The sequence below is a fragment of the Candidatus Hydrogenedens sp. genome (assembly GCA_035361075.1).
In the GTDB taxonomy this organism is placed as follows: Bacteria; Hydrogenedentota; Hydrogenedentia; order Hydrogenedentales; family Hydrogenedentaceae; genus Hydrogenedens.
On sequence record DAOSBX010000019.1, the window covers coordinates 1 to 57,671 of the forward strand.

Genomic DNA, 57,671 nt, shown 5'->3' on the forward strand with positions numbered 1-57,671 from the left:
CACCTTCTGCTTCTGCCGACCCTTCTGTAATTCCCTCACCTTCGACCGTGCCTTCTCCTTCTGAGGTGCCTTCAATTATTCCTTCACCTTCCTGTATGCCTTCACTTGTCCCTTCACCTTCGGGAGATCCCTCGATTATTCCTTCCCCTTCTGATATCCCTTCCCCTTCAATGGTGCCTTCAATTATTCCTTCCCCTTCCTGTATGCCTTCTCCTTCTGTAACTCCTTCACCATCAGGTGTTCCTTCGGGTGAGCCTTCTATACAAGGTCCGGAGGAGATTGTGAGATTCACCGCACTGTCTGGGGGCACTTTTGTCCCTGCTGAGGGTGATTGGCTTATTATAAGTCCAGTTCGAATGGTATTACTACATTGCAAACTTACATCGCCAACAGTTAGCCCTGCTGAGGTAAGTATATTCTCTGCTAATGTCCGTGAATATTGGACGACATTGGGCACATTTATTAGACATGGGCCAGAAGAAACAGTAACGTTAACTGAGGTGCCAGGTGGAACCTGTATCCCTGCGGTTGGGTATTGATTCATTACTCTTCCCGCTGGGATGGTGTCATCACATTGTTCAGTTACTATACCCACTATCAATCCAGCGTTTAATATCATATCTTCTGCATCTGGACGGAGTTGCCATAGTATATTTGGTACCGCTACTGGACAGGGACCGGAGGAAATCACAATATCCACTCTACTACCTGGGGGGACTAATTCTTCGGGGAGTGGGTTTTGGCTAATGATTATGTCTTGTTCCACTTCATTGCTACACTGTTCTGATACATTTCCTAACATTAGTCCTACTGCATTAAGTTCAGATTCCGCCTCTGTTTGAGTTTTTCCTGTAACATCTGGGACAGGTACTGGACATGGACCTGTAGATATCCAAAGTGATACCGTTGTGTTAATCTCTACTGTAGTTCCTGCGGAGGGGTTTTGGTCAAAGACATATCCCGATGGGTATTCATCATTACAAACTTGAGTAATATCGCCTACATTTAGCCATGCGTTCGTGATAGCGGAGGTAGCCTCTGACTGGGTACTACCGACGACATCTGGCACTTGAGTTTTATCCGTAAAGAGGCAACGGACATATCTGTCCTGGTCCATAGAAAAACTACATCTGGGGTATGTCGGCGATGTATCTCCATAATCACCCTGCCAACGAAGAAATTTCCATCCCGTAGTAGTTTCTATCGCTTCCAGACGGATGTATGACCATTCAAGATAATTGTAAATATACACACCTGGTGTGAGGATAATTGGGGTGTCATAACCAACCCGAAGAGAAACATTCCCTTCACCTATAATTTCTATTGTCAAGTTGTAATATGGTTTTAGAATGAATACTGCGGTGATATTTCGGTCACGATCCATTGGCAGGTTGTAGATTGGATTGCTACGTGGGTCATTCTCATCAATATCGCCTTCCCAGTGGTCGAGTCGCCATAATGGGTTCGTTTGCTGGGATTCTACATCCACAAGTACATCACTCGAATAACGGTGAGGATTTCCCAGTGGACTGGGTACAGTGCCACCTTCGCCAACTACATACATATTTAAAATATGACCTGTGCTGGTAAATCGTGCATCAATATACTTATTAGAATTCATAGTAACCAGTATAAACTCACTACTTCCGTAAGCATCACCCGACCACCCACCAAAGTAGACACCATCCGTGGTAGCGACACTGATGCCAACGGTCCGACCATTCACAAACCCATACACCCCTGCGGATGGAAATGTGGTTCCTACTGCGTCTCCGCTATGGGTGATTGTCAATAGACAATCTGGCTCCACAAATACTGCTGTTACTGCTTTAGGTCCATCCATTGTTACCTGAGTATAGAGGTCTGTGCCAGAAATGTTTCCTTCCCAATGGTCAAAAGCCCAGTCCGCATTAGGAGTGGCACTGAGGAAAACAATCGTATCTTTGGGATAATAATATGTTCCTGGCGGGGGAGATACAGTCCCTCCACCAACTAAATATATATCGAGACGATAGGATACTTTCTGCTGTGCTACCAGTTTTAAGGGTAGTAGTGCAAAGAGAAGTATTAGCACTATAAATTTTACTTTATTTCTCTTATTCATTTTTATGTTCTCCATTTCTGAACTTCCATTTTATTATCAGCTCATTTCGTAATTTTATTTGTCTTCTTAAAATAATTATACTACTTCTTCATACAAAATAATCTGGTTTTGAAGGATAATCTATGAAAAAAAATTTTTCCTTTTTATTTTTGTTTAGTTTCGGTATGTTTTTGGGAAGTTATTCTTTTGCAGAGGAAACACGAAATAATGCGGAGACAATATCAAAGGTTCTGATATTAATGGCAGACAATAGTTCTGAGTGGGCATCTGTTGCTGATAAAATCATGAATCGTTTCAACAGTGGGTTATACAAAGCGAAGTGCTTAGGGATAGATATGTTTATTGCTAATCAGGGTATTTTAAGTTATACAGATTTGCTGGTTATTATTCCTGGTTTTTCTTTGCCTACCTTAACTGCTCCTACCATTATGGAATTTATTAAGAGAGGTGGTGATTTAATTGTATTAGGTGCTCCACTCTGGAATAATGATTTTATATGGGATGGCAAACGTTGTGTAAAACCTATACAATTTGTTAAGGAACATTTTTCCTCATTACTTCCCCATTTGTTTTCTTTTGCGGAAGGGAATGTGAAAGATTGGCAACGGGAAAGCAATAACATGCAATCACCTGTTGTTTTTGAATATCAGCCATTAAACGATATTATCCCGAACCAAACTTTCCACGGCTTTCATGCTTCTATTATAGATATGAAAGGCTGGGATATTTTTGCGACACCACCTCTGGAGAATCCATTCCCTAATAATCATCAGGTTACTGTTTTCTTTGCTAAGGGGACGAAAACGACAGATGAACTCACTATTGAATGGCGTGAAAAAGATGGGTCAAGATGGATTGCATCGGTTCCTTTAAGTGAAGAGTGGCAGTTTTATGCATTGACATCGGACAGGTTTAAGTTGTGGGAGTCTCCTTCACGTATTGGGACATCGTTTAATCCTCAAAATGCGATTAACGTTTGTATTGGCTTGACAATGAGCCATTCGTCTATTGCTGGTGGGAGGCATGAGTTCTGGTTTGCGGGATTAGGCACAGCACCGATGACATCAGAACATCAAATACTACTGCAAACAACAGACCTCCCAAAATTAGAACTGTTCTACCCAGAATATAAATTTTATACTTCAAATGATGTCTGTTCCATTTCGACAGATACAGAGTTAGCTCTAAAAGAAATGACGATGCCTGTTCCCAAACAATTTTTATTAATTCATCCTCGTCCTCGTGGTGGAGGATTTGATAAACATCGTTCATGGCGTTGGATACCGTTAATACATGCTTGGGGGAAAGGGAATAGTTATCGTGGAACTCTCTCCGCGATGATGATATACAATAATGAACCTTATAAAAATTCTGTTCAAGCCTGTTTTGCCGTTCAGGACGCGGAATGGTATCTGGACAAACAATTTATGGAATATTTTTCTCAATGGATAAAGAAATTAAGAGAGGGCATTTTTCTTATTGATGGTGGATGTTCTTATTACACTGTTTTTCCAGACCAGAAATTGCCGATGGGGGCTACGGTTCTTATGACAACGGAGACAGATTATTCAAATGCAAGTATCCAATTATTATTACGAAATCGCAACCGCAAACTATTATGGGAAGATGTTATACCAATCCGATTGAGCAAACAGGAAATACATCGGGTTGTAGAGAGTATTCCTTATCCACGAACTATGGCTGACAATATTCAGGTAGAATGTTATCTTATTGTAAATGGAGAGAAAAAAGATTATGTATATCATGGGTTAAATCGGTGGAAACCACGAACGAAAAAAGAGTTTGTCGAGGTCAAACATGGTGATTTTATCTATCGCGGGAAACGTTGGTGTCCTCATGGTGTCAATTACATGCCTTCATCGGGGATTGGTGTAGAGTGGTGGCGTTATTTTGAATATTGGATGGGAGCTGAGGCTTATGACCCATGGATTATTCAACGTGATTTGCAACGGATTGCAGATATGGGGATGAATTCCATCAGTGTATTCCAGTACTACGATGTTATGAATGACCAGAATCTCCTCGATTTGTTGTATCGGGCAGACCGTTTAGGTTTGAAAGTTAATTTGTCTTTACGGCCTGGCACACCATTTGATTTTGAGTGGGACAAAATAAAGGAGATGATAGAATATTATCGATTGCCAGAGCATGATGAGGTATTTGCTTATGATTTAGCATGGGAACCGATGTTTCCGGGGCACGAAGGCAGAAAACGTTGGGATAAGGAATGGGTAGCATGGGTTATTGAACGGTATGGCTCTATCGAAAATGCAGAAAAGGACTGGAAATATCCTATTCCCCGAGATGAGAATGGCAATGTTACCAATCCCAAAGATGAGATGATGACAAAAGAGGGTGAATGGCGTATTATGGTATGTGCATATCGCCGTTTTCTGGATACTTTATTATATGAATATTACAATCGAGCACGAACATTAGTCCGTTCTGTGGATACGAATCATGCGGTAAGTTTTCGTATGACGGAAGGGTCAAACCCCACCAATAATTGGGCAAATCCACTTCCGTATGACTGGTATTACTTATCGCAGGCGGTAGATATATTAGAGCCAGAAGCTTATGGTAGAATTGGGAACTGGGAGATGGTCAAACCTGGCTGGTTTCAGGTAAAATATGGCACATATTGTAATCCCGATATACCCCTATTCTGGGCAGAAATAGGGTACAGTGTGTATCGGAAAAATGAGGAACAAACTCAGCGTGCATTACAATTTCAGGCGGATTATTTCACAGATTTTTACAACATGTTATACAAAAGTGGATCTGATGGGGTCTATTTCTGGTGGTATCCTGGTGGGTATCGTGTAAATGAGAAAAGTGATTATGGGATTATTAATCCAGACGGGACATATCGTCCTGCTACTTTGGTTATAAAGGAGCATGCAAACATCTTTCGTAAACAAAAATTTACCCCTCATGATTGTGAAATAAAAATTGACCGTGATAAAACCTCTATGGGTGTCGCTGGTATTTATAACGATGTGAAAGAGACATTCTGGCAATTGATTGATAAGGGGAAAAATCCGAAATTAATCAGTGAAGGGACAGGTAAAAATTCACAAAACTGTCCTCTAATAGCAGTAGGAAATATTCCCTATAATAGTAGTAATCCCCCCAAATATTTAGATGCCTTTTTTGATTCTGTTATGTGGGTGGACGGTAAGGAGGTAAAACTGATTTGTAAAGGGGATACAATTAAAATAACAAATAACGCCGATAAAATAAAGGTAAGAGTAATATGCACTAACTTAGGAGAGGCAGAATGGGTAGCTGGGTCAAAACACATGCTTTTAGAAGGCGAAGTAGCCTTACTGGTTTGTTCAGAACAGGAACAGCAACGAATTCCGTTAAGAAAATCACTAAAACGGGGAGAAACAACAGAGTTCTGTTTTGAAATTTCTGTGCGACAAGAAACCTCTATTCAATTAACTATGGAAAGCTTTAATCGTGCTCTTTTCGGACCTAAATTTATCTTCAAAATTAATCAGTACTCAATTACATAGCAAATATCGGTTCTGCAAAGTAATTGGCATCCATTTTTATTATTTCGTAGGTTTCTTCAACAGATATACCAATCTTGTATTTAAGCATGTTTTCGACAAGTTTTTGTCTATCGATAACTATTAGAGTAGGATTTTCTATTGTATCTACATATTTCCAGGCTTCTCTTGAGATAAAAGAGGTAGTAATAAATACACCTGCTTTCCCTTGTTTTTCATTAATACTTTTAGCAAATTTTTCAATTTCTCCTTTATCTATTAAGCGTTTTCTTCCATATCTCGCCTGAAGATAAACAATTTCATTTTCGCCTTGCTTGATAATACCATCAACAACTACTTCTTCTTTATCGGAGGTTCTACCAATCTCTTCGCACACACCTTTATAGCCGATATTATTCAAAATATCAATAATCAATTTACCAAAGATTGTAGGGGTAATATTAGCCAATGCTTCCCCAAGATCTTTTTCGGTTTTCGCAACAAACTTTTTAACGATTTTCATGATAGTCTCTTTTGGTTTCCTTTTAGGTATACCATCGGGCTGAATGCCCCTACGTTTTTGCATTTTCAATTTCTTTGCATTTTCTTTCCAATATGCAAATTCTGGGGAGTGTTCAACTAAATACGCTGTATCCATTTTCTCAGGATTTTGTGAAAGGATTTCTCTGCCTTTCTCTGTAATCCACCGATATCCTATTTTGTTTCTTCTTTGTGAATCTACAAATTTAGCAATTTTTAGATAAGTGGTTGCCCAATAAACCCGAAAGTAAAATACTTTTTGCCGTTTACCAGGGAAGGTTCTTTTCTTTTCTTCTTCGGTCAAACCGAAATAATTTGCTAATTCATTCTCAAGTTCACCAGCAGTCCATTCTTTACCATCTGAAAGCGTTTTTAAGAGTGGCAATAAAATTTCTTCAGTTTCAGGTATCATTTTCTTTTCCTCCAAATAAATTAAATCCTATTTATCAATTATCTTATTATAACTTTATCCACGTGTGTAAACAAAATCTATTTACCCTTACATTGTTCAATTAGTTTTTTTATGGCAGGTTCTCGGGTTGGAAGCAAACCTGATTTTAGGCATGCTTCCGCGTAATATAAAGCATTTTTACAGTCGCCTTGCTTTTTATAAAAAAAAGCGAGTTCGAAAGAGGACTTACTGCCAGGCAGTAATTTATGTCCTTTTATCCATGCCTCTTCTGCCTCTTCAGGCTGGTTCAACATGTCATGAACTTTCCCTAAATAAAATCGTGCATCTGCAAGCATTTCCTTTGATTTTACATTTTCAATCCATTCTTCTGCAAATGGTAAGGCTTCCTGTGCTTTATTTAGTCGTAGCAGGGAATCAATAAGCAGACCATAAGCACCTGTCTGAGGATATTCAGACTGAACAGATTGTTTTAAGCATTCCACTGCTTTTTCATATTCCTGTTCAGACCAATAAATATATCCTAATCGATAGAATACATACGTGCGGTTAAATTCCCCTGCAAATCTTGATTTGGTAGCAAGTTCGTAAATACGTTTCGCATCTTCCATATTTCTACTTTGTTCTAAAGATTGAGCAAATTTCATTAGATTCTCACCTGCGTTATCAACCAATCTTTCGACAATCGGAGGACCGAAGGATAAATAAAAAGTGGAAACAGCCAACACCCCTACAAGTATTACCAATGCCATTAGTAATGCTAATCTAAATAATGTTGGGAATGTATTTATTATCATTTCGATATTATTGTTTTCTTTTAATGTTGACGCATCTTGTTTTAATTCCATAGGTCAATCCTCACTGTTCTTGCTTATTCAAAAAAGGTGCTAAAAACTGTTCCAAACTTTTCACCGTGCTTGAGTTTGGTGGCAAAGATTGTTTTAGCGATTGGTATTCAAATTTTGCTTCCGCAATTTTCTTCTGCTGTGCTAATGTCTGTATAAGTAAAGCACGTGCCTGGGTGTTATTTGGGTCTACTTGAAGTGCGGACTGTAATTTTTCTTCTGCTTGGGCATACTGTTGTTTTTTATACAAAATTTCAGCCCACGAATACATAACTCTCATTTGTGTGGTTTTGTTTGTCGATTTACTTGCAAATGGGAAACATGTCAATGCACGTTCATCAAACCGTAATTTTTGATAGATAGTGGCTAAATTTGCATATAATTCTGGTTTCTCGTCGAATTCACGTTTTGTATTGACGTAGAAACTGACCTCTGCAATCCATGCATATCTTAGGACGATTGTTTTGAATGGCTCTTTTTGTTGGGTATCTTTTTCAATACTTGCGATTACGTCACGGGAGAGATTGAGCCAATCTATTTCCTCTTGTGATTTATTTAGCCTTGTAATAAATTCGGGGATATCTTGATTATTTTTAAAGTTCAGCATTAGTTTTTGGAGTTGTTCCAATCTCTGTTCTGCTGGGAACGTTTGAATTACCGCACCCCATGTAGATAAATCATGCGGGTTTAATTTGAGCGTTTCAATAAGTATTCCTGTTGCTTCTTTACTATTATTTGTTTTCCTTAATTTTTCTTGATATATCATTAGTGCAATCTGGGAAAGAGTCGGTGCCATTTTCTTTGCATCTTTTTTAAATCGTGCAAAATTCTTTTCCAGGAATGTAAGGTATTCATCGGGGTAATTTTTCTGTTTCATAATTTGAGCATATCTCGACCAGAGTTCAACATTCGCTGGGTCAATTGCAAGTGCTCGTTGAATAATTTTTGAAGAATTATCATAGTCTTTTAATGTTTGATAAGCTTGAATCATAATTTGGAATAAGGGTAGGCTTTCTTTTAATCCGTTTTCTAATGCTTTATCTGCATATTTGACGAGGTTTTGCATTATTTCTTTCTTTTCTTCATCGGACATTTTTATATAAGCAGTTCTAAAGAATAAGGAGCGAGCCATTCCTTCATAGGCATCTGGATAGAGTTCACAGTATTTGATAGCATTTGAGACAGACAGTTCTGCCTCGTCTAAAATTTTTTCAACGGTCATGCTCAGAGGTTGTTTTGATGTTTGAGCGTAGTATATCCAGTTGAGACAGCATTGAGCACGGGTTGTCCATAGATCTGGATTATATTTATCGCAAGCCAGTGCTTTATCGAAGTATTCCAAGGCAGATTGATGATCATTCCTCATCATATAAATACGAGCAGTAATCTCTGGGAAACGGGCATCCCATGATTTGACACTCATTCCGTTTATAGCATGTTGTGTTGCACGTTCTAAAATACGTTCTCGTGATTGAGCATGTTGGGGACTATCATAGGTTTTAGTCCAATAAATACCACCTTTGGCTCGTTGCAACTGGACTTCCGCAGAGTAATAACGGAATTGCTGAATCATTAGAAGAAAGAATATTACTGCAATAATGGTTGATATTGTTCTTGCTTTTTTTATGTCCAGAGTGAGGGTCTCATCATCGGACTTTACTTGTGTTAATCCAAGGAACAGGAAGAACATAGCACTGGACACAGGAACACGGATATTAAATCCAAAACATGCATCTGTTGCAAATGCAAGGAAAACGGAGGAGAAAATAACACCTAAGATACCATCCGAAGAATCGTTATATTTCTTTGCTAATAGTAAACCACTAATAAAGCCAAGTAGAATCAAACCGTAGTAAAAAATACCCCCAGGGATACCAGCATCAACCATAGCCTCTAATGGGTCGCTATGAACATGGAAATTTCTTTTTCTTGCGATGGTAAACCATAGTTTTTCATATTTTGTCCAATACGGGATGTTCTCATATCGATAATTACCTGGGCCGTAGCCTAAAATAGGCTTGTGCATAATCATTTTGACCGCGCCAAGATAGCCATTAAAGCGGAGATTTAATGAGTTGTCAAATGGTAGGGAGCCATGCGGGTAGCCTTTTGCGAGGAGTCCTAATGCAATAATAATAACTATGACTGCAATTACGACCAAACCTCCACCCCATAATAGAATTCTTTTTACTTCCCATTTCCTTCCCCAGAGACCGTAAAAGAGCATAAATGCAATTGCCATAAATAAGGCGATACGGGCACTTCGCATCCGTGTAAAGTAAAGGTGTGTAAATGTTAATAGAAAACATATTAAATATAATAGGGTCTTTATTAGTGTTGTTTTGAAATTTTTTTTATTTTCTCCAGTTTTTGATTTCCATAGTTCGCGTGTATACAAACAAAGCAGTCCTATTAACGTAATAACAGCAAATAATAGAGCATGCCCAGCAAAGTTTGGATTAGCATAGGTTGAGGGAAGCCCACGATATTCTTCTACGTCTTTGGTTGACCATGGGAAAGGGTCAATTCCCCATTTTTGGAAGAAGCCGTAGATACTCGATATAGCAATGGCAATGGTAACCCATGTCAATATCCAATAGATTTCTTTCAAATTCAAGACATATACACTGACAAACAAAGATATAAAGCAAAGGGTAATCCAGATGTAATATTCATTAAGTGCAAACATTCTATTTCCAGCAAAAAGCAGAGATAGGAACATAAAAAACAGAAAGCCACCTGTAATAAAAAGGAGTGTTTTCTTTATTTGAAATTTGATTTCATATACCCAAGTATTAAAGAGAGTCACTGCTGAAAGAACAAAAACAAAAATAGCCGTTATTAGATATTTAATAGGGGCGGCGGGGTCACCTACAAAGGGACTTAGAGCCAAGACAACCGCCAAAATCCATAAAGGAATCAAAACATATACAACCGCTTTGCGTGATAATAGGTTTTCATAAAAGGCTGTTTGCATCTGTATCCCTGCACTTTTTTGCAGTTTTTCTTTTCTTTCTCCTTCCTTCGTGTTTTCACTTTTTATATTCTTATTATTATCTATATGTTTATCTTTTTCCCTATATCTTCTACCCATTGTTTAATGGCTCCTTTTGGAATGTTTGTTTTATCAGCATTAAAAGAAATCCAATAGCCCATGGATATGTTCTTATCTTTCACCTTCTTTTTTAGAACCAGAACAGAATTTGGAACTGCATTACCAAACTGTTCTGAATACCAACCTTGCATCGGGTCACGAATGCCCGACAAAATTTCTATCGTCTCTTGACCGATAGGATGAATACAAAGGTTTATTTTATCATGATTAATTAACAGAAATGAATTTGTAAATTCAGGAATCAAGTTAGGGTGTAGGTGAATTAGACTTTCTACTGTACGATTATTTTTTGTATGAATCCAATCCCAACATAACATTCCTTGTCCCCGCAACATATACAAGAGTCGTGTATGCGATGTGCCTGTGTAGTACTTAAATCTACCTACGAAAAGGGGCTCTCCATTATATTCTTCCCAATATAACACTTCCGATTTGCCTCTGCGAGCTACACGGAATGTCCCCCAGTATTCCAGTTGTTCTTCACCAGTAACGTAAACTGTATTATGGGCTCGTGTGCTACGTTGAAATTCTCGATATGGGCTTTTGGCATATCCATGGATTCCCGAGTCCACAATAACCCGTTGTCCTTGAATTAATAACTCATAACTCAACTGGTCACAATGTGCATGGGCAAGTTGATAATCGGGTCCGAATGCTCCTGCACGAATGACTAACTCGACCATTGGTTTGCTATGGTTTGGTTTTATAAGATAATAACCTGTAAGAGGGAATGATGTCCTTGCGTTTTGTAATTCTGGGGAAATGGAGGGGGCATTGTATTTTAAGGCGACAGTAAGAATTTTTTTTGGTTGTGGGAAATGTCCAAAGGTAGAATCTCCAAAGAGAGGAATCTCGCCATCGGAGAGAGTCATATTCTGCAAAAAACAAGTCATTTTTGATACGGCTCCCTTCAAATATTCTGGTGGGTTATTGAGAACAGCCATAACCATTAATAGGTCTATTAACACATGGAGATGATACATTGGACATCTTTCATAGTGTCCACCATCCTCCAATATTTGTTCTTTAACTTCCTTTTCCAATTCATTGAGGAATTTAGGTAATAACTCTGGAAAAAATGTTGCAGAACTTATAATAATGCCAGCAAGATTTTGAATAACATGATTTGCTTTTAAGTGATATTCGATAGATTTTGAGAGCCATTTGGTTTGAATAGCTAACGAGTCTAAAATCTCCTTATCGTTCCATTTCCATAAATAAATTGCTAAACACCAATAGCGAATGCGATATGACGTGGGGTAAGGATCCCATCCAACTGTTTTGCCGATAGGATTTGATTTTATCCAATTTTTTATCCACAACTTTGCAAACTCTGCATATTTATTATTAGGAGATTGAAGATAAGCAAGGCAGAGATGCCAAAGAAATTCGAAACTATGAATGCCATACATTGCCAAAGGGGAAATGGAAATGTTCTGTTTTTGTAGGAGACATTCCAATGGAATTGTTTCTCCTGCATACATTACGGCACCTTTAAGGATTTTGTCTAAAATGGGGTGTATATTTTCCTCTACTTCCGCCCATAATTTTGCATATTGTTGGTACCGTTTTAATCTTTCTTTATCCATCTTCATTAGAGGTATATTCGCCTTGTTAAACCATAACCGAATAGGTAATATTTTTCTTATCCGTGTAAAAAAATACCATCCTAACTGTTCTTTTTTATAGTAGGGAATAGTATGAATAATTTTAGGTATTTCTGATAATTTCATTTTGTTCTCGAATAATTAAACTCATTTATTTTTATGATTATGCATGATTCTTTTATAATACCACCATCTATTGTATATTGTTTTTGGTGTTAAAATCTTTTTGGGACTAATTAAACGCAAGGAAGGATAATCTTGTTTTAATGAAAAATATTTGGGTAGTTATAGGCACACGACCTGAAGCTATCAAAATGGCTCCTGTTGTGCGTGCTTTGCAAGAGATGCCTGATATATTTCAAGTCACTGTGTGTTTAACCGCACAACATCGTGAACTTTTAGACCAGGTGATACGTTCGTTTTCATTGCCAGTACATCATGACTTGAACATCATGACGCCTGGGCAGAGTTTAGAAGATATTACTTCACGTATTCTAAAGAATTTATCCTCTTTATTTACAGAAAACAGACCTGATACTGTTCTTGTTCATGGTGATACTACCACAACTTTGTCTGCTGGATTATCTGCTTATTATCATAAGATTCCGATTGGACACGTTGAAGCGGGGTTACGGACGTATGATAAGTATCATCCATTTCCAGAAGAAATGAATCGACGGCTTGTAGATGCGATGGGTGATTTTTTATATGCACCGACAGAGCAATCTAAGAAAAATTTACTTTCTGAACATATAGAGGAGGAGAGGATAATCGTTACTGGGAATACGGGGATAGATGCTCTTTTATATATTGCAGGGATGCCATATCAATTTAACAATAAGCAGTTAGAGACATTAGGGAAGGAGCGTAGATTGATTGTTCTGACCGCTCACCGACGGGAAAGTTTCGGAGAGCCTATGGATGAGATTTTCCAAGCAGTTGCTGAATTGGTGGATAAGAACGATGATATTGAAATACTATTTCCAGTGCATCCGAACCCGAATGTCAAGGCATCTGCGGAAAAGTTTTTACATAATCATGAGCGAGTCATTATTATGCCCCCTCTTGATTATGTCCCATTTGTTCACGTATTGAAGAAGTGTTATCTCATACTCACAGATTCAGGTGGCATTCAGGAAGAGGCACCGTCTCTTGGTAAACCTGTACTCGTATTGAGGGATGTAACTGAACGTCCAGAAGCAGTACAGGCTGGGACTGCTTTATTGATAGGACCACACTTTGAACGGATAGTCGAAACGACACAACGGTTACTTGACGACCATGAGATGTATCAAAAAATGGCGAGTTGTATCAATCCGTATGGTGATGGAAACGCTGGTAAACGAATTGCACAACATCTGTCAGAAACATTGAATATATAAGCAATACAAGGAGTACCTTATGGAAACTGTATGTATTTTAGGTTTAGGTTATATTGGCTTACCGACAGCAGGAATGCTTTCAGCAAGTGGTTACAAGGTTATAGGTGTTGATATTTCGGAGCGAGTTGTAAAAACGATAAATCGTGGAGAGATACATATTGAGGAGCCAGGACTGCAAACGATGATTAAGGCGGGTGTTGCCTCTGGCAAACTCCAGGCACAAACAGAACCAGCACAAGCAGATACTTTTATAGTTGCTGTGCCTACCCCTATCACAGAACAAAAAAAAGCGGATATGGAGTTTGTTAAATCAGCAGGGATGAGCATTGTCCCGTATCTTCAAAAAGGGAATCTGGTTATACTTGAATCTACATCTCCACCTGGAACCTGTAAAAATTTGCTTACACCTATTCTGGAGAAATCAGGATTAAAAGTAGGTCGGGATTTGCACCTGGCACATTGTCCCGAACGAGTGTTGCCAGGCAAAATTCTTCATGAACTAATTCACAATGACCGCATTATTGGCGGTATTACGCCTGAATGCGCAGAGAAGGCAAAAAAGTTGTATCGCTCTTTTGTGGAGGGAGAAATATTTCTTACAGATGCGACAACAGCGGAGATGGTTAAACTTATTGAGAATACATATCGAGATGTAAACATTGCCCTTGCAAATGAAACAGCCATTCTCTGTGAAAAATTAGGTATCAACTTTTGGGAAGTAGCAACATTGGCAAATCATCATCCCCGTGTTCATTTGCACAGTGCTGGTCCAGGGGTTGGTGGTCATTGTATATCTGTTGACCCATGGTTTCTGGTCGAAGCGTTCCCTGAAGATACACAAATTATTCACACAGCCAGAAAACGGAATGATTCGATGCCTGCATTTGTAGTTCAGAAAATAGAAGCGATGACAAAAAATATTGATAACCCAAAAATTGCCCTATTAGGGCTGGCATACAAAGGGAATGTCGATGACATTCGGGAAAGTCCGTCTTTACACATATACAGTTTGTTAAAATTAAAAGGTTACTCTTTAACAGTTCATGACCCTCATGTAAAACATTCACCAATACCATTATCCTCGTTAGAAGATACATTAAACGGTGCGGATTGTATGGTTATTCTTACAGCCCATAATGAATTTAAGTCTATAGACCCTGAAAACGCAGGTAGACTTATGAAGAGCAGATGTGTTTTAGATACACATAATCTTTTCAATCGTTCCGAGTGGGAAGACAAGGGATTTCAAATTTCAACTTTGGGAGTTGGCATTCAACCTTAATGGAGATAATAATATGAGCAAACAATGGGGCGGTAGATTTGAGGAAACGACAGACCCGACAGTAGAAAAGTTCACTGCTTCTGTTCACTACGATTCACGTCTGGCTTTATATGATATTCAGGCAAGTATTGCTCACGCACGAATGTTAGGTAAACAGAAAATTATTTCAAATAAAGATGCCCAAGCCATTATTCAGGGTTTAGAAACTATTCGTAAGGAAATAGAACAAGGCAAATTTCGTTGGGATTCCACATTAGAAGATGTGCATACAAATATCGAGCATTCGCTTATTCAAAAAATTGGTGAATGTGGTAAAAAATTACACACTGCACGGAGTAGAAATGACCAGGTTGCTACAGATATCCGATTATGGTTGAGAGATGAAATAGATATAATTATTGGACAAATTAAAGATTTTCAAAAGGCATTTATTCATTTTGCAGAAGAAAATTTGGATGTCATCATTCCAGGTTTTACACATCTACAACCAGCCCAGCCTGTCTTATTGGCTCATTATGCATTAGCATATTTTGAGATGTTACAACGGGATAAAATTCGATTTAAGGAATTACAACCACGAGTTAATACATTGCCATTAGGTTCAGCAGCCCTTGCGGGAACTCCTCATCCGATAGACCCTATGACTGTTGCTAAAGAGTTAGGGTTCAAACAGATTTGCGAGAATAGCATGGATGCGGTTTCAGACCGTGATTTTTTGATTGAGTTTTGCAGTTATTGTGCTATTCTTATGATGCATCTATCCCGTTGGTGTGAAGAATTAATTATCTGGTCATCACCGATGTTCGGATTTATAGAGATTGGAGATGCATTCACCACAGGCTCCAGTATTATGCCACAGAAAAAGAATCCCGATGTTGCAGAACTTACCCGTGGAAAAACAGGGAGAGTTTATGGGCATCTTGTCTCGTTATTAACCTTAATGAAAGGGCTACCTCTTACTTATAATCGGGATTTACAAGAGGACAAGGAGGCAGTTTTTGATACAGCAGACACGGTAAAAAGTGCTTTATCCGTATGCTCAAAGATGCTGTTATCTATCAACGTAAAAAAAGACAATATACAGAAAACTCTTGATTTGGGTTATATGGAAGCGACAGACCTTGCAGATTATTTGGTAACAAAAGGCGTTAGCTTTCGTGATGCTCATGCTATTGTCGGCAAGGTTGTTCTATGTGCCATAAAAAACAATAAACCATTACGGAAACTGACATTAGACGAATATAAAAAATTTTCACCTCTGTTTGAAAATGAATTATATGATATTATTCAACCGAAAGCTATTGTATCACGTCGCAATTCGCCTGGTGGGACAAGTCCCAATCAAGTGAAAAAAGCATTGAAAAAAGCCCTAAAAAAGATTGAAGGCTCTAAGTAATAAAAATCTATTTTAATCCCATAACACTCATATTACATGTTGCTTATTATCGGTTAAAGATAAGGGGACACATAACAATGAATAAAAGAAGAACATTAGTTGCTGGAGGCGTTGTTATAGATAGGAACGTGAATGTCCTTGTGTTAGAGCGAGACGTTTTAAGAGATAATGGTTGGATTCATGAAGTTCGTCTTCCTAAGGGACATGTTGATAAAGATGAAACCCATGAGCAATGTGCAAAACGTGAAGTGGGAGAAGAAAGTGGTTACTGGAATGTAGACATCATTGCTGATTTAGGATATGACCAAAGTGAATTTGTGTTTAACGGGGAACAAATTATACGTGATGAACATTACTTTTTGATGCAAGGAGATGCGAAGCAACCATGCAAACCATGTCCAACAGGTGAGGAGGAGGCAAGATTCAAACCAATGTGGGTTCCAATTGATAAGGCAGAAGAAATGATAACTTATCCGACAGAAAAACGATTTGTTAGACGTGCCAAAGCATGGCTACAAATGAAGAAATATATCTGAACTCCCAACAAACACAATTGGGAAGATGATAAGAATAAATTTCAGTTTGAACTTTTAAGAATCACATGCACTTATTTGTGTTTAATCTTTTTAAGTTTTTACATTTTAGGTGTTTGAAGCATTTGTTGTAAAGTGGGTTATTGTTTCAAATAATTGATAAGTTGTTCGGTACTGATGGGAATTTCCTTAACACAACGGAAGCCTATAAGTGGGGAACGTGTATCTGGTTCGGCACTTTGTTCGTGCGTAAGTCCAGTAGCAGGAGAGGTAAAATTACTACCCATTACTATTCTTGAGCACAAGATATCCTCTTCAGGACACTCTGGGTCTAAGGGAGTTCGTGTCCATTCAGATACATTCCCAAGCAAATCATAACAACCCATAGGACTTTTATCCTCTGGATATGATTTTACTGGTTGAGGAGCGTTTTTAATATTGTTGATATTCGCGGAGTTTTCTTTCCAGGTATCACCCCACGGATAAGTCTGCTTTATATCTCCTTGAGCAGACCGAAGCCATTGTAGCACAGTTGGCAAAGTTTTTTGATAATAACTCGCATACGCCAGGGCATCATAATAGGTTACCATCGTAACAGGTAGTTTGCCTTCATTGCTTGCTTGTATATCAAATCCAGGGGATGGAGGTGGTTCCCATGAAATAGAGCTTAATCGGCAAAAATTATTAAAGTCATCATTGGTAACTTCACTTATGTCCATAAAGAAAGCAGGGATAATATACGTTTGGCCTTTCCATGTCACATTACCTTCTGGGATAAGAACCATGCCTTGATGTTCACAGAATATAGCGGAGAGGTAGCGGGCACATGAACATAATAGTTCAAGAGGGATGTTTTGTTTCGTGTCCATCTTGGTTTTAATCTGGGTTAGTAGAGGTTCTGCCCAGTTTAAATACTGTTTCACCTCGTCATTAAATTCTGCTTGTTCTCCTGCTCTATTTGCAAGACGAAACAAAATTTTTATGTATGATTCTACTGATTGTTGTTGAGGTTCATTTAGTAATAGTTGGTCAGAAATTGTTTCCACTTCTTGTGCCGATATACTTGCACGGTATCGTTCTGCAAAAAACAGACCACCAGCACAAAACAACAGCACAATTGAAAGGAGTATCCAACCTATTGCCCGAGATGAAAAAGTTGGAATCCACGGTTTTAATTTTTTGGTAGGTTTTGAAGAAGATGATGATATTGTCGTTTCTTCCCCAGCAAGCACTAAATTTTTCAACGGTTCCAGTGCTTTTCTTAATTCTGTGGCACTTTGGAATCGGTCTTTTGGGTCTGGTTGAATACACTTCTCAACAATTTTATCTAACTCTGGGGGGAGTTCTTTTACTAATTCAGAAGCAGGTTTCGGGATACCCGTGGGGATTTGCCCTGTCAGGACTTCGTATAACATAATCCCACAACTATAAATATCAGAACGGGCATCTACATCACGACTGTTTCGGACTTGTTCTGGAGACATGTAAAATGGTGTACCCATCACGACCGAAACACCAGTAAGCCTTGTATCTGCCATCAATTTGGATATTCCAAAGTCCATCAATTTTACGACATTTTGTGAGGTGACCATTACATTTTCGGGTTTAATATCGCGGTGGACTGTAAATTGGTGTGCATATTCCAGAGCAGAACACAACTGGTCAAAATAAACTAAAATTTGTTTTAGAGGAAGTCTCTGACCAGGCAATAGGCCTTCCAGAATACCTCGTAATGATTTACCATCTAAATACTCCATTGAGATATAAAGGATATTCCCAGCGATACCTATGTCATGAACACGCACAATATTTGGATGAGATAGTTTCCGAGCAATACGTGCTTCATTTAGGAATCGGTCAACTATCATGGGGTCTTTAGCAAATTGGGGCAGTAATAATTTTAGGGCTACCTCTTCTTTTAGAGTATTATCAAAAACTTTGTAGATACTACCCATTCCACCTCTGCCGATTAATTTAATGACGGTATAACGATTGCTAAATGTTTCTCCCCGATGAAGGGTGCCTTGCTGTAATCCTGGTGTGTTAAATTCGTGAGATGAAGACTGCCTTTTCTTTGAATCGGAGGAGGCTGGGTCTATTTTAACAATTAGTAAAGGAGAACCACATTTTTGACAATGGCTGGTTCCAGTTGGGTTAATATGACTACACTTTGAGCACTTTACCTGCGACATATATTTGTATTCATCCGTGCTTCAATTTCTCTTTATTTAATTATACACATAAACGGTGTGTCTAATAAATATTATCTGGAATTTAACGGTTGCAATAATGAATTTTTATAAGTTCGAAAAACGTATAAGGGTCTGTGAAGATAACCTTGTTTGTCTTCTGAGAGGTTAAGTCTATAACGCTTTTATGCCATGATGGAGATTTTAAGATTGTGCGAATAAACTTAAAATTAGGCAATGGTCTATTTGTGTACGAGGCTAAGATTTCAGAAGCCTTTTCTGGTGGTTCGTTCAAATCAATTCCCATACGCACATACGGTAGTTTTTTATCATAACAACCTACAGGGGGTATTTTTTGAGCCACAATACCATCCTTTGAGAATATAGAGTATGCTTCAAAACCTTCATCGGTGATTGGAGGTGCATACCCATCAATAATAAAACCCGTTATTGTCAGGTCAAATCGTTTTCCATAATATAAATTATGTCTTGTCCATGCATCCCAGCCAGAGGGGATATTAGGTTCCCGATGAATAGCGGTAAGCATGCCTGGATTTAGATAACCTGCACCACAATCACCATAGACAAACCAGTCGTTAGATGTTGCATGTGTTCGGACGTAATCAAAGACATGAGGGACACGACGAGACAAGTTCGGATTGAATGGCCAAATGCATGTAATAGCCCCATGGGCAGGGTCTTGCCACCACTCTGGCACCTTTTGATATAACCAAGCGGAAGAGTCAAAATCACCCATGTAAAAGCAGATATAAACATTGGGCAATACATTCCCTTTTTCATCAAGATAACCTTGTTGCCTCATTTGTTCATGTGTCGGTTTCGGGTTCTGGGGGTAATAATCTTTTAATGGATAATGTTGATAAAAAGAGGCATTTGCAAGCCCAGCAAGGCCTAATGCGTCTGCGTCTAAAATGGCGTTGTAAGCGGAAACAAATTTTACCAGTTCCCATTCTGTAGGAACACCTCCATGCTGACCACCTGCTTCACCTTCATTAGTATATTTCCATATCCATGGAACAAAGCCTCCGATGTGGAATACTTCTCCTTTTGCATTTTGATACATACTTTGAAGCAGTTCCCTTAACACCACTCGGTCTGAACCTGATATTTGTTCTGGCTCATCTATTGTTTTTTCATCTTCCCAAATACCTAAATCAAAAAAGAAGGCACGTCGCGAGATAAAAAAGTCGTGATTCATAATTGTCGAATTTGGGAAAGAGGCACTCCAAGGTTTTTGAAACCAGTAGCCATCGATATAATATGCCATAAACTCAGGACTACATAATCCCGTATCCAGAAACTGTTCCTTTGCCCATAGATAACACTGTGCTTTTAAGCTTCCGTTGGCTTTTTCGGGGAGGTGTTGAGGACGAACTTCATGTTTAAGAGTATTGGTCTCTGGTTCGATAAGCCAATAGGTGTTTTGAGTAAAAGACATACCAGAATTCATTACCTTAGTAAATACGCTATTTTCATCAGGGTCATATCTTAAACATAATCGATTTTCAAGTCCTGCAATAATGCTTGCTAAATTTGATGTTGGTGGAAATTTTTCTGAGTAAATAACAACTCCATGAATAAACGGTTCAAATAATTTTAGCAATTCAAACCAATTCCCTACTTTTTCAATTTTGGCACTTTCCAACCAACTACCGGATTTTGTCAGTTCATTCCACCAAAAATCATCCGCATCTTTCAGGAAACGAACGAACAACCGAGGTTCTGCACGATTGACAATCCCTTGTAAAGATGCTAATACATGTCCTGTGTCCCAGATTTCCTTTGTATTTTCCTCTACTTTCAATTCTTTTCCATGTGCCCATGTAAAATCGTAATAGTAGATATTTGTTCCTGTTAATACAACACAAAGCATGACAGAAGAAATAAAATATGACATGATAAAAACTTTCTTACAAATTGAAAAGGGTCGTTTTTTTATTTTATTTCGCGAATTCGTATATTTCGGAATTCAACCTGAGAGCCATGTCCAAGTAAGGCGATATGGCCTGAGGTATTTCGTAAACCGAGGTGGTCTTTCTCATCGGGGGTAGGTTTACTTGCTAACTCATTTAGATTTGCTTTCAAAATTTCAACGCCATTGACACGAACAGATATATCCATTCCTTGAAGCACGATTTCTTCCTGATTCCATTCTCCACATTTTTTTAATGGAGCAGGTTTATCTGGCGGTAACACGCCATAGATAGCCCCATGATATTGATATGGCTTTAAGCCACGACTTTCAGGTGCTGTATCATCAAGGATTTGTATTTCCATTCCATCGTATGCGGCGTGTTTCATATATGGCACACGTAGGCCAATCCCATTATTGGCTCCAGGCGTTAGTTTAAATTCAAAACGAAGTATGAAATTTGCATATTGCTTCTCTGAGAATAGATTTAGATGACACGTGGGCAGACACACTAATTTGCCGTACTTTGCGGAGAAACCTTTTGTATATCCGCTCCAACCTGTGAGGTCTTTTCCATTAAAAATAGGCACAAATTGATTGTCATCTTCATAGGTCACAGGCAAGATATTCGTGGCTTTTCTACAACGTTCTATATGCTTATTTATCGTTTCTTTCACAGCCTCGTCAGTAATGGCATTAAGTATGTTTTCCAAATATGGAATTAAATCCTTCCCGACTAATCCATTTTCATTATTCTTATCAGGTAGAGCAATACGAAGTAATGTTTTATTGGCAACTTCTGAAAAGGCGGGGTTCTTTGTATATGGTGCAACGGCGATAAACGCCTCTGTTGTATGTATTCCTCCAAGAATATTAAACATATCGTTAGCGTTTTCTGGGACAAGTTCAATACCTTGCTGGCATAGCCATATTTTTTCATCAATGGCTAATCCGTTTAATGAAAGGAATCGGATAAAAACCTTCCATGCCTCATTTTTATATGGATGATTTGGATTGGCTCGGAAGAATGTTAGTATCTTTTCAGATGGTTCTACATTTTCCCATAAAGCAAGGGCAGACAAAGCATTTTCTATCTTTGTTTTATTCTCTTCTTTTTGGTGCGGTAGATTTAACCATGAAAAGACAAAATCTTCTCCCATCTTGTCTCCGACTTTCGCAAGAATAGAAAGTAAAGTGGGATATTGTTCTGGTTTTGATTTTTCTATTATTGCGATAAGCGGTTTACAACGGTCTTGGTCTTCTTCTCGCTTTAATATCTGGACGATAGCATCTGCATATTCCTCTTTTTGAGAATTTTTCGGGTTCATTACCTCTTTCAGCAATATATTTACTTCCTTTTTAGTGCCCATATTGCCCAGAGCATCAAATGCGGATTGTTGAATTTTCATATCTTTATTCCTGGTCTGTTTCCAGGCAAACTTAAAATATTTCGTTGCCTGCCGTTCGGAGAGGATATTTAACGCAGTAACAAGTTGCTCTCCTTTTAATTTCTTCAACATAGAACCGATATGGGACTCCGTTTCCTTCGGTTCTGTCTGAAGTAATGCTTGTTGAAGGGCTGTTAGTTCTGACCTTTCCTGTGCATTTGCAAGATGTTTAACAAGATTATCTATTGATTTGCTTTTATCTAAACGAACCAATGTTTGTATCGCCTTGATACGCATCTGCACATCGGAATGTTTCAAAACAGGTACCACCGCAGGCAGAAAGAAATCATCCGGACATTGACTTACTGCATCTAAAACTTGGTATAGCTCGTCTCCAGAACTTCTGAGCAAAGCCTCCTTCAAAATATTCTTGCTTTCTTTTGAATTGAGATAGGCTAAGTGTCGTAGAGCCACACCACGAACGTCTCGGTTAGGGTTATATATTTCTCGGGCAAATAAATCGAGAACGTCCTTTGGTGGTGCGTAAGTGAACATCCGCAGAACGGCACATTGAACCCACGAATTATTCTCCTGCTTCGCCTGTAACAAGATTTTCTCCAACATTTCTTTTTGTTGTTGAGTAATACCGTTTTGTCTTATGGTTCTTTCTATTTGTGAGAATAGTAAAGAATATGCTTGCATTCGTGTTCGAGACTCTGATGAATTTAAGTCCGATTTTATTTGTTCATAAAATTTCTGAGAATTTGGTTCGAGTTGCGATAAGGTAATAAGAATTGACTGCCGTACTTCTGAGGATGCAGAGGGTAGAAGTGCTTCTAATGATGGGATTATTTCCGTACGACCCATACCTGCAAATGCCTGTATAATCCCCAGCTGACATCTCCCTTCTGAATGAGGAAGTTGTTCTGCAAGCTGTTGGAAAGACACATCGTTATTAATAGTTTCTAAGGCACGTATTGCATAGTCACATAAGTCCGTATCACCAAGATACTCTGTTATTGCATCAACGGCTAATGGATTACCCAGAATTTGAAGTTCACTTATAAGAAACGCTTTAATTTGTTTATCTTGAATTTTACGTAATGCTGTAGCATAGGCTTTTGCCAACATATTTTGTGCGTCTATCGGTTGAGTTGATGCATAATTCACAAGCATACGCACCAGCAATCGAGCATTCTTATCATCTCCTTGAGGTTTAATATAACCGCAGATACCAATAATAGCGGGCTCGCCCTGCTGAAATATCTCTGCACATAAATTATTTGCCTCTGCAAGAGAAATGTTCCCAGCCTTCTCAATCCATGTTTCAATCTCGGCTCCGTTAGAAATTGAAATAAAAATTAATAATGTTATTATTAGTGTGAAAAGTATTCTATAAAGCATTTTTTAACCTCCTTATACTTGTAAAGTCCAAGGTGCACGCATTGGTTGGTCAACTAAACGATTGGCTTCTTCATCATCAATAAATAATTGTTTAACAGGGTCAAATCGGAGACTTCTTCCTAATTGCATAGCAATTTTTGCCAGATTCACAATCGTACATGAACGATGTCCATTACTTTCATTTAATGGGAATTTCTCACGGGTACGGACAGAATGAGCAAAATCACAAGGTAGAGGTTCAGGATTAGGTAAAGATGCCAACTTTTTCTCAAAGCCAGGAATATCAGACTTTAATCCGGGATACAGTTTCCCTTTTGGTCCTTCGATATAAGGCAAGCCTGGTTTTCCTTCACCATCGAGAACGATTTCACATCCATCTTCATACCGTAACCGAATCCAACGGAAAGAACTCACCGCATCGGGATGTTGCGGTGGTGCATCTACTTCTATTTCGATTGGGCTGGTATCATCCTTTCCTAATAAGTATTGAACTGGGTCGAGATAATGCTGTCCCATATCTCCTAAACCACCTCCGTCATAGTCCCAATACCCTCGAAACGTTCCATGAACTCGATGTGGATGATAAGGCTTATATGGGGCTGGTCCAAGCCAGAAATCATAATCTAATTCAGTAGGGACAGGTTGTGGTTCTATATTGGTTAAGCCAGACCAGAAAAACTTCCATGTAAATCCTGTAGATTCCCCTACATTTACTTTTAATGGCCAACCTAACATTCCACTATCAACAACTTTTTTTATCTCATAAGCAGTTGTTCCAAATCCGTAGAACGTGTCTTTCATTCGAAACCATGTGTTTAATCGGAAAATACGTCCATATCTCTGCACTGCCTCTACCACTTTTTTACCTTCTCCGATAGTTCGGGTCATTGGCTTTTCACACCAAATATCTTTTCCAGCTCGGGCTGAATCTACTGATATAATGGCATGCCAGTGTGGAGGTGTTGCGATATGGATAATATCAATATCTTCACGGGCAAGTACCTCTCGATAATCTTTATAGCCTTTAACATCAGGTCCTGCTTTTTGAAGTGCATTTTTTAAGTGATTTTCATCAACATCGCAGACCGCAAGCAGTCGAGCACCTGGGTAATCAATGTGTCCCATACCCATTCCGCCAACGCCAATAATTGCACGAGTCAACTCTTCGTTTGGCGAAGCATACGCTTTACCACCTAAGATTCGGCGAGGTAAAACCATAAAGCTAAGTCCAGCTGAACCTGCTATTTTTAGGAATTGCCGTCGCGTTGTTTTCTTCAATGACATAACTTTTCCTCCAACAAATCAATAACTAAATTTATATTATTTTGAAAGGTTCTCTTATTATGAAAAATTACTATCGTTTAATACAAAATACAAGTTGCTTTATCTAAAAAGAAATAAATTCAAGGTGCCAAAAAGGTCTCCAATTCTATTTTTTTCACGTATGAAATAATAATCTGCATTGAAACATTTATATTATAAGAGTTAAAATATAATGTTAAATATTATTTACTAATTTTTAGAATTCACAGATTTTATTTAATTTATTGAAATTAAAACTTATATTTTTTTAAGGAATAGCAGTTGAAATATCTTATTCTTGTAGGAGATGGGATGGCAGATTATCCCCTTCCTGAATTAGAGGGGAAAACGCCATTACAGGTAGCGGAAACTCCTGCCATGGATGAAGTTGCATCCCGTGGCATGTTAGGACTTTTTTGTCCCATTCCTGACGGACTTCCCCCAGGAAGTGATATAGGTAATCTTTCATTATTCGGTTTTGACCCACGCACCTGTTTTACAGGTCGGGCTCCTTTAGAAGCGGCAAGGCAAGGGATTCGACTCAATCCGACTCAGGTAGCTTTCCGTTGCAATATCGTATCACTTCAAAATGGGAAAATGCGGGATTTTACTGCGGGACATATTCCTACAGACAAGGCAACTATCCTGATTAAAGATATTGGCGAGGTAATAGCGAAAGAATTTCCAGTAAATTTTTATCCTGGGGTAAGTTATCGGCATCTCGCAGTAATTGACACAGGAGAAGATTTTACAGTAGAAGATTTGGAGAAAACGGATTGTACACCACCTCATGATATTACCGACCAGAGTTGGCAAGATTTTTTGCCTAAAGGACCGTGTGGTTCTTTGTTACAATCTATCATGACAGAATCACAAAAATTACTTCCACAACATCCTATTTCTCAAGAACGGGTCCAGCATGGCGAACCGGAACCGAATTCGTTTTGGCTCTGGGGACAAGGTAGAACACCACAAATAAAGACATTTAAGGAGATGTTTAACCTTCACGGGGTCGTTATTTCAGCAGTTGACCTTGTAAAAGGCATTGGGATTTGTGCTGGTTTGGAGTCGATAGATGTTCCTGGGGCAACAGGTTGGATTGATACCAATTACAAAGGTAAAATTGAAACCGCTTTAGACGCTTTGGCGAGGGTTGATTTCGCTTTTGTTCATATAGAAGCACCAGACGAATCAGCACATCAAGGAGACTTAAACCTTAAGATAAAAGCCATTGAGGATTTTGATAAGAATATTGTTCGACCTGCATTAGAATTTGTAAAACATTCTCCAGATGAGATTCGATTATTTGTTGCCCCTGACCATATTACTGCTTTGTCTACTCGAACCCATGCCCCTGGACCTGTCCCATTTGCTATGTGCGGACCTGGTATCGAATCCTACGGAATGAGTGAATATCATGAATTCTCTGCAAAGGGCACAGGAATAATTTATACGGAAGCTCATGAACTCATTAAACACTTTTTGCTGGGTTCACCTTTTTACATAGGAAAAAACATCACTTCCTAAAACCCACCTTAGTAAATAATTAATTTCATATAACTTACAACATTTATATTAATATACAATACAGAAATGGAGATTTAATATATGAACAAAGTCACAAATAAAGAAACGATTGAGATATATGATACGACTCTACGTGATGGGGCACAGGGACCAGGTATCAAGTTTTCTATGGATGACCAGATACGGGTACTTCATGCTTTAGATGAGTTAGGAATTCATTATATCGAGGCAGGACAGCCTGCATCTAACCCCAAAGCGGAGATTATTTTTAATAAAGCAAAACAACTAAACTTAAAAAATTCTAAGATTGTTGCTTTCGGAAGTACTCGACATCCGAAATCTCGTGTCCATGAGGACCCTAATATAAATGCTTTACTTCGTGCGGAAACAGAAATTGTTACAATTTTTGCTAAATCGTCTGCAATGCATGTCCAAGAAGTCTTAGGTGTATCGCTGGATGAAAATTTGAAGTTGATAGAAGAGTCGGTTTCTTACTTAAAGAAGCAGGGCAGAAAGGTTTTTCTCGATGCTGAACATTTTTATGATGGATACGACCTAAACGCAGAATATGCCATAAAGACATTGAAGGTGGCAGTTGAGTCTGGAGCAGATTTATTAGTTCTCTGCGATACCAATGGTGGTCATTTACCCCATCAAATAGAATCCATTACCGAATATATACATAATGTCCTTCCTGAAGTGCCTTTGGGGATACATACCCACAATGACACAGGTTGTGCAGTTGCCAATAGCATCTCTGCAGTATGTGCAGGTGCAAGACATGTGCAAGGGACTATAAACGGTTACGGTGAACGCACAGGAAACGCAAACCTTTGTACGCTTATACCCAATTTGCAATTTAAGATGGGGTTCTATGTTATCAAAATGGAACAAATGAAAAAACTAACCTACACGGCACATCTGATTGCTGAACTTGCAAATGTATCTCCGAAAGATTCTGACCCTTACGTAGGACGTGATGCCTTTACCCATAAAGCGGGAATGCATGCCGATGCAGTCCGAAAGGCAAAGTCCAGTTATGAGCATATCGAACCTGAATGGATTGGCAACTTTACACATATCGCGGTCAGCGAACTTTCTGGGAGAGCAAATCTGATACAAAAAGCCAAAGAACTTGGGATTGAACTGGATAAAGACAGTCCCCAAGTACGGAAGCTTCTTCAACGAATAAAAGCCCTCGAAACAGAAGGATATGAATTTGAAGGGGCAGATGCATCCTTTGAATTAGAACTACTGAAAACATTAGGGATGTATAAATCATCATTTTCTGTACTGAGTTTTCATTCACGGGTAAACCAATGGGCAATGGACCGACATGCTGAGTGCGAAGCCACCGTAAAAATCCAATTACCAGACCAATCCATTGTTCACACCGTCTCCAATGGTGACGGTCCTGTCGATGCATTAAATAATGCTCTACGTAAGGCACTTGAACCTTATTACCCTGAATTGAAAAATGTTCACCTTGAAGATTATAAGGTCCGTATCTTAGACGGGCAACGAGCCACAAAGGCAAAAACGCGAGTTCTTATCGAATCCAGCGATGAAACCCAGCAATGGTGTACGGTAGGTGTATCTGAAAATATTATAACCGCATCATTTACCGCTCTCATTGATAGTATTGAATATAAATTATATAAACATGCACAACGAAACGGGACACAAACAAAAAAGGGACAAGAAGAGTCATCATTGAAATCATAATTTCTGTTATGATGATAATAACTTTTTGGATTCTTAGTCCGTTGTAATTCATGTAGTATCTTTATTAGAGGAACAATCTATGGATGATGAGTCGTATATAAATTACTTTTCTATATTGGGTCTTACGGAAGATTGTAAAACAGGGGATGTCCGAAAGAACTATAAAAAAATGATGAAAGATTTAATCATGGAAATACATGCCACAGAAGTGACTCCAGACCGACTTGACCAATATTTATTAAACATGGCAAAGTTAAATGTGGCGTTTTATATCCTCCGTGATGATGAACGACGTGAAACATACATAAAACATCGTAAAAAAGTTATTGAACTGGAAAAACAATGGCGAGATGCTGGAGAAAAAGACCCAAATACCCCAGAAGCAGACCTGCTACGTCGTGAGTTTGACCGTGTGTTGAGAGATTTTCTGACGAAATATATGGAAGAAATGGTATTAGAAGCAGGTCGTGATAAAGAGTGTGTTGAAACCAGCAATTGGGATCCTTTTCATGAACGTCATGCCAGTCGCGTGTTACGTCATTACCGCCAAAAACTTTACTCACAAATTCATGAGCGATTACCATACTATGATGTGACCAAACCTATTATCGATTGGACAGAACGTGAAAACATTGTGAAACAAATGCTCCAGGAAGAAAAGGCATAGGTTATGGCTAACAAAACTACACAAACTAAAAAAGTAGTAGAACAAGAGATGATAGATCTTGCTTTGGCAAAAGCCATTGCAGATGGTGATATAGTGAATTTTCGGTTTTTATTTTTACCTTACTCACCGCTTCGTGAAGATTCCACAGAAGATATTCATTCTATCAAATACAGCTACTTGCTTCCTTCTGAAGAGGAGGAACAAACACCTGAATTTAAGAAGGCAATGGAATTAGTTTCCCGAGCTGACGTCAGGGAACATGTCCAGCAGGAACTTCGTAAAAAAGGTCCAGCACAATTATCCTCAGACTTGCTATTAGCGTTGGCTGATAATGCAGTCCGACAGGAAAAATTCACATCCGCATCACAGGCCTATGAACTGTTACGAATTCGTAGACGAATGCAAGAATTGTTCTTTGAAGAGGGCGACAAAGAATTAGAAACGGGAGATATTTCTAAAGCGGTAAAGGCTTATTATATTGCATCATCACTGGAATACGATTACAGTGCATTTCCAGAACCTTTGCCAGCAGTGCCACGTTATCAAGACCAGGCTTTGATACTTCACGCTGAATACAAAACAAAATGGAATGAATGCATTGGAAATCTCCCCTTAAACGATTTTTTAAGTGCTGGCTTCAATTATTTATTTTTACTCCCTGAACATGCCAGTAAAATTACAAGCAAACCTATTGATGTCCAGATAACTTTCTTTGTTGAATTAGTGCGGAAAATAGACCCACATTGGGAGATATTTATCCAGCGAGTCCGAGACGTAATTCCTCTGATGGAGGAGTTGTATCATGAACTGAAACAGCGGTTGGAGCATATAGCAGATGGACACCTATGGGAAGATGAGTGGGATGAGGGTATTGACACTGAAAAGTTTCTTCAAATATCAAAAATCCTATTAGGAAGAGAATTGAATAATAAAGAGTGGTGGGCATATTTAAAAGAACTCGCGTATGAACACCCACCAGCAGGGTTATTTATATCCCGACAGATGATAGGCAAGGAGCAGGAAATTATTCTTCCACGATATACTCGGGATAACCCTGTTGTCCCCTTGTTAAACCTTCCGGAATTGCCGATTATTAACGTCTTACAGGTTGGAGAAGTCGGATAAAAGAGGGTTCATAGCGTTCTCTGCAACAAATTTTTGAACAATCAATGGATGGGTTTTTGGCAAATAAGCCTCTACTTCTTTTAAGTCATCCTCACTTAAGAGTGCCTTGACATTTGTAATTCGGAAATCGCAAGGGATGCCACTTTCAAGCAGGATTTTTAATGTCTTTTGAATAGGTTTAACTGAAATGGAGACGCCTATTAGTAATGAATACTTACTCCATGGGGCTTTAATATCTAAAGCACAATAATCTATCAAGTTCCTTTGCAGAAGTTCTTCAACAACCTGCGGATTTGAGCCGTTTGTATCTAACTTCACTTTATAGCCCATCTCTTTTATTTGTTCAATAAACACCACCAAATCTGAATGTATGGTGGGCTCTCCACCTGTAATTACAACTCCATCTAATTTGTCCATTCTTAAATGTAAAAATTGCATGATTTCTTCTTGGGGTATTGGTGATTGAAATAATTCAGGGAGCACTAATGAAGGATTATGGCAGAACGGACATCGGAAATTACACCCTTGTGTAAAAAGGATAGCGGACACACACCCTGGATAATCAGATAGAGAAAAGGGTTGTATACCTCCAATCTTCATTGCCTAAAGAAACCCTCATTTTAAGGCCTGAAATGATATTTTAATCGATTTTATATCTTGTGCGGAGCATAAACTCTGCTTGCTTCCCTTCATTCCACTGTTTCACAGGACGTAGGTAACCGACGACACGAGAATAGACCTCAGTTTCTCTTCCACAGTGTGGACAGGTAGGATATTCTCCACGTATGTAGCCATCCTGCGGACAAACGGTGAAACTTGGACTTAACGTAAAGTAAGGCAGGCTATATCCTTCACAGACTTTTTTGACAAATTGCTTCACTGAATTCGGATTTGCTACCGCTTCACCTAAAAAGATATGCAATACGGTTCCGCCTGTGTACTTTGACTGAAGTGGGTCTTGTAAATCGAGCACCTTAAATATATCATCAGTATAATTCACAGGCAGTTGTGTCGAATTTGTATAAAACGGGGCATACCCTTGCTTAACATGTTCGTCATTTGCAAAGTGAGTCTCTGGGTATCGCTCATAATCAAGCCGTGCGAGACGATAGCTTGTGCCTTCGGCTGGGGTGGCTTCAAGATTGTAGAGATTCCCTGTTTCCTGTTGAAACTCTTTTAATCGATTTCGGATATGGTCTAAAACACGGGAGGCGAACTCAGCCCCTTCCTGTGTCCCGATGTCCTTCCCTAATAGATTTAAACAGGCTTCATTCATACCGACCAAGCCGATGGTAGAAAAATGATTATTCCAATAATGGTTAAATCGCTGATATACATTTCGAAGATAAAACTTAGTGTATGGATACAAGTCATTTTCAGTAAGTCGTTCCAACACCTTCCGTTTTGTCTCTAAGCTTGTTCTCGCTATATTCATTAAGGCATCTAATCGTTCAAAGAACTCGTCCTCATTAGCAGATAAATGTCCGATACGAGGCATATTAATCGTAACAACACCGATGGAACCCGTCAAGGGATTTGCCCCAAACAATCCACCGCCTCGTCGCTCTAAAGCACGTAAATCTAAACGTAACCGACAACACATAGAACGGGCATCACTTGGCGACATATCTGAATGGATAAAATTAGCAAAATAAGGGATACCATATTTCGCAGTAATTTCCCATAACCGCGTGAGCCCAGGGTCATCCCAATTAAAATCTTTGGTGATGTTATATGTCGGTATTGGGAAACTAAAGACACGACCTTTGGCGTCTCCTTCGGATAACACTTCTAAAAAGGCAGAATTAAAAATCTTCATCTCTTCTGCAAATTCGCCATAAGTTGTATCTTGGTATTCCCCACCGATGATTACGGGTTGCTTTGCTAAACTTGAGGGAGGGACAAGGTCTAACGTAACATTCGTGAATGGGGTTTGAAAACCTACACGGGTTGCAACGTTAAGGTTAAAAATAAATTCTTGTAAGGCTTGTTTTACTTCACGATAATCTAACTTATCATAGCGGATAAAAGGTGCCAACAATGTATCAAAATTGCTGAACGCTTGTGCTCCTGCCGCCTCTCCTTGTAATGTATAAAAGAAATTTACAACTTGTCCTAATGCTGTGTGGAAATGCTTGGCAGGTTTACTTTCTGCCTTCCCAGGGGCACCTTGAAAGCCACTCAATAGAAGGTCTTGTAAATCCCAACCGACACAATACACGGAAAGCAATCCGAGGTCGTGCAAATGTAAATCCCCTGACCGATGTGCCTCACGAACATCTGGCGTGTATATTTTATTTAACCAGTAAACTTTACTGATTTCACTTGATATATAGTTATTTAAACCTTGCAGTGAATACGCCATATTGCTGTTCTCTTGGACTTTCCAGTCCATTTTTTCGAGGTAACGGTCAATAAGGTCAACGTCTGCCTTGTTTACCATTTCACGGATGCGAGCATGCTGGTCACGATACAGAATATATGCTTTTGCGGTCTTTTTAAAAGGCGACATGAGCAATACCTCTTCTACTGCATCCTGTATCTGTTCAACTGACGGTGAACTTTCAAATGGTATCGCTTGTAATAAAGCCAATACACGCATCGTCAGCCGACGAGCTATCTCCGTTCCAAACTCTCCTGTGGCTCTACCTGCCTTTAGTATAGCCTGAGTAATTTTGCCCGCTGAAAATGGGACTTGCCTGCCATCTCTTTTTATGACATGTGTAAATGGAACCACATCCGTGAATGCCTCAGCCGAACTCATTTCCCAAAGTTGCATAATAGACGCTCCCTTAATATCTATACGTTAAAATTTAAATACTTTTCTTTTCCGTAATTCATATTTCCACCATAAAAGTAAAACCATAGAGAAAAACCTGTAATTTTACTTTCTCGCCGTGGTAAGGTAAAAACAAAACATATTAAATTTTGAAAGAGAAAAAATAAATTAATTCTTTTATTTTATATAAAATGATACACAATGTCAAGTAGAATTTTATTCCCACTATACAATATATAGTAGATAAGTGGGGTAAAACCTGTTAATATCTGGTTAAAATCAAAGTTAATAACCTGTTAATTTTTTGTGGATAACTTGTGGAAAAGCCCCAGAAACAGGAGTTATCATGAAAAAATAACCAGTAAAATGAGCACTTCCAGTAAGGTTAAAACTTGGATAAAAATGGATTTCTATTCACCAAATGCATCAATTTTAAGGTGTGCAAAAAGTATGTTTTAACAATTTATCATGGTTAAAAAAAAAGAAAAAATGCCATTAAAACAATGAAATAGAAATAAATAATAGGATGTTATACAAGTTATAAAAGGAAAAAAGAATATATGATTGATAATGAAAATACAAAAGAACCTTTGAGCGAAGAAGCATATTATGTTTTAAGATGTCGTGGAACAGAACGCCCATTTTCAGGAAAATACTGGAATCATAAAGAAAAGGGGATTTATGTATGTGCAGGATGTGGAACGAAATTATTTTCATCAGAGCACAAATTTGATTCGGGCACAGGTTGGCCCAGTTTTTTTTCACCAATAGATGACAGAGTCATAGAGGAGGAAGTAGATACAAGCCATGGAATGGTTAGGATGGAGGTTCACTGTGCAAATTGCAAGGGACATCTGGGACATGTTTTTCCTGACGGTCCTAAACCGACATATCAAAGATATTGCATTAATTCCTCCGCTTTAAATTTTATCCCATCGTATAAAAAGGAAGGTAATATATAATTTTAAAGGTATCTCCCCTCTCAAGTTATTTTCTGAATATTGTGTTAACTTCTACTCTCTTGGGTGGTCAAATCACCCATTTTAATTACTGGTATATTTAAATCATTTGCGACATTAAGAATATCATCTCTGCAAGTGAACAAAAGGATTTGATGATTTTCACCTAAGATTTTTAATGTGTTCAATGCCTGACACAATCTGGGATGGTCATAATTAGAGAAGGGGTCGTCTAATAACATGGGTAGATGTTCTTCATGCTGGCTGATTATTTTAATAAATGCGACACGCATAGAAAAGTAGAGTTGTTCAAGTGTCCCCTGACTTAATGATAGTTCTTGAATTGGAACAGCCTTTTTTGTTTCAGGGATAAGTACTTTCAATGTTAAATCTCGTTCTACAATTACTTCTGTATATTTACCATTCGTTAATTTATTAAATAGATGGCTTATCTCATTTTTTAGTAGAGGTGCTATTTTATGATAATAATCAGACGTTATTTGTTGTAATGTTGAGATAGCAAATAAAATTGCTTCTTGTTCTTTCTTCAGTATTCGAAGTTGATTTTCAATAGTTTGTTTTTCTTCTTCAATTTCATTTAAAGGTCTGCTTTTTAGTCTTAAACTGTTTAATTCATCTTGACAGTTTTGTATAAGCTGTTTTACATCCTCTATTTCTTTATTTTTTTGCTCTATGATTTCTTGGAGTTCCCATTCGTTCCCTGCGGGAGTATCTGGTACAAAGTCTTTAACGCGTTCTTCTATCTCATCTAAGGTATCATCTCCGAGAAGCAATTGGAGTTGCGTCTCGGTTTGTTCAATCCGTGAAAATAGGTCGCGAGCATCTTCTGCCATTTTGCACCGTTTTTTCCATTCATCTAAATCTTCAACTTTAGCAAGGGTCAGTAGTTCCTGAATTTGTTCACGTGTCTGGGCTTCCTCTTCTTCATGTTGACGAAGCTCTTCGTTTAGGTCAAGTCGCTTTTTACGTAGTTCTGAAATTTTTACCTTCAATTCCCGATATTGCGATTCCGTTCTATAATATGCCTTAAATGTTTCTGAGGTTATAGGTTCATCTGGCTTTAAAACACCGACCTGAATAAATGCATTGCCTATTTTGTTATAAATGTCTTTTTGAATTTGTTCTTCTATATTACGAATCACCTTTTCTTTATTTAATATATTATCTGAGAGTCTTTGTAATTGTTCTCTTAAATCCCAGAGTTTACGTCGTAAATGTTTTGACGTTTCCTGTTGTTGATGTACCTTTCTGCGAAATGCTTCTATTTGCGTTTCATTTTCCAATGTGAGATTTACCTCTGCGAAACGTGCCTGTAAATTTGCAAATAGCCGTTCGGTACGGGATTTGTTAACTAAAAATAGTTCTTCTGCCCCCCGAAAATGTTTCTGCAGTTCTTCATAATGATTCCTCTTTATAGAATATTCCTCATATAAGCCTTGAAGTTCCCGAGGATGTTGAAGTTGTGCTTTTTTCAGTAACGTTGTAACGGGATGTAACTCAATATATTCACTGGAAGCGATCTTTTGAATCTCCTCTGTTAATTGTATTTGATATTGAGATATTTCTTTTATCATGTTATTAGCATCAAAAATGGATTTGAGAAAGTATATAAAGCCAATCCCGACAAAGAAGAGGAGTAATAGCGATTCTGTTTTTTGGGTTTTAAAGAATAAATAAATAAGTAACAAACCTAATAATAGACATATCACACTCAGGAACACATCCACTGGTTTTCGGGATAAGGTATTTCCTTTTATAACTTCTGCTTGTTGGAGTCGGGTTTCCAATTCTCTTTTTTCTTCCTCAGGTCTATTCTTATATTTCCAATAATCTTCAATAAGTTCTGGTAGATTTGTCACACCCTGAAATAAATCGTCCAGAGGCTTTAATTCTTCTTCTGCAGTAATAAGTTTTTGTTGACTTTCTTTCAATCTCCTCTCACTTTTTTCTGTTTCTATTACTGAATTGTTATGCAGATTAACTACTAAATCCACCTCTTCGTAAAAATCATCCCTTTTTTGAATTGTTTCAGGGAACTCCGAGATAATCTTTTCCGTTTCCTTTATCTGTTCTTCGAGATTATCCTGTTGGTTATAGAGTTCAGCTAATCCACTTTCAATTCGTAATCTGTATTCCCTTAATTCCTCAAATTGTTCCTGATAATTTGTGATAAAGTCGATGGGGGTAAATGATGTTCTATGAAGTTCCAACTCCAAATCGGTAATTTCCTGGGTAATAGATTCTATTTCTTTTTGTATTTTCTGCTTTTGATTTTCACAATGTCCCAAAGTCATTTCCAGTTGAAGCAACTGTGTTTTTTGTTCAATAGGGAAATCTCTAAAGTTGGCATAGGTAAAAGCAAGGGCAGTAAATTCGTCCAGTTTCTCACGAAGAGCCTTCGCATCATTTTTCCTTCGCCATAAGTTGTACATTCTTGTATATTGGATTTTATTTTGAAGTTGTTGTAACTCATTTTGTAGAGACCTTAATTGCTCTTGATAAAGTCTCAATTGATACTTCTTTTCTCTAATCTCTTCTGCAATATTATTTGCTACAGTCACGTCTACTTTTAGTTTCTCTAATTGTTCTTCAAGCACATTTATAGGACGTTTATAAGAACGAACAGTCCCAATGTTATTTAAGTATTCCAGCAATCGGTCAATAATAACTTGAATTGATTGGTCGGCAGTCCCAGTATCAGCCAAACGGATTAAATGTTCCTTAATTTTATTTTCATTATCCGATGAGCCTAAATTTTCTAATGTTTTGGGGCTGATTGTTGCAACCCCAGTAAAGATGTCCCTATTCATCCCTAAATGTACTCTGGCAAAACCAATTTCTCTATTTGGATATACGGGGAATTGGTTCGTAATTTCTCGCATATCCAATCCCTCAAATATACAGACAGAGGGTTCTGTTCCAAATGTGCGTTGTATATGGATAAGAGTGCCATTACTAATCTGGTACACCAAATAGCCTCGATAATCGTTAGTGTGCCAAGGTGTATATTTATAATAATTTTCGGTGAAAGGGGCGTTCTTTTTCTTAGATACCTTTTGACCAAATAACATATCCAATAAAAAATGGAATAATGTTGTTTTCCCACTTTCATTTAAGCCATAGATAAGCTGGAACCCTTCATGAAAATTAACAGGTATATTTGAAAATCTTCCATAACCATAAATATGCCCTTTTATAAATTTCATTTGAAAGGCACCTCTCGTGTTTGTATACAAGGAACCATTAAATCCTGATTATTAATAGCAGTTGTTGTGAGTTGCCTCGCTCTTTTAATTATCTGCTGGGTTTCTAAATCAGGAGCAGATTTAAGTTCTTCTTGAAGAACTTTATAATATTCCGATAGTATCGTGTTATATTCCTCATCTTCTGAATTCATAATTTCTTCAAAGTCAGCGGTTATATCCCACGTAATTAATTCGCACTCACGGGCAAGGTTCTCTATAATGTCAGGTATCGATTGAGCCAACTTTAGAGAAATCAGTTCATCAAAAGAGATATGACACACTCGTGGATTAGGAATCTTCGCTATCTCGTCTGATAATAACTGGAGAACATCCTCCTTCTGCATATTAAAACCATTGAAGGTTATATGAGAGTAATGTGTTTTTTGTGTTTCGATATGTTCTATCTTTGATGTTTCCCATATATTATTGGAACAACGAAACTGAACACCTAACACACCAAAAGGTGGTATATCTTCCAAACAGAGCGGTTCTGGAAGTCCACAATAATATACCGAACATTTTGATGAATGGTAATATTGTCCATACTTATGGTCTTTACCTAAGGCAATGTATGAAATTCCAAAGTCTATATATGTGCCTATCTCTTTATCATGTACAGCGTCATTTTTACTTAATAAAGGCAAATCATACGCAAGAATAATATGATTTTTTTCCTTATCAATAGTCTCTAAATCAGGATAAGGCTCCCCTTGGAAATCAGTATCGCTTACCGCAAAACCGTGAACCACAAGAGGAATAGATTTTGATTCCCACTTTATCCAGTTTGGTTGATTTAACACAATAACATTTTCAGGCAAAGGCTCTAAGAAATATGGGGAATACTTAGACAAAGCATCTGCATTTCCAGGTGCTATTATCACAGGAATAGGTGAGATAGATTCGAAGGTCTTCAATACCCATTTTAAGGTATCATCCGTTATATATTTTGCTTCAAGTAAATTGCCCGCAATTAATAACGCATCTGCATTATTTTCAATCACTTTATTGACTATTTCTGACAAAACATCTCTCTGCCTTTGCCTTTTTATTCTTCCAAAATGAGGATTAGAAAAAGTAGAAAAAGGTCTGTCTAAATATAGATTCGCTGTATGTATAATAAACATCGTTACATTAACCCCATAAAGTAATTACGGAGATATTATATCAATTTGAGGTTCTTCTCTGTTTATAGCATCTTGGAAACCACGATGCCTGAAATATCTAAATACACGACGATATGCATAGTTTAGGGTTCTCGAATCCTCTGGAAATTTTTTGCAAATTTGATGATAATAGGGAACGACTAAAGAATTAAATATACGAGTATAAAGAGGTTGATATAACCTGTAATGTTCAATCACTTCATAACTGTTCGGAAATATTCGCATGAAACATCCCATCGAATAGCCTCGCCGATAATGATATTTACATATATTAAAATAACTACTCCCTGTCCAAATCCAACAGAGTGCTTGCTCATCAATCTGAAGTGGAACATCTGCATCTTGCAATCTCTGAGCCAATTCAACTTCTGAAAAGTCGGGAAATGAAAAGAATTTATTTAATCCACCAATATGAAGAATCATTTCTTTTGGAAAACTCATATTTGCTAATGAAAAATGAAACGGGGTGGGCTTAATAGGTTTTGGAATTGGGAAAAGGACATCTTCAGGAAGAAACCATCGGGTAATACTTCGTGATGATAGGCGAGGATGGGGAATTAAAGACCCACTCACACATGCCTTGTCGTTATTTATCCGTTGTATGTGAACATGTCGTTGAACCCAATTCGACGAAGGTAACACATCAAATTGACTACAAAGTATCCATTTCCCCTCAGCCTCTCGAAAACCTAAATTCCATGCTTCAATTTCAGAATTGCTCGAATCATGAATATAACGTACTTTGAGTGGAGAGCCTTTAATTAGCGAGTGTATTTGGTCATCCACTTTTTGAGTCGAACCTACATCGATAATAATCCATTCCATTTGGGATAATGGGAACTCTTGAAGCTCAAGATGTATAAACCAAGTAGGCAAATATGCTGATAAGTTTTCGCCAACAAGTAAAACACTGACATCTGGATATCTGGACAACATAATATCTCGTTTTCATTCTCTTTTTTATTACAATATTATCATGTTAATATGTTCAGAAGTGAAATTTTATTATTAAACCATAAAAACATAACAAATAACTATTCAAATATCCATACTCTATTATGACAACATATTCAAATAATTCTACCGAGTACCGACGGTTCCCTTTTTGGGGAATATTGTTAAGTGGAATTTTTCTACTACTGATAATTCGTATTTATTGGGACCCTTCATTATCTACATCTACCAGTTCCACAACTTTATCAAGTGCTTACAAAGACACATGGACAAAGGGACAGTATATCATCTGGGGTCCTATTTGGAAATATGGATTTGAACGAATTAAAAAAGGTGAAATTCCATTCTGGAATCCATACCAATTATGTGGTCAACCTTATCTTGTTGATTTTCGAACTGCATTATTTCAGCCATTACACATGTTATTCTGGCGTATCGATTTTCAAACAGCATACCAATGGTATATTTTCCTCTGCTTATTTTTATTAGGACTTGGTTTCCTTATTTGGGGACGAATTTTAGAAATTCCATATCCAGCACTGTTGCCTGGATTGGTATCCCTTTTATTTTCCAGCCCGACAATTGCAGTGCAGATGTCCATATCTTTTCTTAGTGGCTCCGTTTGGCTTGTATTCCTTATGGGTGGGGTAGTTTATTTTTTAGAAAATTCAACTGGACGAAGTTTTTTAGTCCTCTTATTTATATGGGTCGCATTACTTTTATCTGGTAGCATAGAGTGTATTACATCAGGTTTTATTCTATTACTATTATTTCCATTAATCCTTGAAAAGTTACCTATGCTATCAGTGAGCCGTACTATTTCATCCGCATTTCGTAATATAGCGTTTGTTCTTATATTAGGTTTAATGATAACTGCATTTTCATGGTTACCCAGTGTTGTATGGTTAGTGCAAACAAGGGGAGACCTTACTACCTTTCAAGGTTTTCCCATAGCCATACATTTTCCAACCTCACTTTCGGAGATGCTTTCCAGCTTCTACTCGACCCTTACAAAACCGAGCATATCAACCCTATCTCTTATATATCCTGGTGTAATATGTCTCGTTTTTCTTCCATCTGCATTTTTTGATCGAGAACTCAGAAGAATTGTTATATTTCTCGGCTCTCTATTACTTTTTTTTATCCTTCTATTCTTTGTCAATCTTGAGCTTGCACATTTATTACAAAGGGGAATGATAATTATCATTGCGGTAGCTTTATCCACTCTCTCTGGAATTGGTATCAATCGACTTTTACTAAAAGGACGAGATGTTAAATCACCTTATATTTGGGTCTCGGGAATTATCGTTTTCTCCTTAACCGTATTCATTATTATTGTTAGCTCGCCGTGGGTAAAAGGGATTTCAGTGATACTATGCCTAATCATTGTACCAGCAATGTTGATACGTATCCGTAAAATTAATAATCTTCTGTCTATTCTGCTTGCTCTTTTATGTTTTCTCGAGTTGTTCTACATGTTTCGTCCTTTTTTGCCAAGCAGTTATACCGCAGAGATTAAAAAATACGAAGAATATGCGGAATTTAATAAGACACTTCGTTACCAGACAGGGACCAGCAGGGCTTATATTACTTCTGAACCTTCCAGCATTCTATGGTCGGAAAATTTAGGAATGTATTACCATTGGCAAATGCTAAATGGGAAGGACATCCCGATGGACAAACGTTCTCAAAAATGGTTTGAAGAAGCCTCAGTTATATCAACCGACAAGAATATCCCATTAACTCAACGATTAAACAACCCACTCATCATGTTAAGTGGTGTCCAGTGGGCATTCGTATCTATGAACGAAAATCCTCCTAATGATACAGATTTGAAAAATTGGAAAAAGTTAGAACGTCTACCCTTTATTAATGTGTATGAAAATATGCAATCTCTACCAAGATGTTTCTGGGTTGAAAAATATAAAATTACCACTTCACTGGATGAAACGATAGAAATCCTTTCCGCCCCTGAATTTTCACCCCTCCGCGAATGTGTCCTCGAAACAGAGCCTACTAAGGATGCTATTCTTACCATCGACAATACAGAAAAAGAAGTAACTTCGGTAGAACAAACGGCTGAACAAAAAGCGGAGTGTACTATTTTGGATGAGACCCCAGAGCAAATATCAATATCAGTTAAAGCACCTAATGACGGTGTTTTAATTCTATTGGATACGCTAACTTATGGATGGTATGCCACTGTAGACAATATACCATCTAAAATAATTCAAGCTAATGGGATATTTAGGGGTGTTTACATTAACAAGGGAACCCATCAGGTAGTGTTTGAATACAAAGTGCCCGCTTGGAACGAAGGTAGAATTATTTCTATTATAGGGGTCATCGTAAGTTTTATATTCACTTTTATGTATCTCTTTTCCAATAAAAAACGAGAACAACCGATATATTAATGTGATTAATCAAAGGTATAAAATGGCAGAATCAAATAAAGAAAAAGACTGCAAAAAGGAATTACAATTAAGAGAACAGGGGAAAATTTACCTATTATTTAATAAAATTGCCGATAGATATGACATTACCAATCGTTTTTTATCATTTGGTCAAGATTCTAAGTGGCGAAATGAACTAATTAGACACATCCAAATACCAGAAAATACACAAACATTTTATATCTTAGACCTTGCAACAGGCACGGGAGAAATACTAAAAGCGTACCGTAGACAATATCCAGATAATGGTTTTATTATCGGGATTGACCTTGCTGAAAATATGTTAAGAGGCGCACAAGAAAAATTTTGTCAAGAGAAAAATAAGCTCTGGTTATTCTCAATTATGGATGCAACTCAATTAGGCATCAGTACTAATTCCGTGGATGTAGTAACAATTGCGTTTGGTATTCGGAACGTATCAGAAATTCAGACAGCATTACAAGAAATCTATCGGGTATTAAAACCTGGAGGACAATTACTTATTCTCGAATTTGGCTTGCCACAAAAAGGTTTATGGCGAAAAATCTATTTGTTTTATCTACGGCATATTCTTCCATGTTTAGGTGGATTATGGACAAATTGCTCTCCAGCATATCAATATCTAAGCCAAACCATCTGTGATTTTCCATCCCATAATCATTTTTTGCAGATATTAAATAAGGAAGGGTTTATTCAAACTCAATGGATTGAATTTAACAGAGGAGCAGTACTTCTCTATTTGGCACAGAAAGCAAAATCATGATAAATTACAACTACATTTTTTGACGATAATACAAAATAAGGTAGTAAAACTATGGCGGGTGTTCCATTAAAATCAAAAATAGCATTCGGTATGGGTGGTATCGCTTTAACCCTTCCTGATATGGTTTTCACACAATGGATATTTATGCGGTATGTACCCAATGAAGAACGAGCGTTGATGTCCGCATCTGTGTTTGGTGCTATTTTTTTAACAGCACGTGTATGTGGTGCCATTGCAGAACCATTAATTGGACACTGGAGTGATTCCTGCCGAACACGATGGGGACGACGCCTACCCTTTATTCGCTTTGGGTTAATCCCCCTCATCATTTTCTTTTTCCTCATGTGGCACCCACCAATAACTGCACCTATATGGACAAAGGTCATATATGCCTATCTGATAATACAAATCTATTTGCTTTTCTATCCAGGGGTGTTAACTCCTTACCTGTCATTATTAACTGAATTAGGTGAAGGGAGTATGGACAGGGTTGGCTTGATGACGGCCCAGGGTGTGTTTGTCATGTTAGGTAGTGTCGTGTTTGCACTCGTTGGCGTGGTATTAAACAAATATGGCTGGACAGTGATGGCTATCTTGGTTGCCCTTCTAACATTTTTATCCCTCCTTCCCATTGCAATTACAGGGAAAGAACGGACGCTACCATCGGAAGAACATAAAAAAGTCTCCTTCATTCAGTCTGCTATCTGGGTCTTGAAAAGCCGTTCCTTCCTTCATTTAGTACTTGCAACATCGTTCTACTTTCTCGCATTTACATGCATCGTGATGAGTTTACCTTTCTGGGTAAAAGTATATTTATGCAAAGGAGAAGAGGTCGTTACATATTTAATGTTGCCACTACTGATGATGACCATGTGCCTCTTTGTTTTTGTTGGGAAAGTGGTCGGACGTTATGGTAAATATCGCGTATTTGCTATGACTTTATTATTAGCAAGTTTAGGCTTACTCCTACTTTCGGGTGTAGGTTATTATCCCATAGGTAGCCCGTTGATTCATTTGTTTTGTGTGATAATATGGATGGGTATTCCTGTGGCAGGGTTGGCTGTTTTACCTTTTGCCATTCTAACAGATGTGATTGATGAAGATGAACAGAAAACAGGGACACGACGCGACGCCATCTTCTTCGCCATTCAAGGAACTATCCAGAAAATATTTATTGGTATGTCTGGCGGTGTATTTTCCATCCTTGCCTATTGGGGTAATGGAAGCAATGTAACAGAACAAGGGCTACGATTTGTTGCTTTAGCAGGTGGATTAAGTGCCTTTATTGGGTTTGTTATTTTCCTTGGTTATCCACTAAAAAATGTTGACATAAAACCTTCTTCATAAGTCAAACACATACAATTTTCATCTTCTATCCAATTACTATTTTTAAAGTTTGCAAATAAGATTATCTGATTTGTATGCTTTTTATTTATAATGAAACATTAATCTCAGGAGCAGTTTGTTATGAAGGTTGAAGACTTTGCTTATCAGGTAGCTGTACGAACTATGGAACTCCTCGAACAAGAGCAACATTACAAAATTTCAGAAGAACATCGAAAAATAATTCTTCAAAAAATCCTTCAGGAAGTCCCCCAGATTATAAAAAAAGCGTCATCATCAAAATAAACAAGCAAAACATAAAATGAGATATGAACTATTTATATCTTGGTGAGAGTAATATCGTCCTTTACTGAAAAATTTCTCTCTTCTATGATTAAGCAGGAAGGAATAGTGTATATCGGGTATAATATGTTATAAAAGTTTCTAACCAAAAATGACTCTAATTCAGTTAATAAATAATAAATCCAACTTAACATGGATGGGATTTTTAGTAACGATTATCATAGCGATAATTCTAAGTTCACTCTTCAGATATCAACTTCACGGCATTAATTTTAGCCCATTCACAGGTGATAATCAAGACCCAACACAGGGTGCAACTGTGTCAGAACAAGAACTGAAAGAAAAACTGGGTAAAGTGTTCCCCTTCACAGCGTGGGTAAGGACCTTCACCTGTACAGGAACTTTAGCACATGTAGGCTCTATTTGTCATTCTAAAGGGAAAAAGACAGCCATTGGGGCATGGTTAGGGAAGGACTTAAACGCTAATGAAGCAGAAATTAATAGTCTAATCCAATTAACTCAGCAAGGGAATGTTGACCTTGCCATCGTAGGAAGTGAAACACTTTTACGTGGAGATTTGACAGAAAACGAATTGATTGCATATATCCAACGTGTTAAATCTGAAACGAATGGAGTTCCTATAACGACCGCGGAAGTATATCAGGTATACCTAAACCATCCTCAATTAATGAATATTTGCGATGTTATCTTTGTAAATATTTACCCTTATTGGGAAGGGGTAGATGTTCAATATGCTATGTATTTTTTTAACTTGAAATTTGAGGAATTAAAAAACAATATCGGGCAAAAAGACATAATTATTTCTGAAACTGGCTGGCCTACCGATGGCAATCCTATAGGGGATGCGGTACCTTCATTAGAAAATGCCCGATTTTATTTCTTGAATTTCCTGTCTTGGGCAAGGTCAAACAATATTCCTTATTTCTATTTTGAAGCCTTCGATGAGCCGTGGAAAATAAAATATGAAGGCCTACATGCTGGACATTGGGGAATTTTTGATAAGTTCTGTATTATAAAAGAACATTTCATATCCGCTTTTCGAGGGGAAACGATACCTGATAATTGGAGCGGAACAGAACCAGTCGAAGGCCAGGGGACACCCACGATTGAATTCACTTATATACCGCCTGTAGGTTCGTTTGAAGATGTACGAGGCGATGTTAAGCATATTTCGCCAAAAAATTACCGAGTTACAGTATATATCTATAACTGGGGAGGCTGGTGGACAAAACCTTACTGGCATTTACCCACAACACTAATTATGCCTGATGGCTTTTGGAAATGTGATACTACAACAGGAGAAGGGGATGAAAATGCTTCCAAAATTGCTGGTTTTCTAATCCCATCGAACTATTCACCCCCTATTATGAAAGGTGAGTCAGAACTTCCGCAAAACCTCTACGAAAACTCACTTGCCTCTGTTCAAGTAGAACGATAATCATAAAAGGACTCAATTATCAAAAACTATTCAGGTTATCCGTACTATTTGTGGTTAAAAGAGAACATAACTGTAGCCTCGTGCTATCGTTTATTGAGGGAGTTATGTGTATGCAATAGAAGAGATATGCCTTTTATAACTAAGGATGTATGATGCAGATTTTTTTCAAAGGTTTTGTTCTGTGTATAGGATTACATAAATATACGGATACGAGCACCTTTTTTAAGTTCATCAATCCACTTTTGATAGCGTTCATTGACATATTGCTCTTTTAGTTTAGGTTCGATAATAATGCGTGCTTTTTCATAAGGTATTTGAGCATTTCCCTGTTTTTCTTCAACTTTTAAGATATGGAACCCCCATTCTGTTTCGATGGGTTGGCTAATATCCCCTTCATTCATGTTCTCTATTACCTGCTCCAGTTCGGGAACTAAGTCACCCTTGGATACCCAACCAATAAGACCGCCCTGGTCTGCTTCGGGACCTTGAGATTCATTTTCGGCTATGGTACTAAAATCAGCTCCTTGCTTAATTCTATCGTGGATTTCCATAATTCGCTCTTTTACCTTGAGTCGTTCTTCCGCTTCTTTTGGAGCTTGAAGAAAAATCCGCCGAACTTTGACCTTTTGCGGATTTTTAAATTCGTCAATATGCTCATTGTAGTATTTTGCAATTTCAGGCTCTGAGATAGTAATCTCATTTTCAAACGCCTTCCGTTTTTTTAGTGCATAAGAGAGAGCAATAATTTGTTGTTTTATTCTTTCGCGGAATTCACTCATGGATTCGCCACTTTCTTCTAAAAGTCTTTGAAATTCCTCCGGCGAACTATACCGCTTTTTTATTTTCATAATTCGGTCATCAATATCTTTCTCATCAACTTTTAGTCCTTCATTCATTGCCTTTCGATATAACAGTAACCGTTCAATATATCGGTCTAAGGCTTTCTGGAAGGCTTGCTCCATTTCTTTATCAATTTGCTGAGAGGATAATCCCTGCGATTTTAAGTCTGCGAAGAAAGGGGCTATTTCTTCTCGAAGGTCACTCATCAGGATGACCTCGTTATCGACAGTTGCAACAATCCCATCATAAATAACTGTGGGAATTCCTGCCAATGCCAACAAAATGACAGATAAGGTTACCATTTGTTTGCTCCTTCTAATAATATCTTATGTCTCGTCCTGAACTTAGGAACCACTACCCGTCGTTGTTTCAGTCGTTTCTTCCGTCGTATTACTTTCGGTAGCTGGAGTGCCTCCTCCTTTAACAGCACCAATGGCAGTAAGTAATGATACAATTGCCTGGATAATCATTACAATGCCACCTATTCCAGGGGTTAATCCCCAATCTAACCCTCGTCTCGGAAATGACAGTGCTTTGGTATGCTTCATATGCCGTATCCTTATTGTTTGTTGATAAAAAAAGGAAGATGAATATTTAACATTCATCTTCCTTAATTATATCGTTTTTGTTGTATTGACTGCCTTCGTTGAGTTTTAAATTCTCCTGCATCTTATTCTTCTGCTCCTGATGCGATTTGTTCTTCTTCGCCGTGGGTTTCTATTTCGAGGTGTTCTTCCATCTCTTTGGCAGAAATATCAGCAATCACTGGCTCGGACTTTTGATAGAACCGACTACCTGTTCCCGCAGGGATAAGGTGTCCAATAATCACATTCTCCTTCAAACCTCGTAGATAATCCCGCTTTCCACGTATTGCCGCATCGGTTAGCACACGTGTTGTATGTTGGAAAGAAGCGGCAGCAACAAAGCTTTCCGTGCTTAATGCTGCCTTACTAATTCCCTGTAAAACAGGTTCGGCTTCTGCAGGTTTGCCACCTTTACTGAGGACTTTTTCATTGATTTCATTAAATTTGGAACGGTCAACAATTTCATGGGCGACAAAACTGGTATCTCCTGTATTTTCCTTAATACGTACTTTACGAAGCATTTGCCGAATGATGATTTCTACATGCTTATCATTTGTTCGGACACCTTGGGCTCGATAAACTTTCTGAATTTCGTCTAATATATATTTACGGAGGGCTTCTTCACCTTTAACTTCCAGAATATCTTCAAGAATAATCGGTCCGTCTGTGAGTTGTTGTCCTGCATATACACGGTCACCTTGTTGAACAAAGAGATGCTTGCCAGGAGGTATCGTATATTCACGCTCCTTACCAATTTTCGGGACAACTTTTACTTTACGCATTCCTTTAATTGTTCCACCAATTTCAACAATTCCATCGATATGACTAATAATGGCTGGGTTTTTCGGAACACGTGCTTCGAACAATTCAGCAACACGAGGTAAACCACCTACAATGTCTCGTGTTTTCCCAAGTTTGCGTGGTGTCTTTGCAAGAATATCACCCGCTTCAACTTTATCTCCATCTTTCACTAATAAATGTGTCTCTGGCGGTAATGGAGCAAATGCCAATACTTCTTTATGTTCACCACAAATAAGGATTTGTGGATGCATATCATGCTTATGCTCAGTAATAACTCTTTCTTCCAGTCGTGTTTCTGGGTTAATTTCTACCCGCATCGTAACACCTTCAACAACCCCTTCTAATTTTACTTTGCCAGAACGTTCCGCAACAATGGTCTGGTTGTATGGGTCCCACTTATAAAGTAAAGCACCTTTCTTTAGTTTATCTCCATCCTTACAATGCAAGACAGAACCTGTTGCAGGGGCAAATCGAATCACTTCTTTTCCATCATTATTTAGCACACGAATTTCACCCCCACGATTTACTATAACCACCTCACCTTTACGGTTTACATCCGTTCGGATATTATTGAATACGACGGTTCCATTTTCAGGCATACGAACTTCTGGATTTTCTAATTGTAAACTCGCAGCACCACCGATATGGAAGGTTCTCATGGTAAGCTGGGTTCCAGGTTCGCCTATGGCTTGGGCTGCAATGATGCCTACTGCTTCACCCAATTCAACAAGTCTACCTGTTGCAAGATTTCGACCATAGCATAAAGCACACACGCCTCGTTTTGCTTGACAAGTTAGAACAGAACGGACTCGCACACCAGGCAAACCGGATTCTGCTATAGTTTTCGCTTTATCTTCTGTAATTTCTTCATTCGCTTTTACAACGGGCTCGGAAGTTCCAGGAATAATTATGTCTTCTAAGGCATAACGTCCAACAATTCGTTCTTCCAACGGGGTAATCGTTTCGGGTCCCGACATCAATGGTTCAATATAAACCCCATTCAATGTTCCACAATCAATTTCCTCGATAGTTACATCTTGAGATACATCAACAAGACGCCGTGTAAGATAGCCAGCATCAGCTGTTTTCAATGCGGTGTCTGCCAAACCTTTTCGTGCTCCGTGGGCAGATATGAAATACTCCAACACACTCAGACCTTCTCTAAAGTTAGACGTGATAGGTGTTTCAATAACATCGCCAGACGGTTTTGCCATAACACCACGCATACCAGCCAATTGCCGAATTTGATTTTTACTACCACGAGCCTTTGAAGTATACATCAAATATAGCCCTGTAAAGCCTTGTTCTTTTTGCTCGAGATAATTTAACATTGATGCAGACACTTCGTCTGTTGCTCGTTTCCACTCTTCAATTATCTTATTTGTCCGCTCTCTTTGGGTTAGCAAACCATGTTGATACTGCTCTTCTATATGTTCTACCTGCTTACGGGCACGTGATAAAATCTTGTCCTTGTCAGGCGGAACTGTCATATCCTCAATAGCAATGGAAAGCCCTGACTTCGTAGCATACTTAAAACCTACATTCTTCAAGCAATCCAAAAGCTCAACTGTTTTACGATGCCCAAATTTTTTATAACAGTTGGCTATAACCTGTCCGATAGAAGACTGGTCATGGTCTCGATTGATATCTTCAAGACGAATTTCTGGAGGTAAACTATCCCACAGGATAACCCGTCCTACTGTAGTATCTATGATTTTTCCGTCTACTTGAATCTTTATTCGAGCGTGTATATCCACATGCCCAAAATGATATGCCAGCAAGACAGATTCTTTATTGGGATAGATTTTTCCTGCGGTACATAAATTCTTGCCACCTTTGGTCTTCCATTCATCTTTCCACTCACCCTTGGCTCCGGGACGTGCTCTTGAAAGCCAAGCAATACCTAAAACGATGTCTTGACTTGGCGTTACAATCGGTGAACCATCCGATGGTGAGAAAATGTTTGAGGAGCCCATCATTAATAAATGTGCTTCTAACTGTGCCGCTGGTGTCAAGGGCACGTGTACCGCCATCTGGTCTCCGTCGAAATCCGCATTATATGCACGACAGACCAATGGATGAATCCGAATCGCATTCCCTTCGATTAATATTGGCTGAAACGCTTGAATACCCAAACGATGGAGAGTCGGTGCACGATTAAGAAGAACAGGATGGTCTTTGATAACTTCTTCTATTGCATCCCAAACCTCAGGCCTACCTTGTTGAATCATTTTCTTGGCGGATTTAATGGTAATCGCTACACCTTTTTCTTTCAGTCTATTGATAATAAATGGCTCAAACAAGGTCAAAGCCATTCGCTTCGGCAAACCACATTGATTTAATTTTAATTCTGGTCCTACAACAATCACGGAACGCCCAGAATAGTCAACACGTTTGCCTAACAAATTCTGGCGGAATCTCCCTTGCTTGCCCTTGATAAAATCGCTTAACGATTTTAAAGGCCTTGCGTTTGTTCCCATCACCGCTCTACCGTGTCTACCATTATCAAAAAGAGCGTCTACCGCTTCTTGAAGCATTCGCTTTTCATTTCGAACAATAATTTCTGGCGTCCGTATCTCCATAATTTTCTTTAACCGATTATTCCGATTAAGAACACGACGGTAGAGGTCATTTAAATCGCTGGTTGCATACCTACCACCATCTAAGGGGACGAGAGGACGCAAATCTGGTGGGAGCACAGGGATAACATCCAGAATCATCCATACAGGTTGATTTCCTGATTTACGAAATGCTTCGACAATTTGAAGTCGTTTTATTGCTTTTGCACGTACCTGAGCAGATGAAGAATTTAAAAACTGTTCACGAAGTTCCGCAGATAGTGTGTCTAAATCTAATTGCTCCAGCAATATCTTCATCGCCTCAGCACCCATCTTCGCCACAAAACTACCATATCCAAACTCGCTTACTGCATCAAGATATTCATCCTCTGTTAGCAATTGTAACTTATTCAGCTTGGTGACGCCAGGGTCTATAACGACGTAACTTTCATAATAAATAACCCGCTCTAAACTTCGGACGGGTAAATCCAATAAATTTCCCATGCAAGAAGGATTATTCTTGAAAAACCAGATATGAGCAACAGGTGCGGCCAATCGAATAGAACCCATCCGTTCACGTCGCACTTTTGCCTCTGTTATTTCAACACCGCATTTGTCACATACAATACCACGATGTTTAACCTTTTTATACTTGCCACAACCACATTCCCAATCCTTTGTCGGTCCGAAAATCTTCTCACAGAACAGCCCATCTTTCTCGGGCTTGAATGTGCGGTAATTAAGAGTTTCGGGTTTTTTTACTTCCCCTTTAGACCACCGTAATATTTCTTCAGGAGAAGCGATGCGGATTTGAAGTGCATCAAATTTGTCTAATGTGGTAGGAACGTATTTAGCCAAGGTAAATATCCTCCATGTCTTCTTCTTCGTCTGAATCTATTGCTGTTTCTACTTTTGCAAGTTTAATTACATCAAGGCATAGGCTTTGCATCTCACGAATAATGACATTAAACGACTCTGGAACGGAAGGTTCTACATCATAATCGCCCTTGACAATGGCATCGTAAATCTTGGTTCTACCTTGAATATCATCTGATTTGAAGGTAAGCATTTCCTGTAACGTATATGCGGCACCATAAGCCTCTAATGTCCAAACTTCCATTTCACCAAAACGTTGTCCACCTGAATTGGCTTTACCACCTAATGGCTGCTGTGTTACTAACGAATACGGACCGATAGCCCGTGCATGAATCTTGTCATCAACCATGTGATTTAATTTCATCATGTAGATATACCCTACGCAGGTCTCATGATGAAATTCTTCGCCCGTCTTACCATCACGCAATTTTATTTTCCCATTCGTAGGCAATCCTGCTTTCTTAAGGTAATTAATAATGGTTTCCTCTCTCGGTCCATTGAAAACAGGAGAAGCCACTTTCAATCCTAATACTTTCAATGCCCAGCCCAACTGTGTTTCCAATATCTGTCCAACGTTCATTCGGGACGGGACACCCAACGGATTTAATATAATCTGAATAGGAGTTCCATCCGGGAGGAACGGCATGTCTTCCACAGGGACTATCTTTGCAACAACACCTTTGTTACCATGTCGTCCTGCCATTTTATCACCAATGGACATCTTCCGTTTTGTTGCTATATAAACTTTAACTACTTTGTTTACACCTGGGGGCAATTCATCTCCTTCACGCAACCGTTCTAATTCTTTATCTCGGAAAGAGATTAGTTTTGCTTCTTCCATTGCTGCAAGATTTACTAACCGTGCAAATTTTGACTGAAGTTTTTTGTCTTCAATTTTCAGACGTGCCAAAATAGAATAATCTAACTCAGCCAATTGCTTCGGTTTTACAGCCTTCCCTTTCTCTAAAACAACCTCATCCTTCTTATAGTCATAAACATCTTCAAGTATTCTTTGCCCATACATCTCATCACGAACTAATTTGATAAACATCTCGCGGATTTTGGCTATTCGTGCTGAATATTCTTGCTTAATTTTCTCTGCTTCGCGTGTAATTCTTGACTTCGTTTGTTTATCCATCGCCTTATTTCGACGGCTGGTTACCTTTACATCTACGACCACACCTTCTGTTCCTGGTGGGGCATATAAAGAGGCATTCCTTACATCTTCCGCTTTCTCGCCGAAAATGGCTATCAATAATTTTTCTTCTGGGGCTAATTCAGACTCTCCTTTTGGGGTAACTTTCCCTACAAGGATATCTCCTGGTTTTACTTTTGAGCCAACATGAATAATTCCGTTCTCATCAAGGTTTCTTAACGAATCTTCACCTTCGTTAGGAATGTCCCTAGTAATTTCTTCTGGCCCTAATTTGGTATCTCTTGCTTCAATCTCAAAAACTTCTACCTGAATAGATGTAAACACATCATCTTTAATCAATTCTTCACTTAAAATAATAGCATCCTCAAAGTTGTATCCTTCCCATGGTAGAAAGGCGACAAGAACATTTCTACCCAAAGCCATTTCCCCATCACACATACCAGGACCATCCGCAATAATATCCCCCGCATTAACTTTATCACCTTTTACCACGATTGGTTTTTGATTTATACAGGTGCTTTGATTAGACCGTGTAAATTTCTTTAAGCGATATATATCCTCATCCAACATAAATGGATTATTAGATTTTGTTGTGTCTACACGAATACGGATTACTTCGCTGTCCGCATATTCCACAACTCCTCCACGTTCTGCACGAACAGCAGTACCGGAATTTCTTGCACAAATCTTTTCTAAGCCTGTTCCTACGAATGGTTGCTCCGATTTTAGCAGAGGGACTGCCTGACGTTGCATGTTTGAACCCATTAATGCACGGTTAGCATCGTCGTGCTCCAAGAATGGAACCAATGCTGCCGCTGCACTTACAATCTGCTTCGGTGAAACGTCCATAAAATCCACTTCATCTGGGGGCACCAATGGGAAATCCCCTTTATGCCTACAAAGAACAAAATGATTCTTAAATCTCCCTTTCTCATCTAACGGCTCATTTGCCTGAGCTATCTTGTAATTATCTTCATCATACGCGGTAAGATAAACAATTTCATTTGTAACTTTTCCATTTTCTACCTTACGATACGGAGTCTCGAGAAATCCATATTCGTTAATCCTTGCATACGTTGCAAGTGAAGCCATAAGACCGATGTTCGGCCCTTCAGGTGTTTCTATCGGGCAAATACGACCATAATGTGTAGGATGCACGTCACGAACCTCAAAACCAGCCCTATCCCTGTTAAGTCCTCCCGGACCTAATGCACTGAGACGCCGTTTATGTGTCAATTCGGAAAGCGGATTGATTTGGTCCATGAAGTGAGAAAGCTGACTACGGCCAAAGAAATCTTTAAGAACAATTCCGATGGGTTTCGGGTTTACTAAAGATTGAGGTGTAAATTCCTTATCTTCTGAGCGATAACTCATCCGCTCCCGAATGGTCTTTTCCATCCTTGCAAGACCAATACGGAATTGATTCATTAACTGTTCACCTACAGAGCGAACCCGCCGATTTCCTAAATGGTCTATATCATCAACAACACCTTCACCGCGATGAAGTTTCACCAAGTATTTAAGGGTTTCAATAATATCTTCTTTCGTTAAGGTTCGCACTTTTTGTGAAATTTCAAGCCCCAACTTACGGTTAATTTTATACCGACCTACAGAAGCAAAGTCATACCTTGCTGGGTCAAAGAACATACTTTCAAAATGCTTTCGACATTGAGCATCATTAGTAGGATCACCCGGTCTCATCCGAATATAAATCTCACGTAACGCCTCTTCCTGAGTCTGAGCCTGGTCTATATTTAAGGTCTGAGCAATACTAATGTCGCTTAATACATCCTGACGGTTCAATACATAAAATTCACGAATAGGGGAACGAAGAACCGCATTCAATACCGCCGCCGTTATTTGCGAGGACGCATCTGCAATAACTTCTCCTGTCTCCGGGTCAATAATATCCGATGCAAGCCAATACCCAACTAAATCACGGACATCTATTACAGAATATTCCTTCTCTTGTTCTACCTCTTTCCCTCTATGTCTAACTTTTTGTTTTTTATATAATGTTGCTTTCGTCCGTTTTATTCTGACGCGGTCAATACGATAAAACATCCGCAGAATTTCTTCAGGTTCAACATAACCCAATGCTTTTAGTAATGTTGTGGCAAGCATGCGAACACGACGGTCTACAGTTACCCACAACACATCATTCGGGTCATAATCAAATTCTATCCACGCACCACGATACGGAATAATACGAGCTGATAATAATAACTTGCCTCCCGGATGCTGTTTCCGTTCAAACGAAACACCAGGCGATTTGTGTAATTGACTAACAATTACACGTTCCGCACCATTGATAATGAATGTCCCTGTGGGCGTCATCAAAGGTAGTTCTGTTAAAAACACATCTTGCTCTTGAACCTGCTTCTCTATCTTCTCTCCCTTTAACGACTCTTCATAAATAGTCAACCGAAGGAGTGCCTTCAAAATACCACAATAGGTTAAACCTAAATTCTGGCATTCTTCTATGGTATACTTCGGCGGAGAAATGACATAGGATACAAATTCTAACTTTGCCAGTCCATTCGGCGACTCAATTGGAAAATACTCATTGAGTACTGCTTGTAGTCCTTTGTTCTGTCGTTCATGAGGAGGAACATCCCACTGCAAAAAATCTGTATACGATTTCGTCTGAATCTCAATCAGATTGGGCAGATGGGATAAGTCTTCAGGTGCTCGTGCTAACGAAATTCGTTCTGAACGGGGAGCCACAGCCATGAAAAAAACTCCTTATTATGGTTCCGGGAAAATTTATAAGAAATGACACTTTTACCTGTACCGTTTCCTTATGGTGCGAAGATAATCCATATTTTTATTGATATTCCCTTTTAAAATCATAAAATAACAATTATACAGGAGTAATATTATATCAATTTTAAAACCAAAATGCAAATCCCCTTTTACCCCACATTTAATCTATTTTATTTTATGTCCAATTTTTAATATTCTTTAACATCTCCTATCGTTTTATTGTTTATGGACCAATAACTCATATAGTACCATTTTACCACAAAAAAAATCAATTTTCAACTTTTTTACTAAAATTTTCTCGAATAAATTTCGGATGATTTCCAGCGATAACAATTGTAACTTCGCCTTTGATGGTTTCTGTTTTTAATGCTTCAATAACATCAGATATATATCCACGAAAGACACGCTCAAATTTTTTCGTCATTTCAAAGCACACAGCACAACATCTATCCCCCAAAACACGGTATGCCTGTTCTAAAAATTTCAAGACGCGATAGGGTGATTCATAAAAAATTAATGTGTGTGGAAGTTCTTTATCCATCTCTAAAAAATGATGTGTGGGACCCTCTTTTCGCGGAGGAAAACCCTTAAACGTATACGATGACGTAGGCAATCCAGATAAAACAAGAGCTGTTTCTACCGCAGTAACACCAGGAATAACGTCAATTTGATGTCCTGCGTCAAGGACTGCTTGCACTAATTTATATCCAGGGTCACTGATACATGGCATTCCACTATCTGAACATAATCCAACTTTGGTTCCTTTTTTTAATTCTTCAAGCACAAAGGGAATAATCTTTGGCTCTCGAGACTCAAAACATGCACAAACTCGAGATGGGAAAGGAATATGGTAATGGCTATATATTCGCCGTGTAACACGAGTATCCTCACATATCAATAATTCCAATTCCGCAAGTACCCGTAATGAACGATGAGTTATATCCTCTAAATTTCCTATTGGCGTACCTATAATATAGAAATTGCCCATGAAGTCAAACCTATTCTGCTGGTTCAATTTGCGGTTTTATTACCACAGCATTTTCTGTTTGTAGTGCCTCCACAATTTTTTCATACATCGCTTCATCTTTATAAATTCCAACGATAGCACCACCCGACCCAGTAAATTGTGCATGTGCTCCTACAGACCGCGCAACATCAACTAAACGAACCTGACGTGGGTCAAGGTTATATATTGACCTTCGTCGGTCAAAATTTTTATCCATCCATATTCCAATCTCTTCTCCCTTTCCTGCAAGGAGAAGGTCTCTTGCCTTTTGGGCATACTCTGCAAAATCACGCATTGCTTGATGCACCTCCGGATCACCCGACAACCACCGTTCTCGAACATTATTATGAAAAACCTCTGACCCTTCCGATAAATCTTTACGATAAGCAATAAATAACTTCGGCAAAAGGGATACAGGTATCTCTTCATAATGCCCATACCCTCGCGTCTCCATTAACGTTCTGTCAAAATTCATAAACACACAGCCTTCATAAACCTGAATAACTCGGTCTTGTAATCCAGCAAAGATACCTAATTCCTCCGTCTCCACACTTAAAATAAGATTTGGAAGAATTGGCTTCGGAATATCCACTTCATAAAATTCCATAAGACACCTCATTGTCGCAGTTACTAAAGCACTCGACCCAGCAAGCCCCAAACGACGTGGTATCGTCGACCGATAACGAATGGAAAAATTCTTTTGTGGTAGAGTTATTTTATTCGCCTTGCAATATTGATAAAACTTATAGATACCTGCCTTCATCAAACGAATACCACCATAGTAGCCATTAATACGAACATCCTCCGTCAAATGTTCTATAGACTCATATTTTGACTGGTCTTGATAACTCGGTATAATTTCCAGTTGTGGACTTTCATACAAACTGACCTTCGCAAAAAAATTGCGAATAATCACACTTATTGTTTTCCCATAATAACCATCAGATGGATTGCCGACCAATCCTGCCCGTGCGTATGCAACTGCTTCATAAGCCATAATTACTGTTTTCCTTTCATTTACATCAGAGAAATGATTATATCGTATTTAAATACTGATATGCTCACAAAAAGTCCATTTGCAATTCACCTGCCCAGACAAATAAATTAAGATAAAGTATCAAAGGTATTAATTTATGAAAATCAGCTCCGTCGAATTCAAAAAAAGCATCCTTGAAATTAAAGACGCTCCACGCGAACGCAAACCCGAAATCGCATTCGCAGGCAAATCCAACGTTGGCAAATCATCACTACTAAACGCCCTATGGGGGAGGAAAAACCTCGCCAAAACAAGCAATACACCAGGGAAAACCAGAACTATTAACTTTTTCGAAGTCAACCGCAAATTCTACATGGTCGACCTGCCAGGCTATGGCTATGCTGAAGTCCCATTATCCTTAAAACAACAGTGGAATAAACTCATGTTTGATTACCTCACCCAAAGTAATCAATTAAAACTCGTCGTTGTTCTCATCGACTCACGACATGGTCTTACAGATAAAGACATATCCTTACTCGACTTCTTAGAAGAACATTCCATACCTACCCTACTTGTTGCCACAAAAATTGATAAATTAGGCAATGCACAACGAAAAATACAATTGGATAAAATCCGAAAAGAACTAAACCTTGATGAAGAAGCCATCATTGTTCCATTTTCCGCCATCACAAAAGAAGGTGTTGCCCCACTATGGA

36 protein-coding genes (1 of these 36 running past the window's edge) are annotated in these 57,671 nt (G+C 38.4%); 16 read left to right on the plus strand and 20 right to left on the minus strand.

Features of this window, described 5'->3' with window-relative positions; all coding sequences use genetic code 11:
* On the minus strand, window positions 1–2,104 hold a 2,104-nt coding region (locus PLJ10_07410), incomplete at its 3' end, for a PASTA domain-containing protein (GenBank protein HOK09473.1).
* Window positions 2,105–2,226: 122 nt separating this feature from the next.
* On the opposite strand from PLJ10_07410, the gene PLJ10_07415 reads away from it, so the two are divergent.
* Window positions 2,227–5,646, plus strand: coding sequence for a hypothetical protein (locus PLJ10_07415; protein HOK09474.1), 3,420 nt, complete (start codon window positions 2,227–2,229; stop codon window positions 5,644–5,646).
* Here PLJ10_07415 and PLJ10_07420 read toward each other — a convergent pair.
* The 4 genes from PLJ10_07420 to PLJ10_07435 form a co-directional block, all read right to left on the minus strand.
* Window positions 5,639–6,574, minus strand: coding sequence for a winged helix-turn-helix domain-containing protein (locus PLJ10_07420; protein ID HOK09475.1), 936 nt, complete (start codon window positions 6,572–6,574; stop codon window positions 5,639–5,641). The two genes, PLJ10_07415 and PLJ10_07420, sit on opposite strands and share 8 nt — an antisense overlap.
* 77 nt (window positions 6,575–6,651) lie before the next feature.
* Complete coding sequence (locus tag PLJ10_07425; protein ID HOK09476.1) at window positions 6,652–7,419, minus strand: tetratricopeptide repeat protein; 768 nt, start codon at window positions 7,417–7,419, stop codon at window positions 6,652–6,654.
* Between the two features lie 10 nt (window positions 7,420–7,429).
* Window positions 7,430–10,510, minus strand: a complete 3,081-nt coding sequence (locus PLJ10_07430; GenBank protein HOK09477.1) for a tetratricopeptide repeat protein — start codon at window positions 10,508–10,510, stop codon at window positions 7,430–7,432.
* A complete protein-coding gene (locus PLJ10_07435) occupies window positions 10,474–12,264 on the minus strand; it encodes a heparinase II/III family protein (protein HOK09478.1) in 1,791 nt (596 codons plus the stop codon). Before PLJ10_07435 ends, PLJ10_07430 begins: the two co-directional genes overlap by 37 nt.
* Before the next feature lie 140 nt (window positions 12,265–12,404).
* Here PLJ10_07435 and wecB point away from each other — a divergent pair, with 140 nt between their 5' ends.
* The 4 genes from wecB (at window position 12,405) to PLJ10_07455 (ending at window position 16,734) form a co-directional block, all read left to right on the plus strand.
* Complete coding sequence (gene wecB, locus PLJ10_07440; protein HOK09479.1) at window positions 12,405–13,520, plus strand: UDP-N-acetylglucosamine 2-epimerase (non-hydrolyzing); 1,116 nt, start codon at window positions 12,405–12,407, stop codon at window positions 13,518–13,520.
* Window positions 13,521–13,539: 19 nt separating this feature from the next.
* Window positions 13,540–14,802 carry a UDP-N-acetyl-D-mannosamine dehydrogenase gene (wecC, locus tag PLJ10_07445; GenBank protein HOK09480.1) on the plus strand — a complete coding sequence of 421 codons (1,263 nt, stop codon included), beginning with the start codon at window positions 13,540–13,542 and terminating at the stop codon, window positions 14,800–14,802.
* A 13-nt stretch (window positions 14,803–14,815) separates the two neighbouring features.
* Window positions 14,816–16,198, plus strand: a complete 1,383-nt coding sequence (argH, locus tag PLJ10_07450) for an argininosuccinate lyase (protein HOK09481.1) — start codon at window positions 14,816–14,818, stop codon at window positions 16,196–16,198.
* A 77-nt stretch (window positions 16,199–16,275) separates the two neighbouring features.
* Window positions 16,276–16,734 (plus strand): NUDIX domain-containing protein, encoded by a 459-nt coding sequence (locus PLJ10_07455; GenBank protein HOK09482.1) that lies wholly within the window; start codon window positions 16,276–16,278, stop codon window positions 16,732–16,734.
* Between the two features lie 137 nt (window positions 16,735–16,871).
* Here PLJ10_07455 and PLJ10_07460 read toward each other — a convergent pair whose 3' ends face one another.
* The 4 genes from PLJ10_07460 to PLJ10_07475 form a co-directional block, all read right to left on the minus strand.
* Entirely contained in the window at window positions 16,872–18,923 is a 2,052-nt protein-coding gene (locus tag PLJ10_07460) for a protein kinase (GenBank protein HOK09483.1), read from the minus strand.
* An 82-nt stretch (window positions 18,924–19,005) separates the two neighbouring features.
* A complete protein-coding gene (locus PLJ10_07465) occupies window positions 19,006–20,838 on the minus strand; it encodes a GxGYxYP family putative glycoside hydrolase (protein HOK09484.1) in 1,833 nt (610 codons plus the stop codon).
* 38 nt (window positions 20,839–20,876) lie between these two features.
* The gene (locus tag PLJ10_07470; protein HOK09485.1) at window positions 20,877–23,645 is read right to left on the minus strand and encodes a DUF1080 domain-containing protein; all 2,769 of its coding nucleotides are present in this window, start codon (window positions 23,643–23,645) and stop codon (window positions 20,877–20,879) included.
* A 12-nt stretch (window positions 23,646–23,657) separates the two neighbouring features.
* Complete coding sequence (locus tag PLJ10_07475; GenBank protein HOK09486.1) at window positions 23,658–24,929, minus strand: Gfo/Idh/MocA family oxidoreductase; 1,272 nt, start codon at window positions 24,927–24,929, stop codon at window positions 23,658–23,660.
* A gap of 300 nt (window positions 24,930–25,229) precedes the next feature.
* On the opposite strand from PLJ10_07475, the gene PLJ10_07480 reads away from it, so the two are divergent.
* The 4 genes from PLJ10_07480 to PLJ10_07495 all read left to right on the plus strand — a co-directional run bounded on the left by PLJ10_07480 (window position 25,230) and on the right by PLJ10_07495 (window position 29,991).
* Window positions 25,230–26,474 (plus strand): cofactor-independent phosphoglycerate mutase, encoded by a 1,245-nt coding sequence (locus tag PLJ10_07480; protein ID HOK09487.1) that lies wholly within the window; start codon window positions 25,230–25,232, stop codon window positions 26,472–26,474.
* A gap of 81 nt (window positions 26,475–26,555) precedes the next feature.
* On the plus strand, window positions 26,556–28,199 hold the full coding sequence (gene cimA, locus PLJ10_07485) for a citramalate synthase (protein ID HOK09488.1): 1,644 nt from the start codon (window positions 26,556–26,558) through the stop codon (window positions 28,197–28,199).
* Window positions 28,200–28,278: 79 nt separating this feature from the next.
* On the plus strand, window positions 28,279–28,866 hold the full coding sequence (locus tag PLJ10_07490; GenBank protein ID HOK09489.1) for a hypothetical protein: 588 nt from the start codon (window positions 28,279–28,281) through the stop codon (window positions 28,864–28,866).
* 3 nt (window positions 28,867–28,869) lie between these two features.
* Window positions 28,870–29,991, plus strand: a complete 1,122-nt coding sequence (locus PLJ10_07495) for a hypothetical protein (GenBank protein HOK09490.1) — start codon at window positions 28,870–28,872, stop codon at window positions 29,989–29,991.
* On the opposite strand, the gene PLJ10_07500 is transcribed toward PLJ10_07495, so the two are convergent.
* Together PLJ10_07500 and PLJ10_07505 are read right to left on the minus strand one after the other, a co-directional pair.
* Window positions 29,968–30,591 (minus strand): anaerobic ribonucleoside-triphosphate reductase activating protein, encoded by a 624-nt coding sequence (locus tag PLJ10_07500; protein HOK09491.1) that lies wholly within the window; start codon window positions 30,589–30,591, stop codon window positions 29,968–29,970. The genes PLJ10_07495 and PLJ10_07500 overlap by 24 nt on opposite strands.
* Before the next feature lie 40 nt (window positions 30,592–30,631).
* Window positions 30,632–32,770 (minus strand): ribonucleoside triphosphate reductase, encoded by a 2,139-nt coding sequence (locus PLJ10_07505; GenBank protein HOK09492.1) that lies wholly within the window; start codon window positions 32,768–32,770, stop codon window positions 30,632–30,634.
* A 560-nt stretch (window positions 32,771–33,330) separates the two neighbouring features.
* Between PLJ10_07505 and msrB the strand changes: the two genes are divergently transcribed.
* A complete protein-coding gene (gene msrB, locus PLJ10_07510) occupies window positions 33,331–33,732 on the plus strand; it encodes a peptide-methionine (R)-S-oxide reductase MsrB (GenBank protein ID HOK09493.1) in 402 nt (133 codons plus the stop codon).
* A gap of 44 nt (window positions 33,733–33,776) precedes the next feature.
* Here the strand turns inward: msrB and PLJ10_07515 are convergent, their stop codons facing one another.
* Genes PLJ10_07515 through PLJ10_07525 form a run of 3 tightly spaced genes read right to left on the minus strand, consistent with a single transcriptional unit; the run spans window position 33,777 to window position 39,094 of the window.
* On the minus strand, window positions 33,777–36,956 hold the full coding sequence (locus tag PLJ10_07515) for an AAA family ATPase (protein ID HOK09494.1): 3,180 nt from the start codon (window positions 36,954–36,956) through the stop codon (window positions 33,777–33,779).
* Window positions 36,953–38,119 (minus strand): hypothetical protein, encoded by a 1,167-nt coding sequence (locus tag PLJ10_07520; GenBank protein ID HOK09495.1) that lies wholly within the window; start codon window positions 38,117–38,119, stop codon window positions 36,953–36,955. Before PLJ10_07520 ends, PLJ10_07515 begins: the two co-directional genes overlap by 4 nt.
* A gap of 24 nt (window positions 38,120–38,143) precedes the next feature.
* Window positions 38,144–39,094, minus strand: coding sequence for a glycosyltransferase (locus PLJ10_07525; protein ID HOK09496.1), 951 nt, complete (start codon window positions 39,092–39,094; stop codon window positions 38,144–38,146).
* A gap of 122 nt (window positions 39,095–39,216) precedes the next feature.
* Here PLJ10_07525 and PLJ10_07530 point away from each other — a divergent pair, with 122 nt between their 5' ends.
* From PLJ10_07530 to PLJ10_07550, 5 genes are all read left to right on the plus strand, one after another.
* Entirely contained in the window at window positions 39,217–41,526 is a 2,310-nt protein-coding gene (locus PLJ10_07530) for a hypothetical protein (protein HOK09497.1), read from the plus strand.
* A 22-nt stretch (window positions 41,527–41,548) separates the two neighbouring features.
* Entirely contained in the window at window positions 41,549–42,307 is a 759-nt protein-coding gene (gene ubiE / locus PLJ10_07535; GenBank protein HOK09498.1) for a bifunctional demethylmenaquinone methyltransferase/2-methoxy-6-polyprenyl-1,4-benzoquinol methylase UbiE, read from the plus strand.
* 51 nt (window positions 42,308–42,358) lie between these two features.
* Window positions 42,359–43,654 carry an MFS transporter gene (locus PLJ10_07540; protein HOK09499.1) on the plus strand — a complete coding sequence of 432 codons (1,296 nt, stop codon included), beginning with the start codon at window positions 42,359–42,361 and terminating at the stop codon, window positions 43,652–43,654.
* Window positions 43,655–43,774: 120 nt separating this feature from the next.
* Window positions 43,775–43,936, plus strand: coding sequence for a hypothetical protein (locus PLJ10_07545; protein ID HOK09500.1), 162 nt, complete (start codon window positions 43,775–43,777; stop codon window positions 43,934–43,936).
* Between the two features lie 148 nt (window positions 43,937–44,084).
* Entirely contained in the window at window positions 44,085–45,392 is a 1,308-nt protein-coding gene (locus tag PLJ10_07550; GenBank protein HOK09501.1) for a glycosyl hydrolase family 17 protein, read from the plus strand.
* Between the two features lie 191 nt (window positions 45,393–45,583).
* Here the strand turns inward: PLJ10_07550 and PLJ10_07555 are convergent, their stop codons facing one another.
* The 6 genes from PLJ10_07555 to PLJ10_07580 form a co-directional block, all read right to left on the minus strand.
* Entirely contained in the window at window positions 45,584–46,552 is a 969-nt protein-coding gene (locus tag PLJ10_07555; protein ID HOK09502.1) for a peptidylprolyl isomerase, read from the minus strand.
* A gap of 24 nt (window positions 46,553–46,576) precedes the next feature.
* Window positions 46,577–46,780 (minus strand): hypothetical protein, encoded by a 204-nt coding sequence (locus PLJ10_07560; protein HOK09503.1) that lies wholly within the window; start codon window positions 46,778–46,780, stop codon window positions 46,577–46,579.
* 122 nt (window positions 46,781–46,902) lie between these two features.
* Window positions 46,903–51,033 (minus strand): DNA-directed RNA polymerase subunit beta', encoded by a 4,131-nt coding sequence (gene rpoC / locus PLJ10_07565; GenBank protein HOK09504.1) that lies wholly within the window; start codon window positions 51,031–51,033, stop codon window positions 46,903–46,905.
* Entirely contained in the window at window positions 51,026–54,940 is a 3,915-nt protein-coding gene (rpoB, locus tag PLJ10_07570) for a DNA-directed RNA polymerase subunit beta (protein HOK09505.1), read from the minus strand. Before rpoB ends, rpoC begins: the two co-directional genes overlap by 8 nt.
* 301 nt (window positions 54,941–55,241) lie before the next feature.
* Window positions 55,242–55,961, minus strand: a complete 720-nt coding sequence (rsmI, locus tag PLJ10_07575) for a 16S rRNA (cytidine(1402)-2'-O)-methyltransferase (GenBank protein ID HOK09506.1) — start codon at window positions 55,959–55,961, stop codon at window positions 55,242–55,244.
* Window positions 55,962–55,971: 10 nt separating this feature from the next.
* On the minus strand, window positions 55,972–56,976 hold the full coding sequence (locus tag PLJ10_07580) for a GHMP kinase (GenBank protein HOK09507.1): 1,005 nt from the start codon (window positions 56,974–56,976) through the stop codon (window positions 55,972–55,974).
* A gap of 136 nt (window positions 56,977–57,112) precedes the next feature.
* On the opposite strand from PLJ10_07580, the gene yihA reads away from it, so the two are divergent.
* Window positions 57,113–57,671 carry the 5' portion of a ribosome biogenesis GTP-binding protein YihA/YsxC gene (gene yihA, locus PLJ10_07585; GenBank protein HOK09508.1) on the plus strand. 29 nt of this gene lie beyond the right edge of the window, so the window shows 559 of its 588 coding nt (coding positions 1–559); it begins with the start codon at window positions 57,113–57,115; the stop codon falls past the right edge of the window.

Excerpts from the sequence above, each read along its gene's own strand:
- PLJ10_07415 (HOK09474.1), top strand. The coding sequence starts at position 2,227 with ATGAAAAAAAATTTTTCCTTTTTATTTTTGTTTAGTTTCGGTATGTTT.
- PLJ10_07420 (HOK09475.1), bottom strand. The coding sequence starts at position 6,574 with ATGATACCTGAAACTGAAGAAATTTTATTGCCACTCTTAAAAACGCTT.
- PLJ10_07425 (HOK09476.1), bottom strand. The coding sequence starts at position 7,419 with ATGGAATTAAAACAAGATGCGTCAACATTAAAAGAAAACAATAATATC.
- PLJ10_07430 (HOK09477.1), bottom strand. The coding sequence starts at position 10,510 with ATGGGTAGAAGATATAGGGAAAAAGATAAACATATAGATAATAATAAG.
- PLJ10_07435 (HOK09478.1), bottom strand. The coding sequence starts at position 12,264 with ATGAAATTATCAGAAATACCTAAAATTATTCATACTATTCCCTACTAT.
- wecB (HOK09479.1), top strand. The coding sequence starts at position 12,405 with ATGAAAAATATTTGGGTAGTTATAGGCACACGACCTGAAGCTATCAAA.
- wecC (HOK09480.1), top strand. The coding sequence starts at position 13,540 with ATGGAAACTGTATGTATTTTAGGTTTAGGTTATATTGGCTTACCGACA.
- argH (HOK09481.1), top strand. The coding sequence starts at position 14,816 with ATGAGCAAACAATGGGGCGGTAGATTTGAGGAAACGACAGACCCGACA.
- PLJ10_07455 (HOK09482.1), top strand. The coding sequence starts at position 16,276 with ATGAATAAAAGAAGAACATTAGTTGCTGGAGGCGTTGTTATAGATAGG.
- PLJ10_07460 (HOK09483.1), bottom strand. The coding sequence starts at position 18,923 with ATGTCGCAGGTAAAGTGCTCAAAGTGTAGTCATATTAACCCAACTGGA.
- PLJ10_07465 (HOK09484.1), bottom strand. The coding sequence starts at position 20,838 with ATGTCATATTTTATTTCTTCTGTCATGCTTTGTGTTGTATTAACAGGA.
- PLJ10_07470 (HOK09485.1), bottom strand. The coding sequence starts at position 23,645 with ATGCTTTATAGAATACTTTTCACACTAATAATAACATTATTAATTTTT.
- PLJ10_07475 (HOK09486.1), bottom strand. The coding sequence starts at position 24,929 with ATGTCATTGAAGAAAACAACGCGACGGCAATTCCTAAAAATAGCAGGT.
- cimA (HOK09488.1), top strand. The coding sequence starts at position 26,556 with ATGAACAAAGTCACAAATAAAGAAACGATTGAGATATATGATACGACT.
- PLJ10_07490 (HOK09489.1), top strand. The coding sequence starts at position 28,279 with ATGGATGATGAGTCGTATATAAATTACTTTTCTATATTGGGTCTTACG.
- PLJ10_07495 (HOK09490.1), top strand. The coding sequence starts at position 28,870 with ATGGCTAACAAAACTACACAAACTAAAAAAGTAGTAGAACAAGAGATG.
- PLJ10_07500 (HOK09491.1), bottom strand. The coding sequence starts at position 30,591 with ATGAAGATTGGAGGTATACAACCCTTTTCTCTATCTGATTATCCAGGG.
- PLJ10_07505 (HOK09492.1), bottom strand. The coding sequence starts at position 32,770 with ATGCAACTTTGGGAAATGAGTTCGGCTGAGGCATTCACGGATGTGGTT.
- msrB (HOK09493.1), top strand. The coding sequence starts at position 33,331 with ATGATTGATAATGAAAATACAAAAGAACCTTTGAGCGAAGAAGCATAT.
- PLJ10_07515 (HOK09494.1), bottom strand. The coding sequence starts at position 36,956 with ATGAAATTTATAAAAGGGCATATTTATGGTTATGGAAGATTTTCAAAT.
- PLJ10_07520 (HOK09495.1), bottom strand. The coding sequence starts at position 38,119 with ATGTTTATTATACATACAGCGAATCTATATTTAGACAGACCTTTTTCT.
- PLJ10_07525 (HOK09496.1), bottom strand. The coding sequence starts at position 39,094 with ATGTTGTCCAGATATCCAGATGTCAGTGTTTTACTTGTTGGCGAAAAC.
- PLJ10_07530 (HOK09497.1), top strand. The coding sequence starts at position 39,217 with ATGACAACATATTCAAATAATTCTACCGAGTACCGACGGTTCCCTTTT.
- ubiE (HOK09498.1), top strand. The coding sequence starts at position 41,549 with ATGGCAGAATCAAATAAAGAAAAAGACTGCAAAAAGGAATTACAATTA.
- PLJ10_07540 (HOK09499.1), top strand. The coding sequence starts at position 42,359 with ATGGCGGGTGTTCCATTAAAATCAAAAATAGCATTCGGTATGGGTGGT.
- PLJ10_07545 (HOK09500.1), top strand. The coding sequence starts at position 43,775 with ATGAAGGTTGAAGACTTTGCTTATCAGGTAGCTGTACGAACTATGGAA.
- PLJ10_07550 (HOK09501.1), top strand. The coding sequence starts at position 44,085 with ATGACTCTAATTCAGTTAATAAATAATAAATCCAACTTAACATGGATG.
- PLJ10_07560 (HOK09503.1), bottom strand. The coding sequence starts at position 46,780 with ATGAAGCATACCAAAGCACTGTCATTTCCGAGACGAGGGTTAGATTGG.
- rpoB (HOK09505.1), bottom strand. The coding sequence starts at position 54,940 with ATGGCTGTGGCTCCCCGTTCAGAACGAATTTCGTTAGCACGAGCACCT.
- rsmI (HOK09506.1), bottom strand. The coding sequence starts at position 55,961 with ATGGGCAATTTCTATATTATAGGTACGCCAATAGGAAATTTAGAGGAT.
- PLJ10_07580 (HOK09507.1), bottom strand. The coding sequence starts at position 56,976 with ATGGCTTATGAAGCAGTTGCATACGCACGGGCAGGATTGGTCGGCAAT.